This is a genomic window from Vibrio sp. V30_P3S12P165, from assembly GCF_009904905.1.
Lineage (GTDB): Bacteria > Pseudomonadota > Gammaproteobacteria > Enterobacterales > Vibrionaceae > Vibrio > Vibrio fujianensis.
Genome location: NZ_WXWH01000077.1, coordinates 114,421 through 172,091, shown reverse-complemented (window position 1 = coordinate 172,091; position 57,671 = coordinate 114,421). Strand labels below are relative to the sequence as shown.

At 43.8% G+C, this 57,671-nt stretch carries 52 protein-coding genes and 1 tRNA gene (1 of these 53 running past the window's edge); 43 read left to right on the top strand and 10 right to left on the bottom strand.

Annotation, left to right across the window (positions count from 1 at the left end; genetic code table 11):
* Positions 1-710 precede the first annotated feature (710 nt).
* From CAG57_RS15765 to pgpA, 14 genes are all read left to right on the top strand, one after another.
* Positions 711-2,003, top strand: coding sequence for an NCS2 family permease (locus tag CAG57_RS15765; protein WP_099611637.1), 1,293 nt, complete (start codon positions 711-713; stop codon positions 2,001-2,003).
* 36 nt (positions 2,004-2,039) lie between these two features.
* Positions 2,040-2,504, top strand: a complete 465-nt coding sequence (gpt, locus tag CAG57_RS15760; RefSeq protein ID WP_099611636.1) for a xanthine phosphoribosyltransferase — start codon at positions 2,040-2,042, stop codon at positions 2,502-2,504.
* A 113-nt stretch (positions 2,505-2,617) separates the two neighbouring features.
* Positions 2,618-3,865, top strand: coding sequence for an esterase FrsA (gene frsA / locus CAG57_RS15755; RefSeq protein WP_099611635.1), 1,248 nt, complete (start codon positions 2,618-2,620; stop codon positions 3,863-3,865).
* Between the two features lie 93 nt (positions 3,866-3,958).
* On the top strand, positions 3,959-4,348 hold the full coding sequence (gene crl, locus CAG57_RS15750) for a sigma factor-binding protein Crl (RefSeq protein WP_099611634.1): 390 nt from the start codon (positions 3,959-3,961) through the stop codon (positions 4,346-4,348).
* A 122-nt stretch (positions 4,349-4,470) separates the two neighbouring features.
* On the top strand, positions 4,471-5,604 hold the full coding sequence (gene proB, locus CAG57_RS15745; protein WP_099611633.1) for a glutamate 5-kinase: 1,134 nt from the start codon (positions 4,471-4,473) through the stop codon (positions 5,602-5,604).
* Positions 5,605-5,615: 11 nt separating this feature from the next.
* Positions 5,616-6,866, top strand: coding sequence for a glutamate-5-semialdehyde dehydrogenase (locus CAG57_RS15740; RefSeq protein ID WP_161427076.1), 1,251 nt, complete (start codon positions 5,616-5,618; stop codon positions 6,864-6,866).
* Positions 6,867-7,006: 140 nt separating this feature from the next.
* Positions 7,007-7,456 carry a transcriptional regulator NrdR gene (gene nrdR, locus CAG57_RS15735; protein ID WP_099611631.1) on the top strand — a complete coding sequence of 150 codons (450 nt, stop codon included), beginning with the start codon at positions 7,007-7,009 and terminating at the stop codon, positions 7,454-7,456.
* A 14-nt stretch (positions 7,457-7,470) separates the two neighbouring features.
* A complete protein-coding gene (gene ribD / locus CAG57_RS15730) occupies positions 7,471-8,571 on the top strand; it encodes a bifunctional diaminohydroxyphosphoribosylaminopyrimidine deaminase/5-amino-6-(5-phosphoribosylamino)uracil reductase RibD (protein ID WP_161427075.1) in 1,101 nt (366 codons plus the stop codon).
* Positions 8,572-8,582: 11 nt separating this feature from the next.
* On the top strand, positions 8,583-9,239 hold the full coding sequence (locus CAG57_RS15725; RefSeq protein WP_161427074.1) for a riboflavin synthase: 657 nt from the start codon (positions 8,583-8,585) through the stop codon (positions 9,237-9,239).
* Positions 9,240-9,296: 57 nt separating this feature from the next.
* Positions 9,297-10,406, top strand: coding sequence for a bifunctional 3,4-dihydroxy-2-butanone-4-phosphate synthase/GTP cyclohydrolase II (gene ribBA, locus CAG57_RS15720; protein ID WP_161427073.1), 1,110 nt, complete (start codon positions 9,297-9,299; stop codon positions 10,404-10,406).
* A gap of 197 nt (positions 10,407-10,603) precedes the next feature.
* Entirely contained in the window at positions 10,604-11,074 is a 471-nt protein-coding gene (ribH, locus tag CAG57_RS15715) for a 6,7-dimethyl-8-ribityllumazine synthase (RefSeq protein ID WP_099611627.1), read from the top strand.
* Complete coding sequence (nusB, locus tag CAG57_RS15710) at positions 11,074-11,544, top strand: transcription antitermination factor NusB (RefSeq protein ID WP_099611626.1); 471 nt, start codon at positions 11,074-11,076, stop codon at positions 11,542-11,544. The genes ribH and nusB overlap by 1 nt, the downstream gene beginning before the upstream one ends.
* A 138-nt stretch (positions 11,545-11,682) precedes the next feature.
* Positions 11,683-12,657 carry a thiamine-phosphate kinase gene (thiL, locus tag CAG57_RS15705; protein WP_161427072.1) on the top strand — a complete coding sequence of 325 codons (975 nt, stop codon included), beginning with the start codon at positions 11,683-11,685 and terminating at the stop codon, positions 12,655-12,657.
* Positions 12,654-13,160 carry a phosphatidylglycerophosphatase A gene (pgpA, locus tag CAG57_RS15700; protein ID WP_099611624.1) on the top strand — a complete coding sequence of 169 codons (507 nt, stop codon included), beginning with the start codon at positions 12,654-12,656 and terminating at the stop codon, positions 13,158-13,160. The genes thiL and pgpA overlap by 4 nt, the downstream gene beginning before the upstream one ends.
* A 102-nt stretch (positions 13,161-13,262) precedes the next feature.
* On the opposite strand, the gene glnD is transcribed toward pgpA, so the two are convergent.
* Positions 13,263-15,887, bottom strand: a complete 2,625-nt coding sequence (gene glnD, locus CAG57_RS15695; RefSeq protein WP_161427071.1) for a bifunctional uridylyltransferase/uridylyl-removing protein GlnD — start codon at positions 15,885-15,887, stop codon at positions 13,263-13,265.
* Between the two features lie 49 nt (positions 15,888-15,936).
* Positions 15,937-16,779, bottom strand: a complete 843-nt coding sequence (gene map, locus CAG57_RS15690; RefSeq protein ID WP_161427070.1) for a type I methionyl aminopeptidase — start codon at positions 16,777-16,779, stop codon at positions 15,937-15,939.
* 414 nt (positions 16,780-17,193) lie between these two features.
* Here map and rpsB point away from each other — a divergent pair, with 414 nt between their 5' ends.
* From rpsB to CAG57_RS15585, 21 genes are all read left to right on the top strand, one after another.
* The gene (gene rpsB / locus CAG57_RS15685; RefSeq protein ID WP_161427069.1) at positions 17,194-17,922 is read left to right on the top strand and encodes a 30S ribosomal protein S2; all 729 of its coding nucleotides are present in this window, start codon (positions 17,194-17,196) and stop codon (positions 17,920-17,922) included.
* 132 nt (positions 17,923-18,054) lie between these two features.
* Positions 18,055-18,897: a translation elongation factor Ts gene (gene tsf, locus CAG57_RS15680; protein WP_099611620.1), complete on the top strand. Its 843-nt coding sequence runs from the start codon at positions 18,055-18,057 to the stop codon at positions 18,895-18,897.
* Positions 18,898-19,040: 143 nt separating this feature from the next.
* The gene (gene pyrH / locus CAG57_RS15675; protein ID WP_099611619.1) at positions 19,041-19,772 is read left to right on the top strand and encodes a UMP kinase; all 732 of its coding nucleotides are present in this window, start codon (positions 19,041-19,043) and stop codon (positions 19,770-19,772) included.
* Positions 19,773-19,808: 36 nt separating this feature from the next.
* Positions 19,809-20,366 (top strand): ribosome recycling factor, encoded by a 558-nt coding sequence (gene frr, locus CAG57_RS15670; protein WP_099611618.1) that lies wholly within the window; start codon positions 19,809-19,811, stop codon positions 20,364-20,366.
* Between the two features lie 91 nt (positions 20,367-20,457).
* Positions 20,458-21,210, top strand: coding sequence for a polyprenyl diphosphate synthase (gene uppS / locus CAG57_RS15665; protein ID WP_099611617.1), 753 nt, complete (start codon positions 20,458-20,460; stop codon positions 21,208-21,210).
* 16 nt (positions 21,211-21,226) lie between these two features.
* Positions 21,227-22,069: a phosphatidate cytidylyltransferase gene (locus CAG57_RS15660; RefSeq protein WP_099611616.1), complete on the top strand. Its 843-nt coding sequence runs from the start codon at positions 21,227-21,229 to the stop codon at positions 22,067-22,069.
* 49 nt (positions 22,070-22,118) lie between these two features.
* Complete coding sequence (ispC, locus tag CAG57_RS15655) at positions 22,119-23,327, top strand: 1-deoxy-D-xylulose-5-phosphate reductoisomerase (RefSeq protein WP_099611615.1); 1,209 nt, start codon at positions 22,119-22,121, stop codon at positions 23,325-23,327.
* On the top strand, positions 23,324-24,682 hold the full coding sequence (rseP, locus tag CAG57_RS15650; RefSeq protein WP_161427068.1) for a sigma E protease regulator RseP: 1,359 nt from the start codon (positions 23,324-23,326) through the stop codon (positions 24,680-24,682). Before ispC ends, rseP begins: the two co-directional genes overlap by 4 nt.
* 49 nt (positions 24,683-24,731) lie before the next feature.
* Complete coding sequence (gene bamA / locus CAG57_RS15645) at positions 24,732-27,140, top strand: outer membrane protein assembly factor BamA (RefSeq protein ID WP_161427067.1); 2,409 nt, start codon at positions 24,732-24,734, stop codon at positions 27,138-27,140.
* A gap of 15 nt (positions 27,141-27,155) precedes the next feature.
* The gene (locus CAG57_RS15640; protein WP_099611667.1) at positions 27,156-27,665 is read left to right on the top strand and encodes an OmpH family outer membrane protein; all 510 of its coding nucleotides are present in this window, start codon (positions 27,156-27,158) and stop codon (positions 27,663-27,665) included.
* Positions 27,666-27,683: 18 nt separating this feature from the next.
* Positions 27,684-28,718 carry a UDP-3-O-(3-hydroxymyristoyl)glucosamine N-acyltransferase gene (gene lpxD / locus CAG57_RS15635; RefSeq protein WP_161427066.1) on the top strand — a complete coding sequence of 345 codons (1,035 nt, stop codon included), beginning with the start codon at positions 27,684-27,686 and terminating at the stop codon, positions 28,716-28,718.
* A 152-nt stretch (positions 28,719-28,870) separates the two neighbouring features.
* Positions 28,871-29,302, top strand: a complete 432-nt coding sequence (gene fabZ, locus CAG57_RS15630; protein WP_170887214.1) for a 3-hydroxyacyl-ACP dehydratase FabZ — start codon at positions 28,871-28,873, stop codon at positions 29,300-29,302.
* 1 nt (position 29,303) lies between these two features.
* A complete protein-coding gene (lpxA, locus tag CAG57_RS15625) occupies positions 29,304-30,092 on the top strand; it encodes an acyl-ACP--UDP-N-acetylglucosamine O-acyltransferase (protein WP_161427940.1) in 789 nt (262 codons plus the stop codon).
* A 153-nt stretch (positions 30,093-30,245) separates the two neighbouring features.
* On the top strand, positions 30,246-31,394 hold the full coding sequence (gene lpxB / locus CAG57_RS15620; protein ID WP_161427939.1) for a lipid-A-disaccharide synthase: 1,149 nt from the start codon (positions 30,246-30,248) through the stop codon (positions 31,392-31,394).
* Positions 31,394-32,014 (top strand): ribonuclease HII, encoded by a 621-nt coding sequence (rnhB, locus tag CAG57_RS15615; RefSeq protein WP_161427941.1) that lies wholly within the window; start codon positions 31,394-31,396, stop codon positions 32,012-32,014. Before lpxB ends, rnhB begins: the two co-directional genes overlap by 1 nt.
* A 90-nt stretch (positions 32,015-32,104) precedes the next feature.
* Positions 32,105-35,584 (top strand): DNA polymerase III subunit alpha, encoded by a 3,480-nt coding sequence (dnaE, locus tag CAG57_RS15610; protein ID WP_161427938.1) that lies wholly within the window; start codon positions 32,105-32,107, stop codon positions 35,582-35,584.
* Positions 35,585-35,629: 45 nt separating this feature from the next.
* Entirely contained in the window at positions 35,630-36,589 is a 960-nt protein-coding gene (accA, locus tag CAG57_RS15605) for an acetyl-CoA carboxylase carboxyl transferase subunit alpha (RefSeq protein ID WP_099611609.1), read from the top strand.
* A gap of 100 nt (positions 36,590-36,689) precedes the next feature.
* Positions 36,690-37,991, top strand: coding sequence for a tRNA lysidine(34) synthetase TilS (gene tilS / locus CAG57_RS15600; protein WP_337247067.1), 1,302 nt, complete (start codon positions 36,690-36,692; stop codon positions 37,989-37,991).
* Positions 37,992-38,056: 65 nt separating this feature from the next.
* Positions 38,057-38,371 carry a c-type cytochrome gene (locus CAG57_RS15595; protein ID WP_099611607.1) on the top strand — a complete coding sequence of 105 codons (315 nt, stop codon included), beginning with the start codon at positions 38,057-38,059 and terminating at the stop codon, positions 38,369-38,371.
* A 146-nt stretch (positions 38,372-38,517) separates the two neighbouring features.
* The gene (gene glnB, locus CAG57_RS15590; RefSeq protein WP_078925443.1) at positions 38,518-38,856 is read left to right on the top strand and encodes a nitrogen regulatory protein P-II; all 339 of its coding nucleotides are present in this window, start codon (positions 38,518-38,520) and stop codon (positions 38,854-38,856) included.
* 101 nt (positions 38,857-38,957) lie between these two features.
* Positions 38,958-39,809, top strand: coding sequence for an endonuclease/exonuclease/phosphatase family protein (locus tag CAG57_RS15585; RefSeq protein ID WP_161427936.1), 852 nt, complete (start codon positions 38,958-38,960; stop codon positions 39,807-39,809).
* 7 nt (positions 39,810-39,816) lie between these two features.
* Here CAG57_RS15585 and CAG57_RS15580 read toward each other — a convergent pair whose 3' ends face one another.
* Both CAG57_RS15580 and gloB read right to left on the bottom strand, forming a co-directional pair.
* Positions 39,817-41,391 (bottom strand): lytic transglycosylase, encoded by a 1,575-nt coding sequence (locus CAG57_RS15580; RefSeq protein ID WP_161427935.1) that lies wholly within the window; start codon positions 41,389-41,391, stop codon positions 39,817-39,819.
* A 72-nt stretch (positions 41,392-41,463) separates the two neighbouring features.
* Entirely contained in the window at positions 41,464-42,222 is a 759-nt protein-coding gene (gene gloB, locus CAG57_RS15575; RefSeq protein ID WP_099611603.1) for a hydroxyacylglutathione hydrolase, read from the bottom strand.
* Positions 42,223-42,258: 36 nt separating this feature from the next.
* Between gloB and CAG57_RS15570 the strand changes: the two genes are divergently transcribed.
* Positions 42,259-42,990: a class I SAM-dependent methyltransferase gene (locus tag CAG57_RS15570; protein ID WP_099611602.1), complete on the top strand. Its 732-nt coding sequence runs from the start codon at positions 42,259-42,261 to the stop codon at positions 42,988-42,990.
* 21 nt (positions 42,991-43,011) lie between these two features.
* Here the strand turns inward: CAG57_RS15570 and rnhA are convergent, their stop codons facing one another.
* Positions 43,012-43,473 (bottom strand): ribonuclease HI, encoded by a 462-nt coding sequence (gene rnhA, locus CAG57_RS15565; protein ID WP_161427934.1) that lies wholly within the window; start codon positions 43,471-43,473, stop codon positions 43,012-43,014.
* Between the two features lie 56 nt (positions 43,474-43,529).
* Between rnhA and dnaQ the strand changes: the two genes are divergently transcribed.
* Positions 43,530-44,270 (top strand): DNA polymerase III subunit epsilon, encoded by a 741-nt coding sequence (dnaQ, locus tag CAG57_RS15560; RefSeq protein WP_099611600.1) that lies wholly within the window; start codon positions 43,530-43,532, stop codon positions 44,268-44,270.
* An 8-nt stretch (positions 44,271-44,278) separates the two neighbouring features.
* On the top strand, positions 44,279-45,529 hold the full coding sequence (locus tag CAG57_RS15555) for a TIGR03503 family protein (RefSeq protein ID WP_161427876.1): 1,251 nt from the start codon (positions 44,279-44,281) through the stop codon (positions 45,527-45,529).
* Positions 45,530-45,734: 205 nt separating this feature from the next.
* On the opposite strand, the gene fadE is transcribed toward CAG57_RS15555, so the two are convergent.
* On the bottom strand, positions 45,735-48,179 hold the full coding sequence (gene fadE, locus CAG57_RS15550; RefSeq protein WP_161427877.1) for an acyl-CoA dehydrogenase FadE: 2,445 nt from the start codon (positions 48,177-48,179) through the stop codon (positions 45,735-45,737).
* Between the two features lie 298 nt (positions 48,180-48,477).
* Here fadE and lpcA point away from each other — a divergent pair, with 298 nt between their 5' ends.
* Both lpcA and CAG57_RS15540 read left to right on the top strand, forming a co-directional pair.
* Positions 48,478-49,053: a D-sedoheptulose 7-phosphate isomerase gene (gene lpcA, locus CAG57_RS15545; protein ID WP_161427878.1), complete on the top strand. Its 576-nt coding sequence runs from the start codon at positions 48,478-48,480 to the stop codon at positions 49,051-49,053.
* Positions 49,054-49,124: 71 nt separating this feature from the next.
* On the top strand, positions 49,125-49,967 hold the full coding sequence (locus tag CAG57_RS15540) for a class II glutamine amidotransferase (protein WP_099611597.1): 843 nt from the start codon (positions 49,125-49,127) through the stop codon (positions 49,965-49,967).
* Between the two features lie 233 nt (positions 49,968-50,200).
* On the opposite strand, the gene purN is transcribed toward CAG57_RS15540, so the two are convergent.
* Entirely contained in the window at positions 50,201-50,839 is a 639-nt protein-coding gene (purN, locus tag CAG57_RS15535) for a phosphoribosylglycinamide formyltransferase (RefSeq protein ID WP_099611596.1), read from the bottom strand.
* Between the two features lie 3 nt (positions 50,840-50,842).
* On the bottom strand, positions 50,843-51,883 hold the full coding sequence (gene purM, locus CAG57_RS15530) for a phosphoribosylformylglycinamidine cyclo-ligase (RefSeq protein WP_161427879.1): 1,041 nt from the start codon (positions 51,881-51,883) through the stop codon (positions 50,843-50,845).
* Positions 51,884-52,048: 165 nt separating this feature from the next.
* Between purM and upp the strand changes: the two genes are divergently transcribed.
* Positions 52,049-52,675: a uracil phosphoribosyltransferase gene (gene upp, locus CAG57_RS15525; RefSeq protein WP_099611665.1), complete on the top strand. Its 627-nt coding sequence runs from the start codon at positions 52,049-52,051 to the stop codon at positions 52,673-52,675.
* 71 nt (positions 52,676-52,746) lie between these two features.
* Here upp and rluF read toward each other — a convergent pair whose 3' ends face one another.
* Both rluF and smrA read right to left on the bottom strand, forming a co-directional pair.
* The gene (gene rluF, locus CAG57_RS15520) at positions 52,747-53,721 is read right to left on the bottom strand and encodes a 23S rRNA pseudouridine(2604) synthase RluF (RefSeq protein WP_099611595.1); all 975 of its coding nucleotides are present in this window, start codon (positions 53,719-53,721) and stop codon (positions 52,747-52,749) included.
* A gap of 88 nt (positions 53,722-53,809) precedes the next feature.
* Complete coding sequence (gene smrA, locus CAG57_RS15515) at positions 53,810-54,391, bottom strand: DNA endonuclease SmrA (RefSeq protein ID WP_099611594.1); 582 nt, start codon at positions 54,389-54,391, stop codon at positions 53,810-53,812.
* A 572-nt stretch (positions 54,392-54,963) separates the two neighbouring features.
* On the opposite strand from smrA, the gene CAG57_RS15510 reads away from it, so the two are divergent.
* Positions 54,964-55,040: transfer RNA gene (locus CAG57_RS15510), tRNA-Pro, on the top strand.
* Positions 55,041-55,865: 825 nt separating this feature from the next.
* Positions 55,866-57,671: the 5' portion of a beta-N-acetylhexosaminidase gene (locus tag CAG57_RS15505; RefSeq protein WP_161428257.1), read on the top strand. The gene runs 846 nt beyond the window's last position; 1,806 of the gene's 2,652 nt are visible here — the first part of the coding sequence; its start codon is at positions 55,866-55,868; its stop codon lies beyond the right edge, outside the window.

Genomic DNA, 57,671 nt, shown 5'->3' with positions numbered 1-57,671 from the left:
TTAGATAGATAGGCTGTAATCGGGCTATGACATAGTAACCTGAAACAGCATACCACTATGTCTGTGGTGGGAGTAGCGCCTTTGGTGATCAATTCTGCTTTTGTTGTTTTCACTAACGTCATATCGAAGTCAGAGAAGTATAAGACAGCGGTACGTGTCTTATTGTTTATTCTGTAATTAAATTACCATTTGTGGCGTTTTTTTTGTCAATTTTTACTTTTATGTGATTTTTATCACTAAATCTATTGTAATAAAATTTCTTTGTGGTATATTTATAACCAACTTCGCGAGTGAAGACAAAATGCTCAAAGGATGAGTCCGATTTATCGCCTCCAAGGAACTGAGAAATCAATAAACAATGTTTGATTTTAATGGTGATAGTTATGAATAAAGGTTTATCGTCTGTAATGTTCTGGAATAATAACGCTGTGTTTACTAGTAACTTTACATACCCTTCAAGCTTTGGTTACTAAATTTAAGCTTGTATCTTGAACAGTTTTGTTCACCCCTATATTGGAATTTATTGTTAATCGTATTTGATTCGTATAATTCACCGCCACCTATCATTAGGTGGCGTTTTTTTATCCTAAAAATGCGTGCATTCTTACTTATTGCATTTAATTCCGTATGGAATTTATTGGTTGATAACTTTATAATCGGCGACCAATCGATTACGCAACCGTTTACGTTACCATTATTAGGACTCAAACATGCTGGAAAGACTATTTAAACTCAGTGAACATGGTACAAGTGTGCGCACTGAGATCATTGCCGGGATCACCACCTTCCTGACAATGGCGTACATTATTTTTGTCAACCCGGCGATTCTATCTGATGCCGGGATGGATCGCGGCGCTGTCTTTGTCGCGACATGTTTAGCTGCCGCAATTGGCTGCTTTATCATGGGATTTGTCGCGAATTATCCTATCGCCCAAGCGCCAGGAATGGGGTTAAATGCCTTCTTCACCTACGTGGTGGTATTGGGAATGGGTTATACCTGGCAGGTCGCATTAGCGGCAGTATTTTGTTCTGGGATACTATTTGTATTATTGAGCTTATTTAAGATCCGCGAGTGGATCATTAATTCAATTCCGATGTCATTACGAACCGGGATTTCTGCTGGTATTGGCCTGTTTTTAGCGTTTATTGCGTTAAAAAATGCCGGTATTGTGGTGGATAACCAAGCCACACTGGTCTCTATGGGGGCGATTACCGCCTTGCCAGCCGTGTTGGGTGCGCTCGGTTTCTTTTTCACGATTGCTTTAGTGCATCGAGGTGTTCAAGGAGCCGTAATGATCGCTATTTTGGCGGTAACAGCTCTTGGACTTCTATTTGGTGATGTGACTTGGGGAGGGGTTATGTCTACTCCACCAAGCCTTGCACCGACTTTTATGCAATTAGATTTTTCTGCTATTTTTGAAGTTAGTATGATCTCGATCGTATTTGCTTTCTTATTTGTTGATCTGTTTGATACTGCTGGAACCTTAGTTGGTGTGGCAAGTAAGGCTGGCTTTATTGGCAAAGATGGTAAAATTCCTCGTTTAAATCGTGCTTTATTAGCAGACTCAACGGCGACCTCGGTTGGCGCTTTGCTTGGTACATCAAATACCACTTCTTTTGTGGAAAGTGTTTCTGGTGTGGCTGCTGGTGGACGAACAGGATTGACCGCTGTTGTGGTTGGCATTTTATTTCTGCTTGCATTATTCTTCTCGCCATTAGCGGGCATGATCCCAGCTTATGCAACGGCAGGAGCTCTGTTTTATGTTGCCATCCTAATGCTTTCTGGCCTAGTCAGTATTGATTGGCGTGATCTAACGGAAGCGGCACCAACGGTGGTGACTTGTTTATTAATGCCGCTGACGTTCTCTATCGCAGAAGGCATTGCGCTTGGCTTTATTTCTTATGCGTTGATCAAACTGCTTAGTGGTAAAGGCCGTCACGTGTCACTCAGTGTCTGGATCATGGCAGCTATCTTTATTATTAAGTTTATCCTTGAGGCATAAACATACCCAATTTCCAAACAATTAGGTTTAATTACAATGAGTAAAAAATTCGTTATCACTTGGGACAATATGCAGAAATTTTGTCGTGAACTTGCCCAGCGTCAAATGCCTGCAGAACAATGGAAAGGTATCCTAGGTGTCAGCCGAGGTGGTCTGGTTCCGGCTGCTATTTTGGCCCGTGAATTAGGGATTCGTTATGTCGATACCGTATGCATCTCAAGTTACGATCATGATCACCAACGCGACATGAGTATTTTAAAAGCTCCAGAACATGATGGCGAAGGTTTTTTAATTGTTGATGATTTAGTTGATAGTGGTGATACAGCGCGCCAGATTCGTCAAATGTATCCTAAAGCGAAATTCGTTACGGTTTGTGCTAAACCAGCAGGAAAAGAGTTAGTTGATGAATACATTGTTGACATTGAACAAGATACATGGATTGAACAACCTTGGGATATGGCTTTATCCTATATTGAACCGGTCAACCGCAAACAAAAATAATCACGCATCTTGTTTATGATAACTTTTGATCAATAATCACTGAAATGGCCCTGCAAAGGGCCATTTTTTTGATTAGTATAACTGCATCTATGCTTTATATAACGAGATGTCTTATGTCTGATTCAAGCAGTAACAATCTTTCTGAAACGTTATTTCAAAAACACAAGCAAGCCAAAGAAACTTCCGCATTAACTCAGTATATGCCCAGTAGCCTTGAGTTTATCGAACAAAAGATGGAACAAGATACATTCTTCTGGTATCGCAACTTGCGCCGCTTACAGTGGGCATGGTTAGGCATTGATCCGATAGATCAAGAAGAAGTGTTAGCGCGTATTGCTTCATCACAACATTCGAGAACCTATGATAAATGGCTCGATACCGTGATAGGGTATCACAGTGGAAATTGGACTTATGAATGGACTCGGCTTGGAGCAAACTACCATAAGCAAAGTGAATCTTTAACCGGGGATCAAGCAGCAGAGCGGATGTTCAGTGCCTCCTTGTGTTATAGCATTGCGGGCTACCCGCATTTAAAAAAAGATAACCTGGCGATACAAGCGCGTGTTTTAGCCAATCAAGCTTATCAACAAGCGGCTGAGCTGACCAAATACACGATTAAACCGCTGGAGTTTGACTATCAAGGTAAAAAAATTATCGGTCATTTACATTTATCGCATACGAATGAACCACAGCCGGTGGTGATGGTAAGCGCTGGATTAGATAGTTTACAAACAGATATGTGGCGGTTGTTCAGGGATTATTTAGCTAAACGTAATATCGCGATGTTAACGATAGATATGCCGTCAGTGGGGCATAGTCATCATTGGCCTTTAACCCAAGATTCCTCTTGCTTACATCAAGCGGTGCTTAATCAGTTAGCACCATTGCCTTGGGTGGATCATCGCCGAGTTGGACTCGTTGGATTTCGATTTGGTGGCAATGCTATGGTTCGGCTCTCTTTTCTTGAATCTTCGAAGATAAAAGCCTGTGTTTCGATTGGGGCACCTGTTCACGATATTTTTGTTTCTCAAGAAAAAATGAAAATGATGTCGAAAATGTACTTAGATGTTTTGGCGTCTCGTTTGGGGAAAAACACGGTTGATATTCCAAGCTTATCGGCTCAATTAATGGCTTGGTCATTGAAAGTTCAAGGGGTACTGGCGACAAGGCGTACACCGGTACCGATTTTAGCCCTTTCTATGGAGGGAGATCCCGTATCACCAGCAAGTGATAACCATTTGATTGCTACCTTCAGTCAAGGAGGAAAAGCAAAACTGGTAAAAGATGAAAGTATTTCACGAGGATATGAGCAATCCCTCGATTTAGCAATAAAATGGCTCGAAGAACAACTCTGTGGATGACTTTTCAATTTAATTAGTGAAAAGTGAATGCTGTGCGCTTTTTAAGCGCATGATTATTATAATGAATAGGCATTCTAAACATGGAGAGATAAAATGTCAGAAGTGGCAAAAAAACCAACCCACCACCGTTTGTTGTCAGTATTGAAAGCGATTGGTCCTTATCTGCGCGAAGGCCAATGCCAAGAAGGGAAATACCTCTTTGATTGCTTGGCCGTTTGTATTAACGATAAAAAATCGCCTGAAAAACGTGAATTTTGGGGCTGGTGGATGGAGCTGACTAAAACCGATACCGGATTTGAAGCTAATTATCGAATAGGGCGATATAATGTTGCTGGACACTGGGATGCTTCCTCTCCCCCAGAGCAAGCAATGTTCGAAGTCGTAAGAACTCAACAAGCATTTCATCAAAAACTCGCGCAAACGTTACAAGAACGGTTCTTATTTACTCTCTCTTTACATCAACAGTCGGATGAATTTGTCTAGATTGAGGGTAAGATAGAGAAACCGTCAAAAAAAGAGGTGTTTCACCTCTTTTTCCTCTTGTACAACCCGCGCTTGATTGCTAAAACATCACCTCTTATATGTTTTCCATTGCAGAATAAATCATGACAACGAATCAACAATGCCAAATCACACCCCAAACGGTTGTGGTCAAGTTAGGAACCAGTGTATTAACTGGCGGAACTTTGGCACTTGACCGAGCCCATATGGTTGAACTTGTTCGCCAATGCGCTGAACTTAAAAAACAGGGCCACAAAGTGGTGATTGTTTCATCTGGCGCGATTGCCGCTGGGCGAGAGCATCTCGGTTATCCCGCCTTGCCGCACGCTATTTCCAGTAAGCAGCTTTTAGCGGCGGTCGGTCAAAGTCAGTTGATTCAGGCATGGGAATCCCTGTTTGCTTTGTATGGAATTAAAATAGGGCAAATGTTACTTACCCGAGCTGATTTAGACGATCGAGAGCGCTTTCTTAATGCTCGTGACACTATCAATGCATTGGTTGATAACGATATTGTTCCTATCGTCAATGAAAATGATGCAGTAGCAACGAATGAAATTAAAGTTGGTGACAACGACAACCTCTCAGCTCTGGTTGGCATTTTATGCGGTGCTGATAAATTGTTACTGTTGACCGATCAAAAAGGCTTATTTACTGCCGATCCGCGCAAAGACCCCAACGCTGAATTGATTAAAGAAGTGAAAACCATTGATGACACTTTGCGAAAAATTGCTGGCGGAAGTGGTACAACATTGGGTACTGGCGGTATGGCGACTAAACTACAAGCGGCCGATATCGCTCGTCGTGCCGGAATTGAAGTGATTATTGCTGCCGGTCGTGCTCAAAATGTCATTTTTGATTCACTGAGTGATCACCCACAAGGTACACGGTTTTTGGCATTAGAAGAGGCTCTGGAGAATCGCAAACGTTGGATATTAGCTGGCCCTGCAGCATCAGGCGACATTATTATTGATTTGGGTGCGGCGAATGCTTTGCTTGAAAAAGGCAGTAGTTTATTAGCGAAAGGGGTGGTTCGAGTGGCAGGGAAATTTGCTCGTGGTGAAGTGATTCGCGTCAAAGATCAGCATCAACATTTAATTGCCCGAGGAATCAGCGCTTATTCAAGTGGTGATTTAGCAAAAATTGCCGGTAAACACAGCAAAATGATCATCGATATTCTCGGATACGATTATGGTGCTGAAGTGATCCATCGTGACAATATGGTTGTCATTCAAGAATAGGGAGAAACAGCGTGGATTTAATCCAAATGGGCCAAGCGGCAAAAGCGGCCTCTTTCCAACTTGCCACCGCATCAACCGCACAGAAAAACCGAGCATTAGCTATGATTGCTGATGAACTCGAAGCCAATGCGGCCGTTATTTTAGCGGCGAATGCAAAAGACATTGCATCAGGTAAACAAGCGGGACTGAGTGATGCTCTGCTCGATCGTCTGCTCCTGAATGAAGCACGTTTAGATGCTATCGCCACTGATGTACGTAATGTGATCAGCTTGCCAGATCCAGTCGGCGGTGAAATCGACGGTAAAGTGTTAGCAAACGGTATGTCTCTCGCCAAACGTCGTGTTCCGCTTGGCGTTGTTGGGGTGATATATGAAGCTCGACCTAATGTGACGATTGATATTGCCGCTTTATGTTTAAAAACGGGTAATGCGGCCATTTTACGTGGCGGCAAAGAGACTTTTTTTTCCAATATGGAATTGGTTAAAGTGATCCAGTCGGCATTAGTCAAAGCTCAATTACCCATCGCAGCGATTCAGTATATTGAAAACCCCGCTCGTGAGTCGGTTGCCCAATTACTCAAACTGGATGAGTATGTGGATATGATTATTCCACGAGGTGGGGCTGGATTGCATAAAATGTGCAAAGAAAACAGTACAATTCCAGTCATCATTGGCGGGTTTGGCATCAGCCATATTTTTGTTGATGCAAGTGCTGATCTCGATAAATCGGTTGATGTGATTGAAAATGCCAAAACACAGCGTCCTTCTGCCTGTAACTCATTGGACACCTTGTTAGTTCATGAGGCGATTGCGCAACCGCTACTTAAAAAATTGCTTGTCAAACTCAATCATAAAGTTGCTTTTGTCGCGGACAATCAGGCCAAAACCTTGATGAGTGAAGCGCGTGACATTCGTACTGCAGAGGCGGGTGATTTTGATACTGAATGGCTCAGTTATACCTTAGGGGTAAAAGTGGTCAAAGATGTGCATGAAGCGATTGAACACATGCGTACACATAATGCAAGCCACTCCGATGCGATTATGACCAATGATCTTTTTAATGCCGAAGTATTCATTAATTCTGCTGGCTCAGCGGCAGTTTATGTTAATGCGTCAACCCGTTTTACTGATGGTGCTCAATTTGGCTTAGGCGCGGAAGTGGCGGTATCCACTCAAAAATTGCATGCACGAGGGCCAATGGGATTAGAAGAACTGACTAGCTATAAATGGGTTGGTAAAGCTAATTACTTATCTCGTCAGTAAAGTTAGCCTTGATGATAAGGCTAAGTTGGTCACACTTAACAAATTTGCGTTAACAGGTTGAGAAAAGGGGCAAGCAAGCCCCTTTTACTTTTGTTCATATTCGCATTTAGGTACACTGAGCGTCTAGTTATGGAGGTAATATGCATTGTCCTTTTTGTTCTGAAAATGAGACGAAAGTCATCGACTCTCGCTTGGTCGCTGATGGGCATCAAGTACGCCGTCGCCGGCAATGTTTAGCTTGCAGTGAGCGCTTTACTACCTTTGAGACGGCCGAACTTGTGATGCCAAAAGTGATAAAGTCGAATGGTAATCGAGAGCCATTTGACGAAGAAAAAATGGTCGGTGGTATGCAGCGAGCACTAGAAAAACGCCCAGTGAGTGCCGATGCGATAGAGCTAGCGATCAGCAATATAAAATCTAAACTGCGTGCGACCGGTGAGCGTGAAGTTCCTAGCCAACTGATTGGTAATTTGGTGATGGATCAACTCAAAGAGTTAGACAAAGTTGCTTATATCCGTTTTGCCTCAGTCTATCGTAGCTTTGAAGATATCCGAGAGTTTGGTGAAGAGATAGCCAAACTAGAAAATTGAATTTGAGTCCCAGAATGCCCAACTTTACTGCTTTTGATTATCAAATGATGGCCTATGCACTGAAACTTGCAGAGCGAGGTCGATTTACGACTGCACCAAATCCCAATGTGGGTTGTGTGATAACACGCGGTGATAAGGTCGTAGGAGAAGGGTTTCATTATCGAGCTGGGCAACCTCATGCCGAAGTTCATGCACTGCGAATGGCTGGGGATCAAGCTCAAGGAGCAACGGCCTATGTTACATTAGAACCCTGTTCTCATTACGGAAGAACACCACCTTGCGCGAAAGGCTTAATCAACGCTGGTGTTAGCAAAGTCATTTGTGCGATGCAAGATCCAAATCCGCAAGTTTCTGGTCGTGGGATTGCTATGTTGAGAGCGGCTAACATTGAGGTGGTGGTTGGGCTACTTGAGCGTGAGGCGAAAGCGCTTAACTTCGCTTTTATTAAGCGAATGCAAACCGGCATGCCTTTTGTTCAGCTCAAACTAGCTGCTAGTCTTGATGGGCAAACGGCACTTGCTAATGGTTGTAGCCAATGGATCACCTCGTCACAAGCTCGTCAAGATGTGCAAGTTTACCGTGCACAGGCGGGGGCTATTTTATCGACTAGCCAAACAGTATTAAGTGACAGTGCTTCGCTGGCGGTACGTTGGTCTGAGTTACCAAGTGAGTTGCGGACATCATATCCTGAATGTGATCTTCGGCAACCAACACGAGTCATTTTAGATCGCCAGCATCAGCTTCACTCTGCTTTGCGTCTTTATCAAGTCGAATCACCTGTTTTACGTGTCGCCCAACAGCAAGCGGAGGTGTGTGTGGAGTTGGATCAACAAGGTCGATTAGATCTTCGCCAAACCTTGGCAACGTTAGCACTGCAAGAAAATATCAATCATCTTTGGGTTGAAGCTGGAGCCACTTTAGCGAATACATTATTAGCCGAGCGATTAGTCGACGAACTGATTGTTTATTTGGCTCCCAAGATTATGGGCAGTGATGGTCGAGGCCTGTTTGGTACATTAGGCTTAACTGAAATGGAACAGGTACCAGAGTTGGAGATCAAAGATTGTCGAATGATTGGGCCCGATCTCCGTTTAACCGCAACCTTAAAACAATAAGATTCGAAATTATGTTTACTGGAATTATTGAAGCGGTTGGGACATTAACCGCGATAACTCAACAAGGTGAAGATGTCTCTATCACCGTCGATACTGGTAAGCTGGCGATGAGTGATGTCAGATTAGGCGATAGTATTGCCACCAACGGAGTCTGTTTGACGGTTGTTGAGATGACATCGCACAGCTATCGTGCTGATCTTTCATTAGAAACGCTTAATAAATCGGCTTTTGCCCATTATCAAGTTGGTGCAAAGGTTAACTTAGAAAAAGCCATGCTGCCAACCACCCGATTGGGCGGGCATATCGTGTCAGGTCATGTGGATGGGGTTGGTGAAATACTAGAGCAACACCGAGTGGGACGAGCACTAGAGTTTTGGGTTAGTTTACCTTCGGCGCTGGATAAATATGTTGCAGAAAAAGGCTCAATAACGGTCGATGGTATTAGTTTAACCGTTAATGCATTGCGCCAAGGGGCATTCAAATTGACCATTGTGCCACATACCTCACAAGAAACTACCATCGATACATTCAAGCCCGGCCATAAAGTAAATTTAGAAATTGATGTACTGGCGCGTTATTTAGAGCGATTACTCCGAGGTGATGGTCATGAAGCCGCCCCTCAATCTCGTTTAACGATGGAATTCTTACAACAAAACGGTTTTGCTTAGTGTCTATCTTGATCAAGGCATTAATATCGGCGATAGCGAGTTTATAGGAAAAGAACGATGGCAATTAGTACACCTCAAGACATCATTGAAGATATCCGTTTAGGTAAAATGGTCATCTTGATGGATGATGAAGACCGAGAGAATGAAGGCGACCTGATTATGGCCGCTGAGCATATTACCCCCGAAGCGATCAACTTTATGGCAACGCATGGACGTGGATTGATCTGTTTAACCATGACGAAAACACGTTGTCAGCACCTTGGTCTTGCCCCAATGGTACAAGACAATAATGCCCAGTATACGACAAACTTTACCGTTTCTATTGAAGCGGCTGAAGGTGTCACTACTGGCATTTCTGCCGCGGATCGTGCGCGCACTGTGCAAGCTGCAGTCGCCCCCAATGCAAAGGCTGCGGACTTGGTTCAACCTGGACATATCTTTCCACTCGCGGCGCAAGATGGTGGAGTGTTAACCCGTGCGGGGCACACAGAAGCCGGGTGTGATTTAGCCCGCCTAGCCGGTTTAGAGCCAGCTTCTGTGATTGTCGAAATCTTAAATGAAGATGGCACTATGGCTCGTCGTCCTGACCTGGAAATTTTTTCGAAAAAACATGGTATTAAATTAGGGACGATCGCTGATCTGATTGAATATCGAAATCATACTGAAACTACCATTGAACGGGTGGCACAATGCCAATTGCCGACTGAATTTGGTGAATTTGAACTTGTGACTTATCGTGACGTGATCGATAACCAAATTCATTTTGCCTTGAAAAAAGAAGCCGTATCCACTCAAGCGCCTTTGGTGAGAGTTCATCTACAAGATACCTTTACCGACTTATTGCGCAGTGATCGTAGTGCTGAACGTAGCTGGAGTTTAGACCAAGCTATGCAACGTATCGGCCAACAAGGTGGGGTACTGGTTATCCTTGGTAATGAAGAGTCGACAGATTTGTTGTTACATCGGATAAAAATCTTTGAGCAGCAAGATAAAGGTGAAGCCCCTACTTTAGCCAAAAAACAAGGCACTTCTCGTCGAGTCGGTGTTGGTTCACAAATTTTAGCCGATTTGGGGATCACCGACATGCGCTTACTCTCATCGCCTAATAAGAAATACCATGCTTTGGGCGGTTTTGGCCTAAACGTGGTTGAATACGTATGTGAATAAAGTCCTACTTTATCATTTTCTAGAGACCCTAGAGACGGATAAGGTATAAAATGCAGAATCATGCAGGTTTTGTGAGATTAACCTGTAAGTGAATTTCGTCGTGATGCGAGTGTGGGTAATTTCCATTAGATATCGCTCACAAATTTGTGCTAGAATCCGGCGATTCTCACTTGATGAATAGAGTTAAAGGAAAGCTTATGAAAGTGATTGAAGGTGGTTTCCCAGCACCCAATGCTAAAATTGCGATTGTGATTTCTCGTTTCAATAGTTTTATCAACGAAAGTCTATTGTCTGGAGCCATCGACACTTTGAAGCGTCATGGCCAAGTGAGCGACGATAATATTACCGTTGTTCGTTGTCCAGGAGCCGTTGAGCTTCCTCTTGTGGCACAGCGTGTCGCGAAAACGGGTAAATTTGATGCCATTGTATCGCTCGGCTCAGTTATTCGTGGCGGTACGCCGCACTTTGACTATGTTTGTAGTGAAATGAATAAAGGTCTGGCCCACGTTTCACTGGAGTTTAGTATTCCGGTGGCATTTGGTGTTTTGACTGTAGATACCATCGATCAAGCTATTGAACGCGCAGGAACCAAGGCTGGTAATAAAGGTGCTGAAGCCGCACTAAGCGCACTTGAGATGATTAACGTTCTTTCTGAAATTGATTCCTAATGGGGGCCAGTGTGAAACCAGCCGCACGTCGTAATGCACGCCAATTTGCACTACAAGCGATTTATTCATGGCAAATTACTAAAGAGAATGTGGCGACGATTGAAGAGCAGTTCTTGTCCAGTGGTAAGTATGATGAAGAAGAACATCACGCCGCAGAGCCTGCTCTGGCAGCGCCAGAAACAGATGTTACGTACTTCCGTGATCTTTTAACTGGTGTTGTTCTTAACCATACTGAACTGGATAGTAAATTACGTCCGTTTGTTTCTCGTCCAATGCAAGATCTTGATATGATGGAGCTTGCGTTGCTTCGCCTAGCAATGTATGAGATGACTCGACGTGAAGATGTGCCCTATAAAGTGGTGATAAACGAAGCGATTGAGCTTGCAAAAGTGTTTGCCGCAGAAGATAGCCACAAGTTTATTAATGGAGTGTTGGATAAAGCCGCTCCTCATGTGCGAAAAAAAGCCTAATGTTACTAGGGTCAACAGACCCTAATCAAGGTCAGCATCTGCTGGCCTTTTTTCTATAATATGACTACGGATAAATATCGAACTATTCCCCTTTTTCTGTACTCATAAATTCTGCTTGCAAGCGTAGGGATCGCTCCGATGTTTGGTGAATTTAACTTAATTGAAAAATACTTCTCTGCCCGTCAGCCTCAGCGTAAAGATGTACATTTAACCCTTGGTGATGATTGTGCTATTGTCGATATCCCTGATAATGTCCGAGTGGCAATCAGTACCGATACATTAGTGGCGGGAACTCATTTCTTAGCTGATGCTAATCCTGCTTGGGTTGCGCATAAAGCGCTAGCTTCTAATATTAGCGACTTAGCTGCAATGGGAGCCACTCCTGCTTGGGTCTCGATGGCGTTAACCTTACCAACGGTAGACGAAGCATGGCTTGCGCCTTTTTGTCGCGCTTTTTTTGATTTAGCCAACTACTATAATATCCAGTTGATTGGTGGTGATACCACCAAGGGGCCGCTTTCGATTACCCTGACGGTACATGGGTTTGTTCCTCAAGATAAAGCATTACTGCGTGATCAGGCAAAAGTGGGGGATTGGATTTATGTGACTGGCGAACTTGGTGATAGCAAAGCCGGATTAGAGGTTATTCTTGATCCGACGAAACGAGCGCGTCCCTTCGCTGCGGAATTACAGCAGCGTCATTATCTCTCTACTCCGCGAGTCTTGGTTGGCCAAGCCTTACTAAACCTTGCTTCTGCGGCGATTGATATCTCGGATGGTTTAATGGCAGATTTAAGGCATATTTTACATCGCTCTCAAGTGGGAGCGCGTATTGAGGTGGATGCCTTACCGCTTTCGAACGAATTAAAGCAGTTTACAGGGGATGATGTCCTTGCCCAGCAATATGCTTTAACGAGTGGTGAAGAGTACGAACTCTGTTTTACTGTTCCGGAAGAAAATAAAGGTTCGCTAGAGAGTGCATTGGCTCATACCGCGAGCAAGATAACCTGTATTGGCCAAATTCGCCCACAGGGTGTTGTCGAGCTTATTCGTCAAGGTGAGAAGCTTGATTGGTCTTTGACCGGATTTGATCATTTTAAGGAGTCAGTATGAGTCATCCAATTTCACGCCTTTCTATGCGTAATCCTTGGCATTTATTAGCAACCGGCTTTGGGAGTGGTTTATCCCCGATTATTCCCGGCACAATGGGAACACTAGCCGCTGTTCCTTTTTATTTACTATTGGCTCATCTCCCTATCTGGCTTTATTCACTATTGGTCTTATTTGCTTGCTTCATTGGCGTGAAAATATGCCAACTGACAGCAACGGACATGAAAGTTCATGATCATGGCTCTATTGTATGGGATGAATTTGTTGGATTTTGGATAACGATGTTTATCGTTCCTTTTCTTCAGTTACCGGTTTGGGATTGGCGTTGGTTAGTGAGTGGCTTTGTTCTGTTTCGTTTCTTTGATATGGTCAAACCGTGGCCGATTGGATGGTTGGATAAACGTATTGATGGCGGGCTAGGTATCATGTTAGATGATATTGTTGCGGGTGTTATATCGGCGTTTATGCTTGTGGTGATCGGTGCGTGGGCGGGGTGGTTAAACTAGCTAATCCGCGAAAACTTGCGCTAGAGTTATCGGTTTGGGAGAGGATATTCTTCCTCCCCATACACAACAATAAATAGGTTATCGTGATCTGGCTGATATCGGTTAAGGCGCGAGACTGGCTACATTTTCAATTAACCGCTCACGCAATGCCGTTGCTTCTGCTTCTGTTAACTTTCCCCCATTGGTACTGGTGAGAATAAATAAATCTTCGGCGCGTTCACCAATCGTAGTAATTTTGGCGGCATGAAGGTTAATATTGAGTTCAGAAAAGGTTGCCCCAACGGTGGCAAGTAATCCAGGGGTATCGAGTGCCACAAACTCCATTAAGGTGCGTTTCTTACTTTTAGTGGGGAGAAAATCAACTTGAGTCGGTACGTTAAAGTGTTGCAAATTACGAGGTATGCGGCGAGTTTTAATTTTTGTTGGGCGACCATCATGCAATACATGCACGAGATGCTTTACCAATGATTTATGTCGTAACTCTTCAATTGCTTGTCCGTTATGATCTAAGACCATAAAGGTATCGAGTACATATCCGTCTTTACTGGTCATGATTTGTGCGTCATGAACGTTTAGATTACGCCTGTCTAATTCTGCCACAACGGTCGCAAATAATGCGGGTTGGTCTTTGGTGTATACGAACACCTCCGTTCCTCCTCGAGTGGCTTTTTTACTAATTAAGACTAACGGTTGGTTTGCATCATGATGAGTGAGTAGGTGGCTACCGTGCCAAGCGATCTGCTTATGTGTGTGACGTAAGAAATAATCTGCTTTAAAACGTTGCCAGAGGAGTTCAATGCGACGGCTGGCGAATCCTTCCTTGCGCAGTAAAGCGGATGCCATTTGTTGGTTATGACGAATTCGCTCCCGGATATCGACCGGGTGCTCTAGTCCACGCCTTAGCGCTCTTTGAGTGGAATAGAACAATTCTGCCAGCAAGGTACGTTTCCAACTGTTCCAAAGCTCAGGGTTGGTGGCACAAATATCAGCAACCGTTAAGCAGACTAAATATTCGAGATGTTCTTCATCGCGCACTTTTTTGGCAAACTCAATAATAACATCAGGATCGTAAATATCACGTCTTTGGGCTGTGACTGACATTAACAGATGGTGTTGTACCAACCAGGCCACAAGTTTACCTTCGGGCTTAGAGAGCCCATGTTCAATGCAGAAGTCGTAAGCTTCAACTGCTCCGATTTCAGAGTGATCACCGCCGCGCCCTTTGGCTATGTCATGGAATATAGCCGCAATAATCAATAATTCTTTTTTTTGTATTTTCGGGTATATTTCACAACAAATAGGGTGTTTGGAGCGATTTTTTTCATCATTAAATAAGTTGATGTGTTTAAGTAATCGAACGCTGTGCTCATCGACGGTATAAGCATGAAATAGGTCAAATTGCATCTGCCCAACAATTTGACTCCATTGCGGAAGATAGGCCGCTAATACCCCCAATTTATGCATTTGACCGAATGCTTTGTGCAGGGCATTCGGATGGCGGGTTAGTGCCATAAACTTTTCTCGAGCGAGAGGGATGGTGTGTAGAAATTTATTTAATCGACGGCGAGCGGTACGTAATTGACGCATGGTCGAAGGGGCAACACCTTGAATGGTGGAATCGCTGGCAATATGTAAAAACATATCCAATATGGTTTCTGGCCGAGCCTGGAAAAGTGCCGGTTTACGGGCTTCAATTAATGCTCCTCGGCGTTGGAAATCATCATCAATGATTTCTGGTTTGCTCTCTTGACCATGATTTAAGATCGCTTGATCAAACAGTTTTAGTAGCATTTTGTTCAATTCTGCCACACGACGTAAAGTTCGGTAGAACTCTTTCATCATCATTTCTACTGGACGATTTCCTTCGCCAGTAAAACCGAGGTGTTCAGCCACTTGTGCTTGATGAGCGAAGGTTAATCGGTTGTCGTAGCGTTTAAGCTCAAGGTGTAGGGCAAAACGGATGCGCCATAAAAAGTCTTGGCATTCGACTAACTCTCGATATTCTGCATCAGTGAGAAAACCAAAGCGGCTCATTTCATACAGTGTTTTAGCACCAAAATGGCGGCGAGCAACCCAACTTAACGTATGGATATCTCTTAAACCTCCTGGGGTGGATTTTATGTCGGGCTCAAGATTATAGGTAGTATCATGATAGCGAGCATGGCGGGCACGTTGCTCTTGAATCTTTGCTTGGTAAAACGTTTCGCTTGGCCAAAAAGAATCAGAGTCGACAAGCGATTGGAGTTGTAAAAAGACGGTTTCGCTACCGCAAAGTAAGCGAGCTTCTTGTAGGTTCGTCGCAACGGTTAAATCTTCTCGGCCAATTTCAGCACATTCAGATAATGTCCGTACCGCATGGCCAACCTCCAAGCGTAAATCCCATAATAGCGTGATAAATTCACTGATCTTACGCCCTAGTTCATCGGCTAATTTATGCTCTGATACGATCAAAATATCAATGTCAGAGAGCGGGTGGAGTTCACCGCGTCCATATCCGCCAACAGCAGCGAGGGCAATTTCAGGATGATGATTAAAGCCAAATTGCTGCCACAGTCGATGCAGTAATAAATCCATATATTCTGCACGACCAAGCACAAGGTCTGTCACAGGGTGACGGGCTAAAAACTTTTGTCGCTGATAAAGAGAAAAGCAATCTAATTGTTGCTTTAATTCGTCGACATTGAGCTGTTCGTTAGTAAAACGAAGCGGAGATAAGTAAGAAGGCATAACAAGCGCTCCTTTATAGCATATTGATAGAGCTGACCGCTTTTGGCTATTAGGCGTTGTGAAAAATACGAGGGATGGTTTCTTCTTCACGTAAAGTTAAAATTTCACAGCCATCAGCGGTGACCAATAAGGTGTGCTCCCATTGCGCTGAATTTTTGTTGTCTGCGGTATAGACAGTCCAGTTGTCCTCATCATCAAGCCGGCAACCAAATTTACCCGCGTTGATCATCGGTTCAATGGTGAAAATCATTCCTTCACGCAAGACTGTGCGATCATTATTGCGGTAATGCACCACTTGTGGCTCTTCATGAAACTCAGCCCCAATACCATGCCCACAATAATCACGCACAATCGAAAATTTCAGGCGAGGATTATTTTTATTGTTGGTTTTGATGTGTTTTTCAATCGCGGTACCAATCTCACCTAACTGTATACCGGGTTTAACTTTTTTCAGGGATAGATACAAACACTCTTGTGCGACAAAACAGAGGCGTTTATCAGCCGGAGAAACCTCACCGACGAGGAACATTTTGGAGGTATCACCATGGTAACCATCTTTAATTACTGTGACATCGATATTCATAATGTCGCCCTCTTTAAGTACCGCCGGGCGCAGGATTTGTCCAAAATAAGTATCTTGTGAGGCTGGGATGCCATGGCAAACAATATGATTAATCGAGGTGCAAATGGACTTTGGAAAGCCATGATAATTAAGCGGTGCTGGAATTGCGCCTTGTACTTCAGTGATATACTGGTGACAAATTTTGTCTAGTTGTTCTGTCGTTATCCCCGGTTTTACATGGGGCTCGATCATTTCTAGAACCTCTGCTGCGAGTCGACCTGCGATTCGCATTTTTTCAATCTCTTCAGCATTTTTAATTTTTACAGACATCGGCTTTCTCTACTCATTTTTATGCACTCCCGTGCCAATCGCAATATTGTAACAGTGCAAAAAGGAAGCGCAAGAAGCGACTTAGATAAGAATGAGAATTATAGAGAATTGATATCCCCCGCCTACCTGCAACGCCAGGTTGTTTGGGTATCTTTTATTCTCGTCATCGTGTTGGCCTGTTGATGATAGCCAGTCGTCAAGTAATTATTACTAGCCACATTGCGGCTAAATATGGTATAAAGCGCGCCGGAATACTGGTCTATTTTCTTCATGTTTGACGAGTTAGATCGGCTCCATACACATTTAACTTTAAATCACACACATTCCGACACGTGTTCCGGGGTGCTTCCAGTGGTCACTGAGAAGTCGGATGCATGGGGGATGTGGAGGCCTAACCCCATAGAGGATTATATAATGGCAACTGTATCAATGCGCGATATGCTAAAAGCGGGTGTTCACTTTGGTCACCAGACTCGTTACTGGAACCCAAAAATGAAACCATTCATCTTTGGCGCTCGTAACAAAGTTCATATCATCAACCTAGAAAAAACCGTACCAATGTTCAATGAAGCACTTGCTGAAATGACTAAAATCGGTGAGAAAAAAGGGAAAGTTCTTTTCGTAGGTACTAAGCGCGCTGCATCTGAAGCTGTTAAAGAAGCTGCAATTGCAAGTAACCAATACTACGTAAACAACCGCTGGTTAGGCGGTATGCTAACTAACTGGAAAACAGTTCGTCAGTCAATCAAACGTTTAAAAGATCTTGAAGTTCAGTCAACAGACGGTACTTTTGAGAAACTGACTAAGAAAGAAGCTCTAATGCGTACCCGTGAAATGGAGAAATTAGAGAAATCTCTTGGTGGTATCAAAGATATGGGTGGTCTACCAGACGCTCTATTCGTTATCGATGCTGATCACGAGCACATCGCAGTTAAAGAAGCAAACAACCTAGGCATTCCAGTATTTGCTGTTGTTGATACTAACTCTAACCCAGATGGTGTTGATTACGTTATCCCAGGTAACGATGATGCAATCCGTGCTGTTCAACTATACTTGAACGCCGCTGCTGAATCAGTTAACGAAGGTCGCAACAAAGATCTAGCGGCTGTTGCTGAAAAAGACGGCTTTGTTGAAGCGGAATAATTTGCGGCTCTGAGTCACACTTAGTTCTATCTATTATAATAAATAGTATAGGTTAGGTGATCGTTAGCATTGGGGGCCGAATCGATAGGCCCCCAATTTTTACCATATCCAGAATCAACTGAGGAATAGAGAATGGCTGTTACTGCTGCTCTAGTTAAAGAACTGCGTGAACGTACTGGCGCAGGTATGATGGAATGTAAGAAAGCGCTTGTTGAAACCAATGGCGATATCGAATTAGCGATTGAAAACATGCGTAAAAGCGGCGCTGCGAAAGCGGCGAAAAAAGCAGGTAACATCGCTGCTGAAGGAACTATCATCATTAAACAAGGCGAGGGCATTGCTGCTCTTGTTGAAATCAACTGCCAAACTGACTTCGTTGCAAAAGATGGTAACTTCCTAGCGTTTGCTAATGAAGTTGCAGAAGCTGCTCTTGCGTCTAAAGTCGACGTAGAAGCACTACAAGCTCAATTCGAAGAGACTCGTATTGCACTCGTGGCTAAAATTGGTGAAAACATCACCATCCGTCGCGTTCAATATATCGAAGGCCAAGATTTGGCTTCATACAGCCACGGCTCTCGTATCGGTGTGGTTGTTGCAGGTGCTGCAGATGCAGAAACGTTGAAACACATTGCGATGCACGTAGCGGCTTCTCGTCCAGAGTATGTAAACCCTGAAGATGTTCCTGCTGACGTTGTTGCGAAAGAACGTGAAGTTCAAGTTGAAATCGCAATGAACGAAGGTAAACCAAAAGAAATCGCAGAGAAAATGGTTGAAGGCCGCATGAAGAAATTCACCGGCGAAGTTTCTCTAACCGGTCAAGCTTTCGTGATGGAACCCAAGAAAACCGTTGGTGAAATTCTGAAAGAAAAAGGTGCTTCAGTTTCTTCATTCGTTCGCCTAGAAGTAGGTGAAGGTATTGAAAAACAAGAAGGCCTAAGCTTTGCTGAAGAAGTAGCAATGGCTCAAAAAGGTTAATCGTTATTTGATTACACCATTAAGACCGTAGCCAAGGCTGCGGTCTTTTTACGAATGCGGTAATCTTAGTCGTGATGAATATATTTATACGGCAAGTCTATTCATGACGGTTAATTCACAACACTCTTTGGAAGGTAAAATCCATGACAACGAACCCTAAACCCGCGTATCAGCGTATTTTGTTAAAATTAAGCGGCGAAGCATTACAAGGCGATGAAGGTTTTGGTATCGACCCTGCTGTGCTTGATCGCATGGCACAGGAAGTGAAAGAACTCGTGGAATTGGGGGTTCAAGTTGGTGTCGTGATCGGTGGCGGCAATTTATTTCGAGGTGCAGGGCTTGCCGCTGCGGGAATGAATCGAGTTGTGGGTGACCACATGGGAATGTTGGCAACCGTGATGAACGGTTTAGCAATGCGTGACGCTCTGCACCGTGCGTATGTCAATGCTCGTGTGATGTCTGCTATTCCACTAAAAGGCGTGTGTGATGATTACAATTGGGCTGATGCGATTAGCCAATTGCGTCAAGGTCGAGTGGTTATTTTTTCGGCGGGTACCGGTAACCCTTTCTTTACGACAGATTCTGCTGCTTGTTTACGTGGTATTGAAATTGAAGCCGATGTGGTCTTAAAAGCGACAAAAGTAGACGGAGTCTACAGTGCTGACCCTGTAGCTAACCCTGATGCTCAACTGTATGATAAACTGGTTTACAGCGATGTACTGGACAAAGAACTTAAAGTGATGGATCTTGCAGCCTTTACTTTAGCACGCGATCACAAGATGCCAATCCGTGTCTTTAATATGAATAAACCAGGCGCGTTACGCCGTGTGGTCATGGGTGAAGCGGAAGGTACACTAATCAGTGCCGCAGTATAATCACGCTCAAGATGAAATAAGAATTAAGGTGATATTGTGATTAATGAGATCAAAAAAGACGCTCAAGAGCGTATGGAAAAAAGTGTTGAAGCGCTAAAGAATAACCTTTCTAAAATTCGTACTGGCCGCGCTCATCCAAGTTTACTTTCTGGCTTGTCAGTTGAATACTATGGTGCAGCAACACCACTCAACCAAATTGCTAATGTCGTGGCAGAAGATGCCCGTACGCTAGCGATTACGGTATTTGATAAAGAACTGACCCCTAAAGTCGAAAAAGCGATTTTAATGTCTGATCTTGGCCTTAACCCAATGTCTGCTGGGACGGTAATTCGTGTACCACTGCCACCACTCACAGAAGAGCGTCGCCGTGATCTAGTTAAGATTGTGCGAGGAGAAGCTGAAGGTGGACGTGTTGCCGTACGTAATATTCGTCGTGATGCAAACAACGATCTTAAAGCTCTTTTGAAAGATAAAGAAATTTCAGAAGATGAAGAACGTAAAGCTCAAGATGAGATCCAAAAGCTAACGGATGTCGCCGTCAAGAAAATTGATGAAGTATTAGCGTCCAAAGAAAAAGAGCTAATGGAAGTTTAATTTCATAACAACATGTAAAAAAACGCTGTGCTCGCAGTGCAGCGTTTTTTTATGCTACCCTTCATCATCTTTTTGTCATCATTACGTTTCTATGCAAAATTCGCCACTCTCTTCAGATGTTCTTCCCAAGCATATCGCAATCATTATGGACGGCAATGGTCGTTGGGCGAAAGCGCAAGGTAAACCTAGGGTTTTTGGTCATAAAAATGGGGTTTCAGCAGTACGTAAAACGATCACAACCGCCGCGAAATTAGGGATAAAAGCTGTCACTTTATTTGCTTTTAGCAGTGAAAATTGGCGGCGTCCTGAAGAGGAAGTCGGTGTATTGATGGAGCTCTTTATTAGCGTTCTATCTACCGAGGTCAAAAAATTACACAAGAATAATCTACGCCTTCGCATAATTGGGGACAAAAGTCGCTTCAGCCAGCGGTTACAAAGTAAAATAGCCCAAGCAGAAGCTTTGACTCAAAACAATACTGGGATGGTAATTAATATTGCGGCGAATTATGGTGGCAAATGGGACATTACCCAGGCGGTGCGTGAGATTGCAACCAAAGTCAGCTGCGGTGATCTTTCGGTAGATGAAATTGACGAAGGCGTTGTTGCTAACCATCTTACAATGGCCGACCTTCCTGAGGTCGATCTGCTGATCCGTACCAGTGGTGAATGTCGGATCAGTAATTTTATGCTTTGGCAGTTAGCCTACGCAGAAATGTACTTTACCCCGGTTTTTTGGCCAGAGTTTGGTGAAGAGAGTTTAATTGAAGCCATGACTTGGTTTGTGAATCGGGAGCGACGGTTTGGTTGTACCGGTGAGCAAATTAAGGCATTGATGACATCATAAAATAGGACGTCTAAGTTTGAAGCAGAGAATTATTACAGCGCTCTTACTTGCCCCCTTGGTTATTGCTGGGATTTTTTTTCTCCCGCTAAGCGGATTTATTTTGGCTCTAGCCTTGGTCACCTTTTTGGGGTTTTGGGAATGGACTCAGTTTGTTTCTTCCTCGTCTCGCTATTTAGCGTTAATCCCGAGCGTTGTTGCAGGGGGAGTGAGCTATTTTTTCCTTGCACCTCAACTGGCTTTATCGAGTGAGTTATCGTCGATTCAGAGTGCTATGCTCATGACTGGTTCGGTTTGGTGGGTTTTTTCTAGTGTGCTCGCGGTTACCTATCCTAAATCTCGTGGTTGCTGGGAGTCATCCAATACCGTCCGTCACCTGTTTGGTTTACTCACTTTATTGCCTTTTTTCTGGAGTGTGATTTTTTTACGCGCTGAACATTTTACTGTTGATAGTTACCATGGTGCGAAATTAGTTCTATTTGTTTGCTTGATTGTCTGGGCGGCCGATAGTGGTGCTTATTTCGCCGGTAAGAGCTTTGGCAAGCATAAAATGGCACCAGCGGTTAGCCCAAACAAGACGATTGAAGGGTTAATGGGGGGCGTTGTCGCTGCGATGATGGTTGGGTGGTTTTTTGCTGATGTTTTTTCAATTCAATTTACCTCCTCTTTTATTATGATGCTGACCATTTTGATCACGGTGGTAATTTCTGTTTTGGGAGACCTAGTTGAAAGCATGTTCAAACGAGTCTCAGGGATCAAAGATAGCAGTAATCTTATTCCCGGACATGGGGGGATTTTAGACCGAATTGATAGTCTGACGGCCGCTTTCCCTGTGTTCGCGCTTCTCTATTTCTTATTCTAATGTCGAGCGATGCGATATTGCTCGACTGAAACCATGGCATTTTTTGGATATGTGTAAATTAACGATTCTGGGAGCGACGGGGTCTATTGGATCCAGTACGCTTAAAGTTGTTGCTGAGAATCCTGACCGGTTTACCATTGTGGCGTTAGCCGCTGGGCGAAATGTAACCAAAATGCGTGAGCTTTGCCAAACATGGCGACCTAAATATGCCGTGATGGCCGATGCTACCGCTGCTCAGTTGTTGACAGAACAACTAACTGCTTTACATTTGACAACCGAAGTGTTGTATGGCGAAGAAGCGATGTGCTACGTCGCTGCTCATGAAGAAGTCGATACCGTGATGGCAGCCATTGTGGGTGCTGCCGGGCTTATCCCAACCATGTCCGCCGTTAAGGCAGGCAAGCGAATATTATTAGCAAATAAAGAAGCGTTAGTGATGTCTGGTCAGCTATTTATTGATGCTGTTGACACGTATGGTGCGACGCTGTTGCCCGTTGATAGTGAGCATAATGCGATTTTCCAATGTTTGCCTGTTGATGCTCAAGCCAAATTGGGACGGTGTGATCTTTCTGCCAATGGCATTTCTCATATTCTGCTTACCGGTTCCGGTGGCCCTTTTCGCTATAGTGATGTTGCTTCATTGCATGATGTGACTCCTGAGCAGGCGATTGCTCATCCTAATTGGTCTATGGGGCCTAAAATTTCTGTTGATTCGGCAACCATGATGAATAAAGGGTTAGAATACATCGAGGCTAAATGGCTTTTTAATGCCTCGCGTGATCAGTTGAATGTTCTGATCCATCCTCAGTCTGTAATTCATTCAATGGTTCAGTACCAAGACGGTTCTGTGATCGCACAACTTGGTGAGCCAGATATGGCCACGCCAATAGCCCAGGCTTTGGCCTATCCTCAACGTATTACAGCCGGTGTTCGACCACTTGATTTTACGCGTTTGAGTGAGTTGACTTTTATGGCGGTCGATTATCAACGCTACCCGTGCTTACAATTGGCTATTGATGCGTGTTACTTGGGGCAACATGCAACAACATCATTAAATGCAGCCAATGAAGTTGCTGTCGATGCTTTTTTGCGAGGTCAAATTCGTTTTACTGATATCGCAACTATCAATGATAAGGTATTGTCTAAAGTTTGTGGGACTCACAGCCCGTTACATTCTTATAATTTGGAAAGCCTACTTGAGCTAGATACAATAGCTCGCAGTTTTGCTAATCAAACCTTAAAAGAGCGCATGTTATGAGTGGCATTTTGTGGAACTTTATCGCCTTTGTAGTCGCCCTAGGAATCTTAGTGGCGGTACATGAGTATGGTCATTTTTGGGTCGCGAGAAAGTGTGGGGTTAAAGTTGAAAAGTTTTCGATTGGCTTTGGACGAGCGATCTGGAAACGAATGGGGAAAGATGGCACTGAATACAGTCTTTCGATCATCCCCTTAGGCGGTTATGTCAAAATGCTCGACAGTCGAGTGGCCGATGTGCCCGTTGAAATGCAACCATTTGCTTTTGATAAAAAATCACTGTGGCAGCGCTCTGCAATTGTCAGTGCGGGGCCTATCTTCAACTTTCTTTTTGCTTTGGTGGCATATTGGTTGGTGTTTTTAATCGGAGTGCCAGCCGTTAAGCCTGTGATTGGAGAGGTGACCCCTTATTCTATTGCGGCGCAGGCTGGTGTTGAACCCGGTATGGAAATCAAAGCTGTCTCTGGCAGCAAGACGCTTGATTGGGAATCGGTCAATATGGGCCTTATCCGTCACATTGGTAACGATCAATTAACATTGACGGTTTCTTCACCTGATCGCATCGGAATTGATGAAATCAAAACTTTTGACCTACGTTCATGGAACTTTGATCCTGAAACCGAGTCTGCTATGGGAGCGTTAGGATTTAAACCGTTTATGCCTGCGGTTTCGACCGTATTAGCGAGCATTTCATCGGGTAGTGCAGGAGAACGAGCGGGGTTACAGGTGGGTGATGTACTGACGAGGATTAATGGTCAACCCATTGCCAATTGGCAGCAAGCTGTGGCCGATATCCAAGCCAGCCCCGATAAAGCGTTAACCTTGGCAGTCGAACGCGATCAAAATATGATTCTTTTATCGCTGACGCCAGACAGCCGAACATTAAAAAGTGGCGAGGTAATTGGTTTTGCGGGTATCGCACCTCAAGTCGAAGCGTGGCCAGAAGGGTATCGTTTTGAATTACAATTTGGTGTTTTGGAGTCGATCGATAGAGCTTTTGACAAAACGGGACAAGTGATTGAATTAACACTAAGCCTATTGAAAAAGTTACTTGTCGGTGATGTGGGTTTAAATAACCTTAGTGGGCCGATTTCAATTGCAAAAGGGGCTGGTACGACCGCTGATTACGGGTTGGTTTACTTTTTAGGTTTCTTAGCCTTAATTAGTATTAACCTTGGAATCATCAACTTAGTGCCACTCCCTATGCTTGACGGTGGCCATTTGCTCTTCTTTGCGATTGAAGCTGTAATAAGACGGCCTGTACCGGAAAAAGTACAAGAAATAGGCTACCGACTCGGAGGCGTGATCATTTTTTCCCTAATGGCGTTGGCAATATTTAACGATTTTACTCGCCTGTGATAGATAAGCATTAGGCAATGGTTTGTAGTAAGGAAGAACTAAAACATATATGGCGATAAAAAAAATCCTGTTAGCGACCTTGCTCGCAACGAGTGTATCAGTCAATGGTGCCGAAAACTTTGTTGTCCAAGACATTCAGATCCAAGGTTTACAACGTGTTGCGCTTGGGGCTGCCTTATTAAAAATGCCAGTGCGCATTGGCGATACTGTTGATGGTCAAGATGTCGCTCAAATTATTCAAGCGTTATATGCTTCGGGTAACTTTGACGATGTGAAAGTGTTACGTGATGGTTCCATTTTGGTGGTTCAAGTTAAGGAACGTCCCACCATTGCCAGCGTTTCTTTCTCTGGTAATAAAGCGATTAAGCAAGAGCAACTTCAGCAAAATTTAGATGCTTCGGGCATCCGCGTCGGAGAAGCGCTCGATCGAACCACATTAAGTAATATTGAAAAAGGGTTAGAAGATTTTTATTACAGCGTGGGTAAGTACAATGCGAACGTGAAAGCCGTAGTCACGCCTTTACCTCGTAACCGTGCTGACTTGAAATTTGTGTTTACCGAAGGTGTGTCGGCTAAAATTCAGCAGATAAACTTTATTGGTAATCAGGTTTTTAGTAACGAAGAGTTGCTGTCGCGTTTTGATCTTAATGTCGACCTCTCATGGTGGAACTTTCTCTCTGATGATAAATATCAGAAACAAGTTCTTGCGGCTGATATTGAAGGCTTACGCAGTTTTTATTTGGATCGTGGCTATCTAAAATTTAAAGTTGACTCCACTCAAGTGGCCATTTCGCCCGATAAAAAAGGGGTTTACATCACTTTAAACCTTAGCGAAGGGCTGCCTTATACCGTTAAAGATGTCCAGTTTCGTGGCGAGCTGATTGGGAAGGAAGCAGAGTTCCGTGCGTTAATTCCTTTTCAATCAGGAGAAACTTATCAAGGTTCCGCTGTGACTCAGTTAGAAGAAGGGATTAAACGTCTACTTGGCGAAGCTGGTTATGCTTATCCTCAAGTACAAACCATTCCGGAATTTGATGACCAAACCCAGCAAGTTTCACTGATTGTACACGTTGAAGCGGGTAAGCGTATGTATGTCCGTGATATTCGTTTTACGGGTAATACCGCGACGCGTGATGAAGTATTACGCCGAGAAATGCGTCAAATGGAAGGCAGTTGGCTTAATTCAAAAGCGATTGATACCGGCAAAGCTCGTCTGAGCCGTCTAGGCTTTTTTGAAACCGTTGATGTACAAACCGTTCGTGTACCTGGAACCGACGATCAAGTGGACTTGGTCTACAGTGTGAAAGAAGCGAATTCAGGTAGTATTAACTTTGGTGTCGGTTATGGAACTGAGTCTGGGGTTAGTTTTACCGTTGGGGTAACCCAAGATAATTTTATGGGAACGGGTAATCGAGTCAGTGTCAATGCGACAACCAATGACTATCAACAAAACGTCACGTTGGAGTATCGAGACCCTTACTGGAATATTGATGGTGTTAGTTTAGGCGGGCGGGTCTTTTATAACAAATTTGAGGCATCAGAAGCTGGGATTGTTGACTATACCAACCAAAGTTATGGCAGTAGCTTAACATGGGGTTTTCCTTTCGATGAGTTAAACCGGTTTGAATTTGGGGTTGGGTACACGCATAACAAAATTGGTAATCTCACCCCTTACCTACAAGTGGAGCAATTTCTCTGTAACTTAGGCGATTGTAACCCTGATAATTTGCTTACCGACGATTTTGATATCAACGTGGCTTGGACGCGTAACAATCTCAATAAAGGGTATTTCCCAACCGCTGGTAATCATCAACGGGCGTTTGCCAAAATGACGGTTCCAGGCTCTGATGCACAATTTTTTAAGCTGCAATATGATGTTCGCCAGTACATTCCTTTGACGAAAAAACATGAATTTACTCTGCTGCTTCGTGGTCGTTTAGGGTATGGTAATGGTTACGGAAAAACCGATGGCAAAGATAACCTTTACCCATTTTATGAAAACTTCTATGCCGGTGGCTTTACTACCTTGCGAGGCTTTGGGTCTAACTCTGCCGGCCCTAAAGCGCTATATCGTGATTATTCTGGCTCGAATAATGGTAAAGATAGCGCCACTGATGATTCGGTGGGGGGCAACGCCATCGCATTAGCGAGTATGGAATTGATCGTGCCGACGCCGTTTGCTTCTGATGAAGCGCGCAGTCAAGTTCGTACCAGCGTCTTTATTGATATGGCCAGTGTGTGGGATACTGAGTTTGATTATCGTTCTGCGGGAGCGAGTTATGGTAACCGCTATTATTATGATTATTCAGACCCGAGTAAATATCGCGCTTCATATGGGGTCGCTTTACAATGGATGTCTCCAATGGGGCCACTGGTCTTCTCCCTTGCTAAACCCATTAAAAAATACGATGGTGATAACGAAGAATTCTTCACATTCACTATCGGACGAACCTTCTAACTTGAGGAAAATATGTTGAAAAATACGATCAAAGCAGCCAGTGTTAGTCTTATTGTTCTTAGTTCTGCCTTGTTTGCTCAGGCTGCAGATGCAGCACAAAAAATTGGTTTCATTAATACCGCACAAGTATTTCAAGCTCTGCCTCAACGTGAAGTGGTTCTTCAGCAAATGCAGGATGAGTTCAAAGATAAAGCGGCAGAGCTACAAAGCTTACAAGCGCAAGCTAAAACGAAAATTGAGAAGTTGAGACGTGATGCCGAGCTAATGAGCCAAGATGACGTTGAAAAACTGCGCATTGAAATCGGGCAACTCGATAGTAAATATAAAATCAAGGCTCAGGCATTAGAACAAGCTTCCGCGCGTCGTGAAAATGAAGAGAAACAAAAACTGTTTAAAATTATTCAAGATGCAGTGCAAAAAGTGGCGGAAAAAGAAGGCTACGACATCATTGTTGATGTCAGTGCGATGCAATATGGTAAAGCAGAATACAATATTTCAGAAAAAGTCATTCAAGCAATTAAATAACAATCATTTTTTTATACTATGAAAACACTGACCTTAGCCGATTTGGCAACCATTACTGGGGGAACGTTGCATGGCGATGCCAGTGCAACTGTCAACGCAGTCGCTCCGATGGATCGAGCGCAAGAAGGAAATGTCACCTTTCTTTCGAATCCTAAATACAGTAAACATCTCGCTCAATGCCAAGCCACTGTGATTATGGTGAAAGAGTCTGAACGTGAATTATGCTCATCCAATGTACTCGTGGTTGCTGACCCCTATGTGGCTTTTGCTAAGGTCGCGCAAGCGTTGGACACCACTCCGTCACCAGCAGCAGAAGGTATCGCTGCCAGTGCAGTTGTGGCGGATGATGTAACCATAGGGCAGCATGTCTCAATTGGTGCTAATGCGGTGATTGAAACGGGTGTTGTACTGGGTGATCATGTGGTCATTGGTGCGGGCTGCTTTGTTGGTAAGCATGCTCAATTAGGTGAGCATACCAAGCTATGGGCAAACGTCACAATATACCACGGAGTGCAAATTGGGAGTCATTGCTTAATTCAGTCAGGCACTGTGATTGGTGCCGATGGATTCGGTTATGCCAATGAGCGTGGCGAGTGGATAAAAATTCCACAGCTTGGTTCTGTTCGTATCGGTAATCGAGTGGAAATTGGAGCCTGTACCACGATTGACCGTGGTGCACTTGATGATACCGTGATTGAAGATAATGTCATCATCGATAATCAGCTGCAAATTGCGCATAATGTTCATATTGGATACGGTACCGCGATGGCGGGTGGCACCGTGGTTGCTGGCAGTACTCAGATTGGCAAATATTGTATTATTGGCGGTGCATCTGTTCTTAATGGTCACATCCAGATCGCAGATGGGGTGACGATTACTGGCATGGGGATGGTGATGCGCAGCATCGAAGAAAAAGGTATGTATTCTTCCGGTATTCCACTGCAAACCAATAAAGAGTGGCGCAAAACTGCAGCACGAGTGCATCGAATTGATGAAATGAATAAACGCTTAAAAATAGTAGAAAAACAACTTGAGCAAAAAGCAGACGGTTAATTTTTACTGTTTTGCTAAAAAGGCTCGCAATGTGCGAGTCTTTTTCATCTATAATGCGCCAAGACTCATTTGCTCCCCCTACTGAGGCTGGGAGTTCAACCATTAAATCTATTTTAAATAGGAATATGACTTTGACTACTGAACAGAAAATGATGGATATCACTGAAATTCAGGAGCTTCTTCCGCACCGTTATCCTTTTTTATTGATTGATCGAGTGACTGATTATCAAGAAGGAAAGTACCTTGTTGGGCTTAAGAATGTGTCAGTGAATGAACCTCAGTTTACGGGTCATTTCCCTAAGTTCCCTGTTTTTCCTGGGGTACTTATTCTTGAAGCGATGGCTCAAGCAACTGGATTATTAGCTTTTAAAACCTTTGGCGCGCCTAAAGAAAACGAACTGTATTATTTTGCCAGTATTGATAATGCTAAATTTCGTAAACCGGTAGGGCCTGGGGATCAACTTATTATTGAAGTTGAATTTTTGAAAGAACGTCGCGGAATCGCGCTATTTAACGGGGTCGCTAAAGTGGATGGCGGTATCGTTTGTTCCGCTGAATTAAAATGTGCACGCAGAGAGTTTTAAGATGATTCATCCAACGGCACAAATCCACCCAACCGCGGTGGTGGAAGAAGGCGCTATCATTGGCGCTCAGGTAAAAATTGGCCCATTTTGCTATGTTGACAGTAAAGTCGAGATCGGCGAGGGAACAGAGCTACTGTCTCATGTGGTCGTAAAAGGGCCGACTAAAATCGGTCAAGATAATCGTATTTTTCAGTTCGCTTCGATTGGTGAAGCGTGCCAAGATCTAAAATATGCGGGTGAAGAGACGCAATTGATTATCGGTGATCGCAATACGATTCGAGAAAGCGTCACGATGCATCGTGGTACGATACAGGACCAAGGTGTCACTATTGTAGGTAGTGATAACTTGTTTATGATCAATGCACATGTGGCTCATGACTGTGTGGTAGGCGATCGTTGTATTTTTGCCAACAATGCGACTCTCGCTGGGCATGTTCAAGTGGGTAATCAAGCGATTATTGGTGGCATGTCAGCCATTCATCAGTTCTGTCAAGTCGGGGATCACTGTATGATTGGTGGCGGTTCTATCGCGGTACAAGATGTTCCTCCTTATGTCATGGCTCAGGGAAATCACTGTGCACCATTCGGGATTAATATTGAAGGATTGAAACGTCGCGGATTTGAAAAAGCGGAAATCCACGCAATTCGTCGTGCGTATAAAGCCTTGTACCGTAGTGGTCTCACTTTAGAAGAGGCGAAAGTTGAAATTAGTAAAGAAATCGACAATTACCCAGCCGTTAAGCTTTTCCTAAATTTCTTAGAAAACTCAACACGTGGGATCATTCGTTAGTTAGACGACGAACTTGGTTAGGATGTGTTGATCTTTGAGTGAAATTGAATGAGCAAAGGTCTAGGCTTTCTAATTTGTTGGTTGAAAAGATCGCCTCAACTTGGCGATCTTTTGTATTTTAAAGCAGATCAAATCTTGCAAGAGGAGTGAAGCGTGCAACAGCAACCATTACGCATCGGTATTGTCGCGGGAGAGCTTTCTGGAGATACATTGGGCGAAGGTTTTATGAAAGCCATAAAAGCACATCATCCTGATGCTGAATTTGTCGGTATTGGCGGCCCCAAAATGATCGCACAGGGTTGTCAGTCTCTATTTGATATGGAAGAGCTAGCCGTGATGGGGCTAGTCGAAGTGTTAGGGCGTTTACCGCGGCTATTGAAAGTCAAGGCTGAATTGGTACGATTTTTTACCGATAACCCTCCGGATGTTTTCGTCGGGATTGATGCGCCGGACTTCAATCTACGTCTTGAGTTAGATTTGAAAAAAACAGGGATTAAAACGGTCCATTATGTCAGCCCTTCTGTGTGGGCTTGGCGACAAAAGCGTATTTTTAACATAGCGGCGGCGACTCATTTAGTGCTGGCATTTCTTCCTTTTGAGAAAGCCTTTTACGACAAATTTAATGTGCCGTGTGAATTTATCGGCCATACACTGGCCGATAGCATACCGATGCAGCCAGATCAGCAGGCGGCGCAGCAGCTGTTAGGGTTAAACTCCGATAAACGATGGTTAGCGGTGTTACCGGGTAGCCGTAGTGGTGAAATGAAATTATTAGCCGAACCGTTCATTAAAACCTGCCAGCGTCTACAGCAAGATGATCCTGAACTTGGGTTTGTCGTTGCCCTTGTTAATTCGCATCGTCGAGAACAGTTTGAGACTGTATGGCAGAAAGTTGCGCCTGAATTGAATTTTGTTTTGGTGGATGATACCGCTCGCAATGTCATTACCGCCGCGGATGTGGTATTGCTTGCATCGGGAACCGTGGCACTAGAGTGTATGCTACTTAAGCGGCCTATGGTGGTAGGTTACAAAGTGAATGCGATAACGGCCTTTCTAGCCAAACGCTTATTAAAAACTCCCTATGTTTCATTGCCAAATATTTTAGCAGGAAAAGAGCTAGTTAAAGAACTATTACAAGAAGAGTGTACGGTTGATCGTTTGTACCAAGCCGTTCATCAGTTATTAAATAGCGATAATCAAACCTTGATTAATCAGTTTACCGAAATGCATCACTGGATTCGAAAAGGGGCCGATGAGCAAGCAGCTCAAGCCGTACTTTCATTGATAGGTAACGCAAAATGATGATACAGAAAAAAGACAAGCTGCTAGAGCCTTTTGTGATGCCGGTTGGGTATTCCTTGATAGCTGGGGTTGATGAGGTTGGACGCGGGCCTTTAGTTGGCGATGTGGTGACCGCTGCGGTGATCCTTGATCCAAACCAACCTATTGATGGTTTAACCGATTCCAAAAAACTGTCTGAGAAAAAGCGCTTAACGCTTTTTCCGGAAATTCAGCAAAAAGCACTGGCTTGGTCTATTGGCCGTTGTTCGGCTCGAGAAATTGATCAACTCAATATTTTTCAAGCCACCATGCTTGCCATGCAAAGAGCGGTCGCTGGGTTAGCCATTCAACCGGATTTTGTTTTAATTGATGGCAATAAAATTCCCCAATTACCCATGGATGCCCAAGCTGTGGTCAAAGGAGATTTACGTGTTGCGCAAATTAGTGCGGCATCAATTATTGCTAAAGTGGTACGCGACCAAGAAATGGAAGCGCTGGATAAAATGTATCCTCAATTCGGTTTTGCACAACATAAAGGTTATCCTACCAAGGCGCATTTTGCAGCCATTGAACAGTATGGGGTGATTGACCAACATCGGCGAAGTTTTGCTCCAGTCAAACGGGCATTAGGCTTACAGTAAGCTTAATGCCGTCGATGATAGTTTCACGCCGATCTGCTTTAACGTAGAATAGCGCCATTGCACGACTTATCCCTAGTAGGATTTTATTGAATGTCAGACCCAAAGTTTATCCACTTACGTATTCATAGTGACTTTTCCATGATGGATGGTTTATCCAAGGTTCCACCTTTGGTTAAACAGGTGGCAGCAATGGGAATGCCAGCCATGGCGCTAACTGATTTCACTAACCTTTGCGGGTTAGTGAAATATTATGGTACGGCGCACAGTTGTGGGGTTAAGCCGATCGTGGGGGCAGATTTTACTCTACGTTCAGAAGAATTTGGCGATGAGCTGACCAAGCTAACCATTCTCGCCAAAAATAACCTCGGCTATAAAAACCTGACCCTGCTTATATCAGAAGCTTATCTACGGGGGCATATTCAACATCAACCCGTTATCGATAAAGCGTGGTTGATTAAATACGGTCAGGGGTTGATCATCCTTTCCGGTGGCAAAAGTGGAGAAATAGGCCGAGCCTTACTGAAAGGCAACCAAGCCTTAGTCGATAAATGCGTTGAATTTTATCAGACCCATTTTGCCGATAATTTTTATTTAGAACTGATCCGCACTGGTCGATCCGATGAAGAAAGTTATCTTCATTTTGCTTTGGAATTGGCTGAGCAAACTCAGTTGCCTGTGGTCGCTACTAATGAAGTGGTTTTTTTAAAGGCAGATCAATTTGATGCACATGAAATTCGTGTTGCGATCCATGACGGTTATACTCTTGACGACCCTCGACGGCCTAAAAACTATAGTCCACAACAATACTTGCGAACAGAGCAAGAAATGTGCGAACTATTTAGTGATATTCCTGAAGCATTAGAAAATACCGTTGAAATTGCCAAGCGCTGTAATGTCACCGTACGCTTGGGGGAATACTTCTTACCTAATTTCCCAACCGATGGGTTACCCATTGAAGCGTTTTTAATTAAAAAATCGAAAGAAGGGTTAGAACAACGACTCGAATTTCTCTTTCCTGACCCTGTGGTACGAGCGGAACGTCGACCTGAATACGATGAACGCTTGGACATTGAACTGCAAGTCATCAACCAAATGGGGTTTCCCGGCTATTTCTTGATTGTGATGGAGTTTATCCAGTGGTCTAAGGATAATGATATTCCAGTTGGGCCGGGGCGAGGATCGGGTGCCGGATCTTTAGTCGCTTATGCACTAAAAATAACGGATCTTGATCCATTAGAATATGATCTACTTTTTGAACGTTTCTTAAACCCTGAACGTGTTTCGATGCCCGACTTTGATGTTGATTTCTGTATGGACAAACGGGATCGTGTCATTGACCATGTGGCGGATATGTATGGCCGTGATGCCGTTTCTCAGATCATAACGTTTGGTACGATGGCAGCAAAAGCGGTGATTCGAGATGTCGGGCGAGTGCTTGGCCATCCCTTCGGATTTGTTGATCGTATCTCTAAATTAGTACCGCCTGATCCGGGTATGACACTAGAAAAAGCCTTTAAAGCGGAACCTGCACTACAAGAGTTGTATGATGCCGATGAAGAGGTGAAAGAGCTGATTGATATGTGCCGCATTTTGGAGGGTTGTACCCGAAATGCAGGTAAACATGCTGGGGGGGTCGTGATTTCACCCACGTCGATCACCGATTTTGCCCCGCTTTACTGTGATGCAGAAGGGCAGCATCCTGTCACTCAGTTTGATAAAAATGACGTTGAGTACGCGGGGTTGGTTAAATTTGACTTCTTAGGGCTGCGAACGTTAACCATTATCGACTGGGCTCTAGGGTTGATTAACCCTCGGCGTGAGAAAAGAGGCGAGCCTCCCGTTCGTATCGATGCGATTCCATTAGCCGATCCGGCCTCATTCCGAGTTTTGCAAAATTCGGAAACTACAGCGGTATTCCAGCTAGAATCTCGCGGAATGAAAGATCTGATTAAACGTCTACAACCAGACTGTTTTGAAGATATCATCGCATTGGTCGCCCTTTTCCGTCCCGGCCCCCTACAGTCAGGGATGGTGGATAACTTTATTGACCGTAAACATGGCCGAGAAGCCATTTCCTACCCGGATGAGAAGTGGCAACACGAATCATTAAAAGAGATCTTAGACCCTACCTACGGCATTATTCTCTATCAAGAACAAGTCATGCAGATAGCTCAGGTGCTGGCAGGTTACACCCTAGGTGGGGCCGATATGCTTCGCCGAGCGATGGGTAAGAAAAAGCCAGAAGAGATGGCCAAGCAACGCGCCGTGTTTAAAGAGGGTGCGGAAAAAAATGGTGTTGATGGCGAACTGGCGATGAAAATCTTTGACCTGGTAGAGAAATTTGCCGGGTACGGGTTTAACAAATCGCACTCTGCCGCTTATGCGTTAGTTTCCTATCAAACCTTATGGCTAAAAACACACTATCCGGCTGAATTTATGGCGGCAGTGATGACTGCTGATATGGACAACACCGAAAAAGTTGTCGGTTTGGTTGATGAATGCCATCGAATGGGATTAAAAGTCCTCCCACCAGACATTAACTCTGGATTATACCGATTCAATGTGGATGATTCGGGGGCCATTGTTTATGGTATTGGTGCAATAAAAGGAGTGGGTGAAGGCCCAATTGAAGCTATTTTAGAATCGCGCAATCAAGACGGGGTATTTAAGGACTTATTTGATTTTTGTGCGCGCATTGATCTTAAAAAGGTCAACAAACGGGTAATTGAAAAACTTATTTTAGCCGGAGCCTTGGATCATTTAGGGCCACATCGCGCAGCATTGATGGCTTCAGTGGATGATGCGGTGAAAGCGGCGAGTCAACATCACCAAGCGGAAGCCTTTGGCCAAGCGGATATGTTTGGGGTATTAACGGATGCCCCAGAAGACGTTGAACAAAAATATATTCAGGTTCCACCATGGCCTGAGAAAGTTTGGTTAGAGGGGGAGAGGGAAACTCTGGGTCTATACTTAACCGGACATCCAATCAATCAATACCTGAAAGAGCTGAATAAATACACCAGTTGTCGATTGAACGACGCGACGCCGACGCGACGCGATCAGTCGTTAACCGTTGCTGGCTTAGTGATTGCTGCACGTGTCATGACAACCAAACGCGGAAATCGAATAGGTATTATGACTCTCGATGATCGATCTGGACGAATGGAGGTGATGCTTTATTCAGATGCATTAGATCGGTATGCAGAATTGTTAGAAAAAGATAAGATTTTGGTGGTTTCTGGACAGGTCAGCTTTGATGACTTCAATGGTGGCCTTAAAATGTCAGCGCGCGAAGTGATGGATTTGGGTAGCGCACGAGAAAAATATGCCCGTAGCTTATCGCTTGCGATTGAACAATCGCAAATTGATGAGCAATTTTTTGAGCGTTTTAGTCAAATCTTAGAGCCTCACCGAGCAGGAACCGTGCCTGTCAATGTATACTACCAGCGTTCGGATGCTAGGGCACGTTTAACGCTAGGTACAGAATGGCGAGTAACGCCCAGCGATACATTACTCGATGAATTACAACAGTTGCTTGGCAAAGATCAAGTAGAACTCGAATTTAACTAAAATTCAGCTGTACAATTGACGAGCTGAGTAAAAAAGGATCGGTAGATGAGCCCAAACTTTCTAGATTTTGAAAAACCTATTGTAGAACTTGAAGCTAAAATTCAGGCACTACGAGATGTCTCTCGTCACGGTGGCAGTTCGTCCGTAGATCTTGAAAAAGAGATTGAACAGCTAGAAAAGAAAAGCTTGGAACTGAAAAAGAAAATCTTCAGTGATCTTGGCGCATGGCAAGTTGCGCAGTTGGCCCGTCATCCACAGCGTCCTTATACTTTAGATTATATCAATCATATGTTTACCGAGTTTGACGAGCTTGCTGGTGATCGTGCTTACGCGGATGATAAAGCCATTGTTGGCGGAATTGCTCGCTTAGATGATCGTCCTGTTATGATTATCGGCCATCAAAAAGGCCGAGAAACGCGGGAAAAAGTGAGACGTAATTTTGGTATGCCTAAACCAGAAGGTTACCGTAAGGCATTACGTTTAATGCAGATGGCAGAGCGCTTTAATATGCCAATCATTACTTTTATCGACACGGCTGGCGCTTATCCTGGTGTTGGCGCAGAAGAGCGTGGGCAATCAGAAGCGATTGCCAAAAACCTGAAAGTGATGTCGGGCTTAACCGTTCCCGTGATCTGTAATGTGGTGGGTGAAGGCGGTTCTGGTGGTGCGTTAGCCATTGGTGTTGGTGATTATGTCAATATGTTGCAATATTCGACTTATGCGGTTATTTCGCCTGAAGGCTGCGCTTCTATTTTGTGGCGAGATGCGGATAAAGCGCCACAAGCCGCAGAAGCGATGGGGCTTGTGGCTTCTCGTCTAAAAGAGCTTTCTTTAATTGATGAAGTCATCGAAGAACCACTGGGAGGCGCTCATCGTGATCCTGTACAAATGGCCAAAAACCTTAAAGTCATGCTATTACAGCAGCTTTCAGAGTTAGAAGCCTTAGAGCAAGCAGAGCTACTGGATAGACGTTACCAGCGCTTAATGAATTACGGCTATTGCTAAATAAAACCTACCAAGTAAGGGGTTGAAGCTCATTCAACTCCTTTTGGTTTTTAGCCCCAAGCGGTACACTGGCTTTTATTGATCAAATCAGCCAAGAATTATAATGGACTTGTACAGTCACTTTTGTCAGCAATTACGTGAAAAATCGGTTGAGCGACCCATTTTAGCCTTAAGTGGTGGTGTGGACTCTCGGGTATTATTGCATTTACTTGCTCAATACCATCAATATTATTCGGTACCAGTGCGTGCAGTTCATGTGCATCATGGTTTGAGTGATAATGCCAATAACTGGGTAGAGCAATGCCAACGTTGGTGTGATGAATACAACATTCCCTTATCTGTCGAGTATGTCACTCTCGATACACAATGTGGTGAAAGTATCGAGCAGTTAGCTCGAGAAGCTCGTTATGCTGCATTATCTAAGCATGTGAAAACCGAAAATACTTTATTACTTGGTCATCATGCTGATGATCAATTAGAAACGTTTTTACTGGCCTTGCGGCGAGGAAGTGGCCCCAAAGGGTTATCGGCCATGGCAGATTGGGCTGCTTTTAGTCAAGGTCACTTACTACGCCCACTGTTACATGTGCCTCGGCAGGATATCGAATCTTTTGCCCTTGAGCAGCAATTACAATGGGTTGAGGATGAAAGTAACCAAGATATGCGTTACGAGCGTAATTTCTTACGCCATCAAGTAACCCCCATTCTAAATCAGCGTTGGCCAACGATTTATCAAGCCGTACAACGTAGTGCCGAGTTATGCGCAGAGCAAGAAGCCGTCATTCATGAGTTGCTAGCGGACTTACTGGCGTCTGCAACCAGTAAAGCTGGTGGGCTATCTATCGCTCAAATACAATTATGCAGTGATGTGGTCAGGCGGCAAGTCATTCGGCAATGGTTGGCTGGGCGAGGTGTTACGATGCCAAGTCGGCTGCATACCGACATGATTTGGCAGCAAGTTGCACTGGCTGAAGCTTCTGCTAATCCAAAGCTTCAGTTGCGAGAGTACCAAATTCGTCGATTTGACGGAGAGCTTTTTTGTGTAACATTAATGAGCGATCTTAGTGCGTGGCAGCAAAGTATCCAGCTTAATAGGCCATTGATTTTACCTGATAAGCTCGGTTACTTAACGTTATCGGAATGCTCGCTCGGCCAGATTGCGCTTCCTGATGAGCCGGATGCGCTTTCGGTCTCTTTTAACCCAGAAGGGCTGTCAGCTTGTCCTGTCGGACGTGCCGGATCACGAAAATTAAAAAAATTATTTCAAGAATACCGTATTCCCAGTTGGCAACGTCGCCGATTACCCATTTTAATGTATAAAGGAAGAGTGGTTGCGATAGCCAGCCTGTTTGTAGATCGTGATTTTGCTGGTCAAGACTATGAACTGATCTGGACTCAATGAGCTTTCCTCATGCCACAATTATGATGATCGATTGATAACATGGAAGCACGAAGTAAGGTTGAGCTATGAATAAAATACTAATGGGATTAGTGGTGACTAGCAGTTTATTGACCGGGCCGGTATTGGCTGCTGGAGACGCTGCGGCAGGCAAGGCAAAGTCTGCCATCTGTGCCACTTGCCATGGCGCTGATGGGATTGCAGTCATCCCTGGTTACCCCAATTTAAAAGGACAAAATGAGCAATACCTGATCACATCGGTTAAAGCCTATAAAAATAAGCAGCGTACTGGCGGGTTAGCCGTGGTTATGCAAGCGCAGTCTATGATGTTGAGTGATCAAGATATTGCCGATCTTGCTGCTTATTATGCGAACCTAAAATAGAGGTTAATGGCTAGCCATGCTTGGGCTTTTTATTGATTGTATATTTATTACCGCTGGCTGATAATAAGTTATCATCTGTTCGGTTTTGAAACCTTAATTCGACCAGCAGCGAAAAATTAATGACAAAAAACGTTTAAGGGATGAACATGAAAAAGATCGAGGCAATTATTAAACCATTTAAGCTCGATGATGTCCGTGAAGCGCTAGCTGAAGTGGGAATTACCGGTATGACGGTTTCTGAGGTTAAAGGGTTTGGACGGCAAAAAGGTCATACTGAGTTATACCGCGGGGCGGAATATATGGTGGATTTTTTACCCAAAGTGAAGTTAGAAATTGTGGTGACGGAAGACGTCGCTGATCAATGTGTTGATACCATTATAGAAACCGCGCAAACCGGCAAAATTGGTGACGGAAAAATCTTTATCAGCGAGATTGAGCGAGTGGTGCGAATTCGGACTGGTGAAGAAGATGAAGACGCGATTTAACTGCTAACCTTAAGTAGACCTTACCTTAAACATCACTTACCTTAAGTAGATAAGGGGTTAAACTCCTTATCTGCTAGTCATAATGTTGACCTATATTTACGATGAAAAAACGCTATCTGCTCTTCTTTTCTTCTATGTTTACCGTGGTCATGATTACGGCTTTTCAGGTTGTTTTTAAAGTACCCAACCAACCTCAGCTTTTAACGGTTGGCCAAGATGCACTTGGCCGAGACTTGCTGTGCTACCAGAACCCGCATCCATTACCTCTCGATAATGACGGACAATTAAACATTTTCGTTTGGAATATTTATAAACAAAACCGAAGTAATTGGGACAGCGAACTCACACGTTATAGTCAACAAGCGCAACTGTTGTTATTGCAAGAAGCAAGTATGACTGAAGGGCTGAGAAAGTGGATAGCAAAACAGGCATGGGATGGGGCTTATGTTAATGCTTTTGAGGTCTTTGGTGAGTCGACGGGCGTGCTGAATTTAGCGCATGTTATGCCTAGCTTTGCTTGTGCGTATACGCAATTGGAACCGTTACTACGGTTACCTAAATCTGGTATTTATGCACGTTATTCGTTAAGCAACGGGCAGCAGCTTGCCGTGATTAACTTACATGCAATAAATTTTACCTATGGCGCTAAAATTTATCGAGAGCAGATTGAAACGCTCATTAAGGCATTAAGACAACATCATGGGCCCATTATTGTTGCGGGTGATTTTAACAGTTGGAGTTCACAACGATTATCTGTTCTAAAATCTGCACTGGCTTCATTATCATTACAAGAGGTTGTTTTTTCAGATGATCACCGGCGCACATTTATCACTGGATTACCGCTTGATCATGTGTTTTATAAGGGACTGGTATTAGAAAATGCAAAAGCGCCCGAGTCGAGCGCTTCTGATCATAACCCATTGCTGGTTTCTTTTCGGCTATTAGGAAAATAATAAAGCGCTAAACGCTCACTTTTGTTACGTCCACATATAGTTTGATTCGTTGTCCTGGTTTTAAGTATTTCTGGTTAGAAAGATCATTCCATTTAACAATGTCATTTGTGGTGACTTTAAAGCGCAAGGCGATGTCACTTAAGGTATCTCCACGACGAATTTCGTAAAAGACGGTACGGATAATTGCTCCATCGGTACTTTTTTTCCAAATAACGATTTTCTGGCCTACTCGCAATGTATCTCGTGGCCCCATCCCATTCCATTTGGCTAAAGATTGGTAAGAGACATTATGAGCCTTTGCTATGGTCCATAAACTTTCACCACTTTTAACGGTATGGTTAATCTTATATTGCCCGCGGGCTAACGATTGAGTCTTTTCTAAGCGGTTGTTTGCACTGAGTGCATAAGCTTTATTATTAGTGACCGAGGTTGGAATCATCAAATACTGGCCAACTTTGATGGTATGGCTAGTTAAATTATTAGCGGTTTGGATAACCTGAGTTGTCGTGTGATGTCGCTGTGCGATGACACTGAGGCTATCGCCACTTTTGACTTGGTAACGTACGAGTTTCATACCTTTACCACGATTCGCTTCGACTTGTTTAGTAAAAGCATCAGCCTGCTTTATCGGAATTAAAAACTGGTGTGGCCCTTCTGGATCGGTCGCCCATTGATTATAGGCTGGGTTGTAACTTTGTAACTCTTTGACCGAGATCCCGGCATAATTCGCCGCTATTGCCAAGTCTAGCTGCTCTTTGGGATCGACCAAGGCAAGTACTGGCTGATTAACAATGGTGGGAATAGAAATACCATACTGATCTTGATTTGCGATAATATCGGCTAAGGCCAATAACTTAGGCACATAACCACTCGTTTCTTTCGGAAGATCGAGCGAGAAAAAATCGGTTGCTTTGCCTAAGCGGGTATTTTTACGAATCGCACTAGAAACGCGTCCTCCACCGCTATTGTAGGCGGCAATCGCTAGATACCAGTCACCATCAAAGCGAGTGTTTAAGCGTGTTAAATACTCTAAAGCCGCATCGGTGGCTGCTACTACGTCACGTCGGCCGTCGTACCAAAAATTCTGTTTTAACCCGAACATTTTTCCTGTCGCGGGAACAAATTGCCATAAACCTGCCGCACTACCGTGAGAATAGGCAAAGGGGTCAAAAGCACTTTCTACAATCGGTAATAGAGCCAGTTCCAAAGGCAAATTGCGTTGTTCAATTTTTTCGGTAATTAAATACAAAAAAGGCTCAGCCCGTTTGGCAACCGTAATTAAATGCTGAGGGTGTTTGAGATACCAAGTTCGGTAGTAGTCGACACTGGGATCATCCGCGATAGGTAAGTTAAATTGCATCGCAATACGCAGCCAAACATCTTCTTGTTCCTGAGGCGTTAGAACTTTGGGGGGGATAGCGCGTGGTTTTTTCAAAGTTGTCGAAGACGGCATTACTTCGTTTACAACTTTTTTGCTCGCATTCGAAGCCTGATTAGACTCAATGATTCGATCATTATCAGGCTGGGTAACCTGGCATCCGGTTAACAGCAGAGCCATTACCCAGCAGAATTGTATTCGCATGTAAGACAGCCTTTTTATCAATTGGCTGCTGATAATACTTGTCGTATGAATCTGATGACAAGTAGCAATTGGTTAAAATTCGTTTTTCCACTCACGTAATGCCGTAAAAATTGCTAATGGATCACTTTGTTGGGTGCGATTAGCCACTGATTTTATCACGCTGGGTGAATCAGTGCGTAAAAATGGATTGATCCATTGTTCTCGACGCAAGGTGGTCGGTAAGGTGCTTTTTCCTTGTGCTCTCAGCCGAATCACATCATCGCGATAAATTTGTAATTGTTCATTATCGGGCTCAACGGCCATCGCAAAGGCAAGGTTACTTGCGGTATATTCATGCGCACAATAAATTTCAGTTTCTTCTGGTAGCATTTGTATTTTATTGAGGGAAGTAAACATTTGTTCCATCGTTCCTTCGAATACTCTGCCACAGCCTGCAGAAAATAGGACATCGCCACAAAAGAGTTTGCTATCGCCAATGTAGCCAATATGGCCAAGGGTATGACCGGGAAGATCCAACACCATAAATCGCTCATCAAATAATTCGATTTGATCCCCTCCTTGAACGGCATGAGTGACGGTTGGAATCGGTTCTTGAGCTGGAGCGACAACATCAAGTGTTGGAAACTGGTGGACTAACTGTGCGACACCCCCAATATGATCATGGTGGTGATGAGTAATGAGAATCGCCTCTAAGGTCAACTCGTGTTCGGTGAGATAACTCAATACGGGAGCCGCATCGCCGGGATCGACCACCGCACAACGACGATCGCTATTTTCAATTAGCCAGATGTAATTATCATTAAATGCGGGTATGCTTTTGATGTGTAACATGAGTTGTCTCCGGTCACTTGGGTAAGCGATTTAGCTATGAAACCAGCACGCAGTCAAAAAAAAATAAAGAGTCCTCATTCTTGGTCGCAATTAAAAAACGGCCAATGGGTCTGTGAATCGATTCAAACCCGAATTGATGAGTGGTGCCCCAAACTATTTGGTTATCACATGCTAAAATTGGGCGGTTTAAGCTGCGAATTATCAAGTTGCAATTGTAATATTCAACACCAAGTTAACCTCGATATCCAGAACCCTTTGCATAGTGTGATCGCCGATGCTTATGATTTACCCTTTCTTGAAAAGAGTATTGATGTGGCAATCCTTGCTCATCAACTGGATTATTGTGGTGATCCACACCGTATTTTACGTGAAGTAGACCGCGTATTGATCGATGATGGTTACTTAATTATTACTGGGTTTAATCCCATCAGCTTGATTGGGTTGGCAAGTTTGATGCCATGGCGTAAGCATAACCTACCTTGGAGTGGGCGCATGTTTACTCCGAGCCGTATCAGAGATTGGCTGAGTGTTCTTAATTATCAAGTCATTGAATGCGATCAATATGCGCTTTTCCCCATGCAAAAATACCGCGCTGGATGGACATGGTTAGAAAATGCGTCTGGTCGCTGGGCTCGTCCACTGGGTAGCCTCTACTTTATTGTCGCGCGTAAACGAACTTATCCTTTAAAGCCAATTAAACCACACTGGCACCTTAAGCGACGTTTTTCACCGCTAGGGCTTAATTATCGGATTAAATCATCCGAATAACCATGGCTTAACACCATTGTGTTAAGGTTGATAGCCGTGATCATCTTCGGTTGGATTTTCTGCCGCCGTTCGTGCGAGTTCGTCACAGATTTCATTTTCTCGATGGCCGGCATGGCCTTTCACCCAGCGCCATTCGACATGATGACGTGCCGTTTCTTGATCTAACTTTTGCCATAGATCGGCATTTTTTACCGGTTTTTTATCGGCTGTTTTCCATCCGCGTTGTTTCCAGTTATGGATCCATTGAGTAATACCCTGGCGGACATATTGACTATCGGTGGTTAAAATGACTTCGCAAGGCTCTTTTAGCGTTTGCAGAGCAACGACAGCGGCTAGCATTTCCATTCGATTATTGGTCGTTAAGCGATAGCCGTTTGATAAGGTTTTTTCTACTTGTTTGTAACGCAGGACAATGCCATAACCTCCGGGGCCAGGGTTGCCTAAACAAGAACCGTCAGTGAAAATTTCCACCTGTTTCTTCATGATTTGATACTATTGGGTTACACACACCATTGATATAGTCTGACATAGATATCCTTATGAATACTAGCAACAATTCTAATTACGGTCGTATTGTGGTTTTAGATACAGAAACCACGGGTATGAACTTTGAAGGTGGCCCTCATTATGAAGGGCATCGAATTATTGAAATCGGTGCGGTGGAAATCATCAATCGAAAACTGACTGGGCGACATTTTCATGTCTACTTAAAGCCGGACCGAGACATTCAGCCTCAAGCCATTGAAGTTCACGGGATTACCGATGAATTTCTAGTGGATAAGCCAGAATATAAAGAGGTGCATGAAGAATTTTTGGATTTTATCAAAGGCGCTGAGTTAGTTGCCCATAATGCTCCCTTTGACGTGGGCTTTATGGATTATGAATTTAGTAAATTAAATGCTTCGATTGGTAAAACGGAGCAATATTGTAAAATCACCGATACGCTCGCCATGGCGAAGAAAATCTTCCCGGGTAAACGCAATAACTTAGATATATTGTGTGAGCGGTATGGCATAGATAACTCTCATCGAACTTTACACGGCGCATTACTCGATGCTGAGATTTTGGCCGATGTTTATCTACTTATGACAGGGGGGCAAACCTCTTTACAATTTTCAGCCGGTAGCCAAAACGGTGAACAAGGTAGTAATAGCATCAAACGTGTCAGTTCAGAGCGTAAAAAACTCAAAGTTTTACGTGCATCGGCCGATGAATTACAGGCACACCAAGAACGTTTGGATGTGGTAGAAAAAAGCGGTGTTTGCCTCTGGCGTCAGTAGGAGAAATTATGTGGCGGATAGGAATAGCGATATTGGGGTGGCTAATTGGGTTTAATGCATTAGCAAGTAATGAGTCAACGATGTCATTATTGGACAATCGCTTTCGCGTCGATTCTACCATTTCACAAATTACCTTTGTTATTTATCGAGAAAAGAATTCTCAGCCGGTTGTGCTAGTAAGGCCCGATGGCACAAAATATTATGCGGGACGTCATCCAGATTACGTTCGCTGGTATGAAGAGCCTTCGATGGATATTATATCGATTGATAATCCGATGCCGGGCCCTTGGCAAGCAATAGGTAAGGTTTCTCCCAAAAATAATATAAGGCTCATTTCCCACTTACAGATGTTAAGCGATCCTTTACCTTCTCGCTTATATCAAGGTGAGGAAATTAAGTTTACCGCTCGATTGGTTTCGGATGGTCAGCCTTTATTATTGAGAGATTTTCTTGATCGAGTGAACTTAACGGTTACTTTTACTAAGTATATTGAAAATGAGCAGGAGCTAGAAAAAGAGGCCCAACCTTTACCGATTGAAGTCGGTCTCTTTGCTGATGATGGTCGAGGGCTTGATGAAAAAGCGGGCGATGGTGTTTTTACCGTTGCGCTACCGATCTCATTAGAGCCAGATAAATATCGTGTACGGATCACCTCTGGCAATGGAGTGTTTCTACGCGCTCAAGAGCAAGAGGTATTAGTTTATCCTTCGCCGATAACGACAACTTTTATTCAGTCGCGAGCAGACAATCAGCCACATCAAGTGATCTTTAGTGGCGAAGGCGGCATGATTCAGCCTGGATCTTTAACGGGCCAAGTGGAACATAAAGGAGCACTTCCTGCATCATTTATCACCCAAGCTCAAGCTGATGATAAAGCGTTAAATCTGACCTTTTCAATTCCGAATAGTGGTGAGTTTGGTCATTTTTCTTGGCATGGTTTGGTATACGCGACCGATCTCGCCACCCAAAGACCACTGGTCTTCCCTATTAAAGAGCATCGTTACAGTGTGGTGAGTGAGATCGATCTTGATAAAACCCGCCGAATGCAAGAAGCGGATTTGGAGAATTTACGTCGATTACAGCAAGAAAAATTAGTGATTCAGATGCGCGAAAAATCACGACAAAAGGCACTGATTTACATTGTGTTAGGGAATGTTTTTGTGATTCTATTGGCGTTGGGTGGTTGGTTTATTCGCCGTAAATTACAAGCCAAAGCTGCGGCAACGCCAGAATTACAGCTCAAGGTTCCTAAAAAATAGCCTTTATTTAAACGGGCTATCTTGTTTATCTCAAGCTGCTGTATGGCTAGTTGCTCCAATCGTGTTGCATGTTCTACGCTGCAGCTGTATCTATTTGCTTGCGATCTGAAACTTCAAGTGGTTTGGTTGTAAAAAAAGTAAAAGAAGGCTTAGCCTCCTTTTACTTTCTCACCTGACGGCGATGAAAATTCTCTTAAGTTAAATACTAGGCGACCTCTTCCAGTTTTGGATGTGGTTTGTTCGCTGCCAGTGCTTGTGGAGAAAAGTCATCGACATTGATGGTATATAGGCGATGAGTTTCAGCCTCCGTCAATAATTGCGCTTCCTGTTCCGTTAAGATTTTTTTCTCAAGGCCGACAGTGGCTAATTCATCCAAACGAGTAAATGGATGGCGTTGACCGAGTGCCTGGCATAATTTCGTGAAGATAGGTTCAGCTTGCAGTATAACATTGAGTGCTTGTTCTATTTTCCCTACCGGGTTATGTTCTGTTGCTGCTAAATATTGGTAACGACCTAAGCGAGAACGGGTTGCACTCGGTGTTTGAATAATTTGCGCCACCTGGCTATCAAGCTTATCGTTAGGCGCTTTTCGCACTCGGCCAAATGGCATGAGCAGCACTCGTAATAGTTTTCCCAGCACCGGGTTTGGGAAGTTTGCAAGAAATTCATCAATCGCCACTTCTGTTTGCCTTAAACTGTCTTGTAATCCCCAATGGACTAAAGGTAAGTCCTCCTTAGGGCTGCCATCATTTTCAAAACGTTTAAGCGTTGCAGAGCTTAAATAAAGCTGACTGAGGATATCACCGAGTCGGGCGGATAAGCGCTCTTTTCGTTTAAGTGAGCCCCCAAGCGTTGCCATAGAAATATCTGCTAACAAAGCAAGATTTGCACTGTAACGGTTGAGTTTCTGATAGTAACGTTGGGTGGCATCTTTAGTGGGTGAGGATGAGCCGTAACCATCGGTGAGACCAAACCAAATGCTGCGTACAAAATTACTCAAGGTAAAGCTAATATGGCCAGCTAATGCTTGATCAAACTGCTCAAGTGCAGCAGGGTGGTCAGAGTGAGCTGCGGCCATTTCACTAAGAACGTAAGGATGACAACGAATCGCACCTTGGCCAAAGATAATCATTGAGCGAGTGAGGATATTTGCGCCTTCAACGGTGATGGCAATGGGAGCTCCTTGGTAACCTCTGGCTAAGAAGTTAGCTGGCCCTAAACAGATACCTTTACCACCGACGATGTCCATGGCATCGATAATGGCGCGTTGCCCACGGTGGGTGCAATGATACTTAACAATGGCTGAAATAACCGATGGCTTTTCACCTAAGTCTATCGCAGCGACCGTTAAATTGCTGGCTGCATCCATGACATAAGCATTACCCGCTAAACGGGCTAGAGGCTCTTCGATGCCTTCCATTTGGCCGATCGGTTGCTTAAATTGACGGCGAATTCGAGCATAAGCTCCGGTTGCTAGAGCTGCGGTTTTAATCCCGCCTGTTGAGTTTGATGGTAAGGTGATTCCTCGACCAACGGAGAGGCATTCCACCAACATGCGCCAACCTTGCCCTGCCATTTTGGGGCCGCCAATAATAAAATCTAAAGGAACAAAAAGATCATTAGCTCGGGTTGGACCATTTTGAAAAGGAACATTGAGTGGAAAATGACGATGACCAATTTCTACCCCAGCTAAGTCGGTTGGAATCAAAGCGCAAGTGATGCCGATGTCGGGCGAATTTCCTAATAGGCCGTCGGGATCTTGCAGTTTAAAGGCCAAGCCTAATACTGTGGCAACCGGAGCGAGGGTGATATAGCGTTTGTTCCATGTGAGGCGCATTCCCAGCACTTCCTTTCCTTCCCACTCACCTCTACAGACAATTCCAAAATCAGGGATAGACCCTGCGTCTGATCCCGCTTCTGGGCTGGTTAAAGCAAAACAAGGGATTTCTTTTCCTTCGGCTAAACGTGGTAAATAATAATTTTGTTGCTCTTGAGTGCCATAATGTTGCAGTAATTCACCAGGCCCTAATGAATTTGGAACGCCAACGGTGGATGAAAGAACACCGGAAACCCCTGTTAATTTCTGTAATACCAACGATTGAGCGTAGGCTGAAAATTCTAAGCCGCCATATTTTTTCTTAATAATCATGGCAAAAAATTTATGATCTTTGAGGAATTGCCATACTTCTGGCGGTAAATCGGCCAGTTCATGAGTGACTTGGTAGTCATTAACCATGGCACAGACTTGGTTGACCGGGCCATCTAGAAATGCTTGTTCTTCTGCGGTTAAGGTTGGCGCTTTTATGCTCTTGAGTTGCTGCCAATCAGGTTTACCTTTAAAAAGTTCAGCTTCCCACCAGACGGTGCCAGCATCCAAGGCCTCTTTTTCTGTTTGTGACATAGCGGGAAGCACTTTTTTAAACATCGTCAGTGCTTTACTGCTGATTAGATTTTGCCGTACTGAGGGAACGATAAACACCACGATGGCCGCAAGGTAGAAAGCCCAAGCAAAAAATCCAGCCTGACCGGTGATTGATAGCGTTAGCATTGTTAAGGTTAAAAAAGCTAACGCGGTAAAGAGTGAGGTTCGATGGTATAAGCATGTGCTTAGCACCAGCAAAAAAGCCAACATAGAGATCAAGATTTCCATAACAATTTTCCTTATCCAGACAAGGTGGCATCTGATGTTAAAGTGGTCTAACCAGTCGATTGTAATCAAAAGTTTAACGAGATGTAAAATGTAATATTGGCTAAAAAGTGATCTGGATGAAAAGAAAATACAAAAATGTGCTGTGTACGCCAATTTTATCGACAAAAAGTCAGGCCAATTAATCAATTTGTGCTGCTACGACTATCGACAGAGGGAATCGTTTGGGTAAACTCAGCAACATGTAAGTTTTCTTGTAAGAAAACTTTCTTGCCAGCAGAATAATGAAGAGATGAAACCTATGTACCAGGATTTGATTAAACGTGAACTGACGGAAGCGGCTGAAGTACTGAATACATTTTTAGCCGATGAGCAGAATATTGCTAACATTGAAGCCGCAGCAAAAATGATAGCCGATTCTTTTAAGCAAGGAGGTAAAGTTCTTTCTTGTGGCAACGGTGGTTCGCACTGTGACGCGATGCATTTTGCAGAAGAATTAACCGGGCGCTACCGTGAAAATCGCCCAGGTTATCCGGGAATTGCTATTTCTGATCCCAGCCATCTTTCTTGTGTTAGTAATGACTTTGGCTACGATTATGTATTTTCACGTTATGTCGAAGCCGTCGGGCGTCAAGGTGACGTTCTCTTCGGCCTTTCAACCTCGGGTAACTCAGGAAATATTTTAAAAGCGATTGAAGCCGCTCAAGCAAAAGGGATGAAAACCATTGCCTTGACCGGAAAAGAGGGGGGCAAAATGGCAGGATTAGCGGATATTGAAATTCGTGTGCCTCATTTTGGCTATGCTGACCGTATTCAAGAAGTCCACATTAAAATTATCCACATTATCATCCAATTAATTGAAAAAGAGATGGCATAAACCATGGTGGGTTAACCGTTTAAGTTGGCCCACGGTTAGTTAAGTGGTTTAAAGAAGGAGTTGTTTAAACCATGTGTGAATTACTTGGTATGAGCGCCAATGTGCCAACCGATATTTGTTTTAGTTTTACCGGCCTGATGCAGCGGGGAGGTAAAACAGGGCCCCACCGAGATGGTTGGGGCATTACTTTTTATGAAGGACGAGGTTTTCGAACCTTTAAAGATCCAGCACCCAGTTGCCAGTCACAAATTGCTCAACTAGTGCAAAATTATCCGATCAAAAGCTGTGCCGTGATCAGTCATATTCGTCAAGCGAATCGTGGTGGGGTGAGCTTAGAAAATACGCACCCTTTTACGCGTGAACTATGGGGGCGGTATTGGACGTTTGCCCATAATGGACAACTTGTGGATTACCAAAGACTTACTCAAGGTCGCCACCGTCCGGTCGGGCAAACAGATAGTGAAGCGGCTTTTTGTTGGTTACTCGATAGGCTAGAGCAGCGTTATCCAGAGATCCCTCACAATATGCAGGATGTTTTTTACTACGTCAGCGAGCTTTGTGATGAGCTACGTAATAAAGGGGTATTCAATATGCTGCTTTCTGATGGCGATTACGTGATGAGCTACTGCACCAATCACCTCTATTGGATCACTCGTCGAGCCCCATTTGGTCATGCTGCATTGATTGATGAGGATGTGGAAGTGAATTTCCAAGAAGAAACCACCCCCAATGATGTGGTGTCGGTGATTGCGACTCAGCCATTAACCGGCAATGAAACTTGGCAGCGAATGAAGCCGGGCGAGTTTAATTTGTTTTATTTAGGTGAGCGAATTGCAACCAATGTTGAGCAATTGAAAGCGGTGGCTTTTGCTGCGCCAAAGCCGGGTAATCAAGCTCCTCAAGCTGAGCTTTAATTAATCACATAAAAAGGGTAGCCGTAAGCAACCCTTTTTATGTGATTAATACTATCTCCTTCCTACTTGAAGCTGCAGGGGCTACGTTTGCTCACCCCAATCGCATCGCCTGTATATGCTTATGGGGATGATGAGAGCCATCCGTGGCACTCACCAAAGGCCAGCCTACGGCTGTTCAAATTTGTCACGTTGCCGCCAAACTGCAACTCTCAGTTGTTTGGGTATACATCCTATTATTGGTCGGCATAACCATGGATCCCCAAAGGTTTTCCATCTAAAAAGGCTTTGCCTTGCTTCATAGCTAAACGCTCTTCCACAAACCATTGCACCACTAACGGATAGATACGATATTCTTGAGCTTGTACCTTTGCCGTTAGTGTTTCAACGGTATCCTCGTCAAAAATGGGCACTTTTGCTTGAAGAATAACAGGCCCACCATCCAATTGTTCTGTCACAAAGTGGACGCTTGTGCCATGTTCTTCATCTCCAGCATGAATGGCTCTTTGATAGGTATTAAGGCCTGGATACTTAGGTAACAGTGATGGGTGAATATTAATCATGCGCCCTAAGTAGTGGCGAACAAAATCACTGCTGAGAATACGCATATAGCCAGCTAAAACGATCAAGTCTGGTGTGTATTGATCGATATACTGCATTAATGCGTCATCAAAAGCATCACGAGTCTCATAAGCGTTTGGATCCACAAAATGTGCTGCTGCACCTGCCTTTTTGGCCCGTTCTAAAGCATATGCTGTTGCTTTGTTTGAAAAAACAGCCGTTACTTTGCCACCATGTTTACTGGCTTCACAGGCATCAATGATCGCTTGTAAATTGGTTCCATTTCCTGAAACTAAAACAACAATACTTTTCATCAATTATTTGATCTCTACTTGCTCTTCATTCGCTTGTGCCGAGGCTATTTCACCGATAATCCATGCGTTTTCGCCTTGGTGTTGTAACAGCTCGACCGCTGCTTGTGCTTGATTCTTTGGTAGGGCAATAATTAGTCCGACACCACAGTTGAAGGTGCGATACATTTCGCGTGTTGTCACATTTCCTTTTTGTTGTAGCCAAGTGAAAATGGCAGGCCATTGCCAACTGTTGCCATCAATCACTGCTTTTGCTCCTTCAGGTAATACGCGAGGGATGTTTTCCCAGAAACCACCACCAGTAATGTGCGAAATGGCGTGAATATCGTGTTCAGCAATCAGTTTTAATCCTGATTTAATATAGATTTTAGTCGGTTCTAACAGGTGTTCGCCGATCGCTTTACCTTCCAGCATTTCGTTTTTATCGGCACCGGACACTTCCAGAATTTTACGAACCAGAGAGTAACCATTTGAGTGCGGACCACTTGAACCGACGGCGATCAATGCATCTCCTGCAGCCACTTTTCTACCGTCGATGATGTTTTCTTTTTCTACTACTCCGACACAAAAGCCAGCTACATCGTAGTCTTCGCCTTCATACATTCCAGGCATTTCTGCGGTTTCGCCCCCAATCAGAGCGCAGCCCGCTTGAACACAACCATCAGCAATACCAGAAACGACATCTGCTGCTGTCTCTACGTCTAATTTTCCCGTGGCATAATAATCCAGGAAAAAGAGTGGCTCTGCACCTTGTACAATTAAGTCATTGACACACATGGCGACTAAATCAATCCCAATCGTGTCATGCTTTTTCATATCCAAAGCCAGTCGTAATTTGGTTCCAACTCCGTCGGTTCCTGAAACGAGAACGGGCTGTTTATACTTAGTTGGCAGTTCACATAGGGCACCAAAACCACCAATACCGCCCATGACCTCAGGGCGACGAGTGCGTTTGACTGCTCCTTTTATTCGTTCAACAAGCGCATTGCCTGCATCGATGTCTACGCCAGCATCTTTGTAGCTAAGAGAAGTGTTGTTACCGCTCACGGGGAAAGTCCTCGATCTAGTTGGATATGAAAACGAGACTATTCTACAGGCTTAAACCAAAAAGGAAAACGTTTGCGTCAGATTTTTATCAAGATTTTAGGTCGGAAAACCGCAATAAATGAGTGTATAATCTGAAAGTTTATTTAAATTATGCCGGAGATGGAAATGAAAGTTGTTGAAGTAAAACACCCTCTAGTAAAACATAAAATTGGTCTGATGCGAGAAGGTGATATCAGCACGAAACGTTTTCGTGAGTTAGCCACCGAAGTTGGGAGCCTACTTACTTATGAAGCGACTGCTGACTTTGAAACAGAAAAAGTAACTATTGACGGCTGGAACGGTCCTGTTGAAGTGGATCAAATTAAAGGCAAGAAGGTCACCGTAGTGCCTATTTTACGGGCTGGATTGGGAATGATGGATGGCGTATTGGAACATATTCCAAGTGCTCGTATTAGTGTGGTGGGGGTTTATCGAGACGAAGAAACATTAGAGCCAGTACCTTATTTCAACAAACTGGCTTCCAATATTGAAGAGCGCATTGCGATGGTGGTTGACCCAATGCTTGCTACCGGCGGTTCTATGATTGCCACGATTGATCTACTTAAAGAGAAAGGATGCAACCAAATTAAGGTCTTGGTTTTAGTCTCTGCGCCTGAAGGTATTGAAGCGTTGGCCAAAGCACACCCTGATGTTGAGTTGTACACGGCGGCTATTGATGAAAAACTCAATGACAAAGGTTATATCGTTCCTGGTTTAGGGGATGCTGGGGATAAGATCTTCGGGACGAAATAATTTCGTATTCTTGTAAAGTATTCTTGTAAAGAAGAGGCACTATTGGTTCCTCTTCTCAACATTCAGCGAGCTTATTTATTTAGACGCAGTGTGCCACTTTTTCTGGTGATATTTTTCGATGTGCCTTTATTGTTTGTTGTTGATGAATCACGATGCGGTTTACATTTTTCACGCCCTTTTTTCGTATTAGGCCCATGACGATGTTCATGCGCATCTCGCCCTTTAAAGGTTCGATGTGTAACTGGCTTAGTGGTTCGGCTATCAAATAATTTGGCATTGGTTGCTTTTGGGATAGTTTGCCCTTTACTGCCTGTTCGAGATGCTTCTTCGGTACTGATTGATCCTTCACACATGGCTAAAATTTCATTGACTTCAGCTTCTGTTAAATAACGCCATTGTCCGTTAGGAATACCCTCTAAAGTAATATTCATGATTCTCACCCGGCGCAATTTAAATACTTCATACCCTAACGCTTCACACATACGACGAATTTGCCGGTTTAAGCCTTGAGTGAGAACAATGCGAAAGGCATATTTTGTTTCTTGGGTGACTTTGCAAGGAAGCGTCACAGTATCGAGAATATTCACACCGCTGGCCATCTGGTGAATAAACTGCTCGGTGATCGGCTTGTTGACTCGCACTACATACTCTTTTTCGTGATTATTCCCTGCGCGGAGAATTTTATTCACAATATCCCCATCATTGGTTAAAAAGATTAATCCATCTGAGGGTTTATCTAAACGGCCAATAGGAAAGATACGTTTGCTGTGGCCAATGAAATCAACAATATTTCCGGGCACATCTCGTTCCGTGGTACAAGTAATCCCTGTTGGTTTATTTAACGCAATGTAGATGGGTTTTTCTTTATAGCCGACCGGATTGCCATCAATACAGACAGTATCTTGCTCTGTGACTTTTGTTCCCATCTGGGGAATTTCCCCATTAATGGTGACTCGGCCTTGTTCTATTAATTTGTCGGCTTCTCGGCGTGAACAAAATCCTGTTTCACTGATGTATTTATTTAAGCGTTTTTCATGGGGTGTCATGGTGGCTCCTAACGTTTCGCAACGGAGTGGTCAATCAAAATGATAATATTATCTACGTGAGGGGTCGTATTTTATCAGTTATTACCGGTTAACCAAGTCGTTTTTGGTGGCGCTCTCGGTTATCATTTTTTTGATGGCGACTTTTTCGAAGTAAGATATAGACAGCCCCAGTCCCGCCATGGAAACGTTGTGCGCTATGAGCACATTGCACTTCATCAATTTGAGTTAACCAATGAGCGACAAAGCTTTTGATCATTGCGGGCGGAGTTGAGCGCTCTCCTCGTCCATGTATAATTAAGATCGTTCGCATATCCAGCCTCATACATTGGGCTAGAAAATGGCAGACCTCGTCCCGCGCTTGTTTTAGTGTTTTACGGTGTAAGTCTAGCCTTGCCTGAATGGGGTATTTACCTAATCGTAATTTTTTGTACACACCATCTTGTACCCCATCTTTTTTGTATTCCACTACGTCATCGGGTTTTAGCATCGGAGCAGAATCGATCGAAAGATAATCGGGATTGTGTTCGGAAAGGGCGATCGCGGATTGACGCTTTGCTAATTGCGCATCAGTAACCGTATGGCCTTTTTTCAGTTCAGCGACGTCATGGGTGAGGGGTTTTACATCTCCCATCATTTGCTGAAACAAGGCTAAATCATCATCATGAGACATAATAGTGCCTGAAAAGGGTCATTCAATGAGATGATTATACCGATTCAAACAGGAAGATGACCAAAGAAAAAAATAAAAAAACGGAGTAGACAGGCGATCTACTCCGGTGCATAGCATCAGTTTATAGGTGCTAAGCGATCTAGTGAGGAGATTTGTCGTTCATCACATTGTCGAGGTAAAAGCTGTGAGAAACAGCACTAGACCAATGGCTCTAATCGCTTTACTGTACGACTCAATAAGCGTTTAAGTCAGATGTCTAGATTATCGGCAACGTTTTTGAAGACGAAAATACGTTAAAATATGACTAAATTTTCAACCCTGATCTGGATCAATTGTATGCCACAGGTTGTGATTGTGTTTCTTTTGCTGTGTATTTAATCACATTTTGCTGGTGTTTGTTTGTCTTACATACGGAAGATAGAGAAAAGAAGAAAAGGACTTGCTTAACGAAACAGAATGGGTACCATACGCTTGGTAAACGGTGAATAGCGCAGTTTGGTAGCGCATCTCCGGTTTTAGGAATAGCGGACCAGAGGGCGACCCTCTTGTCGGATTTTCTAAAAAAAACTTGTCGGTGAATAGCGCAGTTTGGTAGCGCATCTGGTTTGGGACCAGAGGGTCGGGGGTTCGAATCCCTCTTCACCGACCACTATTCTAGGCCTCAGTCAAAAGACTGAGGCTTTTAAGTTTGTAGAGAGTGATTGACAGAGGGTCGGTGGTTGGCCTGATATTTCAAATTAGGCTCTTCACCGACCACTACTTTAGGCCTCAGTCGAAAGACTGAGGCTTTTAAGTTTGTAGAGAGTGATTGACATAGGGTCGGTGGTTGGCCTGATATTTCAAATTAGGCTCTTCACCGACCACTATTTTAGGCCTCAGTCAAAAGACTGAGGCTTTTAAGTTTGTAGAGAGTGATTGACATAGGGTCGGTGGTTGGCCTGATATTTCAAATTAGGCTCTTCACCGACCACTATTTTAGGCCTCAGTCAAAAGACTGAGGCTTTTAAGTTTCTAGAGAGTGACTGACAGACTCAAGTATTTATGTGCGACAAAAACGTTACTTTAGCGGAGTTTAAACAAATTTGACGAAGATAAATGTTCGATGTTTGTCACAAATTAGCGTTTATCTTCTCGAACTTGATTGGCGGTATTCATGGCGAAAGATGAATTTTTTCACACCAAGGATTGAAATGGGCCTTATTTATGTGATTTTGATCCAATTAATCTCGTCAAAATAGAAATGTCGATTTTGACATTTTGGTTAACCTTTTGATATTAATGTTTTTATTTTTATTTTAAATGCTAAATTTTGAACTTGATCACCTCATGGTTTGATTAATTTTACGCCTAGAAATAACTCGCGTTATGGTGAACGTCATCAAGTGTAGCCATTGGCTGATGTCGTCGTGAGATGTGAAGGGAGAAGGGATATGACCATCCCATCCATTTTCAACCTAAAAGTAAGGTATTTATTATGTTGAACAAGAGTGTGATTGCCGTTTCAGTGATAGCAACTATAGCTGGTTGCTCAATGATGAACTCATCAAACCAATCTGTAGTTAATTCACTCGCGGATAACCTAGATATTCATTATACCGTTTTCACCAACCATGGTGCGGATGAAGGACTTGAATGCCAAGCATTGGGCGCTGAGTGGGCTTCTTGTAATAAAGTGAATATGACCTTGGTAAACCAAGGTAACGCGGTTGATTCAAAAGATTGGGCCATTTACTTCCACAGTATTCGTTTGATTTTAGATGTAGACAGTGATCAATTTAAAGTGACCCGTATTACAGGAGATTTGCATAAACTGGAACCTACGGAATCATTTATGGGGTTGGCTAAGGGAGAAACCATTACGCTTCCTCTGATTGGTGAATATTGGCAGCTGTTTGAAACAGACTTTATGCCTCGTGCTTTTGTCACGGCACCGAATGCAGAACCCAAAGTGATTACTTCACTCAATACTGAGGAGGTGGATAGTTTTGTAAGTGGACTAGCCGGAAATAATCTAAAACGTACCCCTAGCGATAATAATGTCTTTGCGAATGCGTTGACTCGTTTTGAAAAAAACGCTGATGTCGCTTTGCAAGATGTGTCAAGTTCCTTATTACCGACCCCCATGATAGTGGAAAAAGGTCATGGAAATTTAGCTATCTCGGTGGGTTTAGCACTGCCCAAAGCGGCTTTTGACGAGGCACAACTTGCTGCCATTCAAACACGAGCGATGATGGTTGGCCTGAATGTGAATGGTTCACTTCCGGTTTCTATTGCTGTGACACCAAAGTCATTTAGTGGAGCGTTGGCTAAGTCAGGAGCCTATCAACTGCGCATTAATGATAAAGGTATCGTCATTCATGCCTTTGACCAAGCAGGGGCTTTTTATGCCGTACAATCAATTTTGGGGTTGATTGATAGCCAGCAGCCAGACACATTGCCGCAACTCTTTATTCAAGATGCCCCTCGTTTTGATTATCGTGGCATCATGATTGACGTTGCTCGCAACTTCCATAGTAAATCAGCAATTTTAGCGACATTAGATCAAATGGCTGCGTATAAAATGAATAAGTTGCATCTACACCTTACTGATGACGAAGGGTGGAGAATCGAAATTCCAGGGTTACCTGAATTAACGGATATTGGTGGGCAACGCTGTTTTGATTTAACCGAGACAGAATGTCTATTACCGCAGTTAGGTTCTGGGCCAACAAGCGATAATTTTGGTTCGGGTTATTTCAGTAAAGAGGACTACATTGAGATTTTGCAATATGCGAAGGCGCGCCATATTGAAGTGATTCCTGAAATCGATATGCCTGCTCACGCACGTGCAGCTGTTGTTTCGATGGAAGCGCGTTATCAGCGTTTAATGCAAGCAGGGAAAGAAGCGGAAGCCAATGAGTACCGTTTGTTGGATCCACAAGACACCTCAAATGTAACTACAGTGCAATTCTATGATCGTTTAAGTTTCATTAACCCTTGCCTTGATTCATCGACGCGCTTCGTGGATAAAGTGATCAGTGAAATTGCTGCCATGCACCAGCAAGTGGGAATGCCGTTAACCACTTGGCACTTTGGTGGTGATGAAGCGAAAAATATTAAGTTGGGTGCCGGTTTCCAAGATGTTAATGAGACCGATAAAGTGAGTTGGAAAGGTAATATTGATCTTTCAGCGCAGGATAAACCATTTGCTCAATCTCCACAGTGTCAGGCAATGATCGCGAGTGGTGAAGTGAGTGACTTTGCTCATTTACCTAGTCATTTTGCTGAACAAGTGTCGAAG

Bases quoted from the DNA above. Each gene is read 5' to 3' on its own strand.
- CAG57_RS15765 (WP_099611637.1), top strand. From the start codon at position 711: ATGCTGGAAAGACTATTTAAACTCAGTGAACATGGTACAAGTGTGCGC.
- gpt (WP_099611636.1), top strand. From the start codon at position 2,040: ATGAGTAAAAAATTCGTTATCACTTGGGACAATATGCAGAAATTTTGT.
- frsA (WP_099611635.1), top strand. From the start codon at position 2,618: ATGTCTGATTCAAGCAGTAACAATCTTTCTGAAACGTTATTTCAAAAA.
- crl (WP_099611634.1), top strand. From the start codon at position 3,959: ATGTCAGAAGTGGCAAAAAAACCAACCCACCACCGTTTGTTGTCAGTA.
- proB (WP_099611633.1), top strand. From the start codon at position 4,471: ATGACAACGAATCAACAATGCCAAATCACACCCCAAACGGTTGTGGTC.
- nrdR (WP_099611631.1), top strand. From the start codon at position 7,007: ATGCATTGTCCTTTTTGTTCTGAAAATGAGACGAAAGTCATCGACTCT.
- ribD (WP_161427075.1), top strand. From the start codon at position 7,471: ATGCCCAACTTTACTGCTTTTGATTATCAAATGATGGCCTATGCACTG.
- CAG57_RS15725 (WP_161427074.1), top strand. From the start codon at position 8,583: ATGTTTACTGGAATTATTGAAGCGGTTGGGACATTAACCGCGATAACT.
- ribBA (WP_161427073.1), top strand. From the start codon at position 9,297: ATGGCAATTAGTACACCTCAAGACATCATTGAAGATATCCGTTTAGGT.
- ribH (WP_099611627.1), top strand. From the start codon at position 10,604: ATGAAAGTGATTGAAGGTGGTTTCCCAGCACCCAATGCTAAAATTGCG.
- nusB (WP_099611626.1), top strand. From the start codon at position 11,074: ATGGGGGCCAGTGTGAAACCAGCCGCACGTCGTAATGCACGCCAATTT.
- thiL (WP_161427072.1), top strand. From the start codon at position 11,683: ATGTTTGGTGAATTTAACTTAATTGAAAAATACTTCTCTGCCCGTCAG.
- pgpA (WP_099611624.1), top strand. From the start codon at position 12,654: ATGAGTCATCCAATTTCACGCCTTTCTATGCGTAATCCTTGGCATTTA.
- glnD (WP_161427071.1), bottom strand. From the start codon at position 15,887: ATGCCTTCTTACTTATCTCCGCTTCGTTTTACTAACGAACAGCTCAAT.
- map (WP_161427070.1), bottom strand. From the start codon at position 16,779: ATGTCTGTAAAAATTAAAAATGCTGAAGAGATTGAAAAAATGCGAATC.
- rpsB (WP_161427069.1), top strand. From the start codon at position 17,194: ATGGCAACTGTATCAATGCGCGATATGCTAAAAGCGGGTGTTCACTTT.
- tsf (WP_099611620.1), top strand. From the start codon at position 18,055: ATGGCTGTTACTGCTGCTCTAGTTAAAGAACTGCGTGAACGTACTGGC.
- pyrH (WP_099611619.1), top strand. From the start codon at position 19,041: ATGACAACGAACCCTAAACCCGCGTATCAGCGTATTTTGTTAAAATTA.
- uppS (WP_099611617.1), top strand. From the start codon at position 20,458: ATGCAAAATTCGCCACTCTCTTCAGATGTTCTTCCCAAGCATATCGCA.
- ispC (WP_099611615.1), top strand. From the start codon at position 22,119: ATGTGTAAATTAACGATTCTGGGAGCGACGGGGTCTATTGGATCCAGT.
- rseP (WP_161427068.1), top strand. From the start codon at position 23,324: ATGAGTGGCATTTTGTGGAACTTTATCGCCTTTGTAGTCGCCCTAGGA.
- bamA (WP_161427067.1), top strand. From the start codon at position 24,732: ATGGCGATAAAAAAAATCCTGTTAGCGACCTTGCTCGCAACGAGTGTA.
- lpxD (WP_161427066.1), top strand. From the start codon at position 27,684: ATGAAAACACTGACCTTAGCCGATTTGGCAACCATTACTGGGGGAACG.
- fabZ (WP_170887214.1), top strand. From the start codon at position 28,871: ATGGATATCACTGAAATTCAGGAGCTTCTTCCGCACCGTTATCCTTTT.
- lpxA (WP_161427940.1), top strand. From the start codon at position 29,304: ATGATTCATCCAACGGCACAAATCCACCCAACCGCGGTGGTGGAAGAA.
- rnhB (WP_161427941.1), top strand. From the start codon at position 31,394: ATGATACAGAAAAAAGACAAGCTGCTAGAGCCTTTTGTGATGCCGGTT.
- dnaE (WP_161427938.1), top strand. From the start codon at position 32,105: ATGTCAGACCCAAAGTTTATCCACTTACGTATTCATAGTGACTTTTCC.
- accA (WP_099611609.1), top strand. From the start codon at position 35,630: ATGAGCCCAAACTTTCTAGATTTTGAAAAACCTATTGTAGAACTTGAA.
- CAG57_RS15595 (WP_099611607.1), top strand. From the start codon at position 38,057: ATGAATAAAATACTAATGGGATTAGTGGTGACTAGCAGTTTATTGACC.
- glnB (WP_078925443.1), top strand. From the start codon at position 38,518: ATGAAAAAGATCGAGGCAATTATTAAACCATTTAAGCTCGATGATGTC.
- CAG57_RS15585 (WP_161427936.1), top strand. From the start codon at position 38,958: ATGAAAAAACGCTATCTGCTCTTCTTTTCTTCTATGTTTACCGTGGTC.
- CAG57_RS15580 (WP_161427935.1), bottom strand. From the start codon at position 41,391: ATGCGAATACAATTCTGCTGGGTAATGGCTCTGCTGTTAACCGGATGC.
- gloB (WP_099611603.1), bottom strand. From the start codon at position 42,222: ATGTTACACATCAAAAGCATACCCGCATTTAATGATAATTACATCTGG.
- CAG57_RS15570 (WP_099611602.1), top strand. From the start codon at position 42,259: ATGAAACCAGCACGCAGTCAAAAAAAAATAAAGAGTCCTCATTCTTGG.
- rnhA (WP_161427934.1), bottom strand. From the start codon at position 43,473: ATGAAGAAACAGGTGGAAATTTTCACTGACGGTTCTTGTTTAGGCAAC.
- dnaQ (WP_099611600.1), top strand. From the start codon at position 43,530: ATGAATACTAGCAACAATTCTAATTACGGTCGTATTGTGGTTTTAGAT.
- CAG57_RS15555 (WP_161427876.1), top strand. From the start codon at position 44,279: ATGTGGCGGATAGGAATAGCGATATTGGGGTGGCTAATTGGGTTTAAT.
- fadE (WP_161427877.1), bottom strand. From the start codon at position 48,179: ATGGAAATCTTGATCTCTATGTTGGCTTTTTTGCTGGTGCTAAGCACA.
- lpcA (WP_161427878.1), top strand. From the start codon at position 48,478: ATGTACCAGGATTTGATTAAACGTGAACTGACGGAAGCGGCTGAAGTA.
- CAG57_RS15540 (WP_099611597.1), top strand. From the start codon at position 49,125: ATGTGTGAATTACTTGGTATGAGCGCCAATGTGCCAACCGATATTTGT.
- purN (WP_099611596.1), bottom strand. From the start codon at position 50,839: ATGAAAAGTATTGTTGTTTTAGTTTCAGGAAATGGAACCAATTTACAA.
- upp (WP_099611665.1), top strand. From the start codon at position 52,049: ATGAAAGTTGTTGAAGTAAAACACCCTCTAGTAAAACATAAAATTGGT.
- rluF (WP_099611595.1), bottom strand. From the start codon at position 53,721: ATGACACCCCATGAAAAACGCTTAAATAAATACATCAGTGAAACAGGA.
- smrA (WP_099611594.1), bottom strand. From the start codon at position 54,391: ATGTCTCATGATGATGATTTAGCCTTGTTTCAGCAAATGATGGGAGAT.